This is a genomic window from Janthinobacterium sp. HH104, assembly GCF_001758715.1.
Classification (GTDB): domain Bacteria; phylum Pseudomonadota; class Gammaproteobacteria; order Burkholderiales; family Burkholderiaceae_D; genus Janthinobacterium; species Janthinobacterium aestuarii.
Genome location: NZ_LRIB01000034.1, coordinates 1 through 57159 on the forward strand (window position 1 = coordinate 1; position 57159 = coordinate 57159).

At 63.1% G+C, this 57159-nt stretch carries 52 protein-coding genes and 1 pseudogene (1 of these 53 only partly in view); 23 read left to right on the forward strand and 30 right to left on the reverse strand.

The genetic code is table 11. The features are described 5' to 3' along the window. The 5 genes and pseudogenes from JAB6_RS13630 to JAB6_RS13650 all read right to left on the reverse strand — a co-directional run. Nucleotides 1-523 (reverse strand): annotated as a pseudogene (locus JAB6_RS13630) (electron transfer flavoprotein subunit alpha/FixB family protein); the annotation flags it as partial. A gap of 81 nt (nt 524-604) precedes the next feature. Next, complete coding sequence (locus JAB6_RS13635; RefSeq protein WP_034759884.1) at nt 605-1354, reverse strand: electron transfer flavoprotein subunit beta/FixA family protein; 750 nt, start codon at nt 1352-1354, stop codon at nt 605-607. 243 nt (nt 1355-1597) lie between these two features. Continuing rightward, nucleotides 1598-1825 (reverse strand): sulfurtransferase TusA family protein, encoded by a 228-nt coding sequence (locus JAB6_RS13640; RefSeq protein ID WP_010395510.1) that lies wholly within the window; start codon nt 1823-1825, stop codon nt 1598-1600. 237 nt (nt 1826-2062) lie between these two features. Beyond that, a complete protein-coding gene (gene alaS, locus JAB6_RS13645) occupies nt 2063-4675 on the reverse strand; it encodes an alanine--tRNA ligase (RefSeq protein WP_070303265.1) in 2613 nt (870 codons plus the stop codon). 121 nt (nt 4676-4796) lie between these two features. Beyond that, complete coding sequence (locus tag JAB6_RS13650) at nt 4797-5252, reverse strand: Fur family transcriptional regulator (RefSeq protein WP_034759891.1); 456 nt, start codon at nt 5250-5252, stop codon at nt 4797-4799. Nucleotides 5253-5409: 157 nt separating this feature from the next. Here JAB6_RS13650 and JAB6_RS13655 point away from each other — a divergent pair, with 157 nt between their 5' ends. Beyond that, nucleotides 5410-7467, forward strand: coding sequence for a TonB-dependent receptor (locus tag JAB6_RS13655; protein WP_070303266.1), 2058 nt, complete (start codon nt 5410-5412; stop codon nt 7465-7467). Nucleotides 7468-7570: 103 nt separating this feature from the next. Here the strand turns inward: JAB6_RS13655 and ugpQ are convergent, their stop codons facing one another. Beyond that, nucleotides 7571-8314 carry a glycerophosphodiester phosphodiesterase gene (ugpQ, locus tag JAB6_RS13660; RefSeq protein WP_070303267.1) on the reverse strand — a complete coding sequence of 248 codons (744 nt, stop codon included), beginning with the start codon at nt 8312-8314 and terminating at the stop codon, nt 7571-7573. Nucleotides 8315-8511: 197 nt separating this feature from the next. Between ugpQ and JAB6_RS13665 the strand changes: the two genes are divergently transcribed. Then, complete coding sequence (locus JAB6_RS13665) at nt 8512-9627, forward strand: sensor histidine kinase (protein ID WP_070303268.1); 1116 nt, start codon at nt 8512-8514, stop codon at nt 9625-9627. Then, the gene (locus JAB6_RS13670; protein ID WP_070303269.1) at nt 9624-10514 is read left to right on the forward strand and encodes a LytTR family DNA-binding domain-containing protein; all 891 of its coding nucleotides are present in this window, start codon (nt 9624-9626) and stop codon (nt 10512-10514) included. The genes JAB6_RS13665 and JAB6_RS13670 overlap by 4 nt, the downstream gene beginning before the upstream one ends. 29 nt (nt 10515-10543) lie before the next feature. On the opposite strand, the gene JAB6_RS13675 is transcribed toward JAB6_RS13670, so the two are convergent. Further along, on the reverse strand, nt 10544-10870 hold the full coding sequence (locus JAB6_RS13675; RefSeq protein ID WP_034759909.1) for a hypothetical protein: 327 nt from the start codon (nt 10868-10870) through the stop codon (nt 10544-10546). 164 nt (nt 10871-11034) lie between these two features. Here JAB6_RS13675 and JAB6_RS13680 point away from each other — a divergent pair, with 164 nt between their 5' ends. Continuing rightward, nucleotides 11035-11685: a hypothetical protein gene (locus JAB6_RS13680; RefSeq protein WP_070303270.1), complete on the forward strand. Its 651-nt coding sequence runs from the start codon at nt 11035-11037 to the stop codon at nt 11683-11685. A 4-nt stretch (nt 11686-11689) separates the two neighbouring features. On the opposite strand, the gene JAB6_RS13685 is transcribed toward JAB6_RS13680, so the two are convergent. After that, entirely contained in the window at nt 11690-12964 is a 1275-nt protein-coding gene (locus tag JAB6_RS13685; RefSeq protein WP_070303271.1) for an MFS transporter, read from the reverse strand. Nucleotides 12965-13067: 103 nt separating this feature from the next. Here JAB6_RS13685 and JAB6_RS13690 point away from each other — a divergent pair, with 103 nt between their 5' ends. Continuing rightward, on the forward strand, nt 13068-13970 hold the full coding sequence (locus JAB6_RS13690; protein WP_070303272.1) for a LysR substrate-binding domain-containing protein: 903 nt from the start codon (nt 13068-13070) through the stop codon (nt 13968-13970). Between the two features lie 57 nt (nt 13971-14027). Here JAB6_RS13690 and JAB6_RS13695 read toward each other — a convergent pair whose 3' ends face one another. The 4 genes from JAB6_RS13695 to JAB6_RS13710 form a co-directional block, all read right to left on the reverse strand. Further along, nucleotides 14028-14900, reverse strand: coding sequence for a hypothetical protein (locus tag JAB6_RS13695; protein ID WP_034759925.1), 873 nt, complete (start codon nt 14898-14900; stop codon nt 14028-14030). 19 nt (nt 14901-14919) lie between these two features. Then, complete coding sequence (locus tag JAB6_RS13700) at nt 14920-15708, reverse strand: hypothetical protein (protein ID WP_034759928.1); 789 nt, start codon at nt 15706-15708, stop codon at nt 14920-14922. Beyond that, nucleotides 15698-16210, reverse strand: coding sequence for a hypothetical protein (locus JAB6_RS13705; protein ID WP_034759931.1), 513 nt, complete (start codon nt 16208-16210; stop codon nt 15698-15700). Before JAB6_RS13705 ends, JAB6_RS13700 begins: the two co-directional genes overlap by 11 nt. 93 nt (nt 16211-16303) lie before the next feature. Beyond that, nucleotides 16304-16597, reverse strand: a complete 294-nt coding sequence (locus JAB6_RS13710; RefSeq protein WP_010395442.1) for a DnaJ domain-containing protein — start codon at nt 16595-16597, stop codon at nt 16304-16306. A 161-nt stretch (nt 16598-16758) separates the two neighbouring features. On the opposite strand from JAB6_RS13710, the gene JAB6_RS13715 reads away from it, so the two are divergent. The 3 genes from JAB6_RS13715 to JAB6_RS13725 all read left to right on the forward strand — a co-directional run bounded on the left by JAB6_RS13715 (nt 16759) and on the right by JAB6_RS13725 (nt 21474). After that, nucleotides 16759-18525 (forward strand): glutamine--tRNA ligase/YqeY domain fusion protein, encoded by a 1767-nt coding sequence (locus tag JAB6_RS13715; protein WP_070303273.1) that lies wholly within the window; start codon nt 16759-16761, stop codon nt 18523-18525. A 199-nt stretch (nt 18526-18724) separates the two neighbouring features. After that, nucleotides 18725-20572, forward strand: a complete 1848-nt coding sequence (locus tag JAB6_RS13720) for a CHASE domain-containing protein (protein WP_254671612.1) — start codon at nt 18725-18727, stop codon at nt 20570-20572. 188 nt (nt 20573-20760) lie between these two features. After that, a complete protein-coding gene (locus tag JAB6_RS13725; RefSeq protein ID WP_070303274.1) occupies nt 20761-21474 on the forward strand; it encodes a glycine-rich domain-containing protein-like in 714 nt (237 codons plus the stop codon). An 87-nt stretch (nt 21475-21561) separates the two neighbouring features. On the opposite strand, the gene JAB6_RS13730 is transcribed toward JAB6_RS13725, so the two are convergent. The 4 genes from JAB6_RS13730 to JAB6_RS13740 all read right to left on the reverse strand — a co-directional run bounded on the left by JAB6_RS13730 (nt 21562) and on the right by JAB6_RS13740 (nt 23762). After that, on the reverse strand, nt 21562-21801 hold the full coding sequence (locus JAB6_RS13730) for a hypothetical protein (protein ID WP_029496207.1): 240 nt from the start codon (nt 21799-21801) through the stop codon (nt 21562-21564). A gap of 242 nt (nt 21802-22043) precedes the next feature. After that, a complete protein-coding gene (locus JAB6_RS28440) occupies nt 22044-22406 on the reverse strand; it encodes a hypothetical protein (protein ID WP_083292716.1) in 363 nt (120 codons plus the stop codon). A gap of 94 nt (nt 22407-22500) precedes the next feature. Then, entirely contained in the window at nt 22501-22761 is a 261-nt protein-coding gene (locus JAB6_RS13735) for a hypothetical protein (protein ID WP_034759943.1), read from the reverse strand. An 83-nt stretch (nt 22762-22844) separates the two neighbouring features. Further along, a complete protein-coding gene (locus JAB6_RS13740) occupies nt 22845-23762 on the reverse strand; it encodes an SDR family oxidoreductase (RefSeq protein ID WP_070303275.1) in 918 nt (305 codons plus the stop codon). A gap of 12 nt (nt 23763-23774) precedes the next feature. On the opposite strand from JAB6_RS13740, the gene JAB6_RS13745 reads away from it, so the two are divergent. The 5 genes from JAB6_RS13745 (at nt 23775) to JAB6_RS13765 (ending at nt 28651) form a co-directional block, all read left to right on the forward strand. Continuing rightward, a complete protein-coding gene (locus tag JAB6_RS13745; protein ID WP_070303276.1) occupies nt 23775-24800 on the forward strand; it encodes a CDP-6-deoxy-delta-3,4-glucoseen reductase in 1026 nt (341 codons plus the stop codon). An 83-nt stretch (nt 24801-24883) separates the two neighbouring features. Further along, nucleotides 24884-26155 (forward strand): MFS transporter, encoded by a 1272-nt coding sequence (locus JAB6_RS13750; RefSeq protein ID WP_070303277.1) that lies wholly within the window; start codon nt 24884-24886, stop codon nt 26153-26155. A 40-nt stretch (nt 26156-26195) separates the two neighbouring features. Beyond that, on the forward strand, nt 26196-26861 hold the full coding sequence (locus JAB6_RS13755) for a DUF1345 domain-containing protein (protein ID WP_034760363.1): 666 nt from the start codon (nt 26196-26198) through the stop codon (nt 26859-26861). A gap of 185 nt (nt 26862-27046) precedes the next feature. After that, nucleotides 27047-27424, forward strand: coding sequence for an HPF/RaiA family ribosome-associated protein (locus tag JAB6_RS13760; protein WP_070303278.1), 378 nt, complete (start codon nt 27047-27049; stop codon nt 27422-27424). A gap of 261 nt (nt 27425-27685) precedes the next feature. Beyond that, nucleotides 27686-28651 carry a GGDEF domain-containing protein gene (locus JAB6_RS13765; protein ID WP_034760367.1) on the forward strand — a complete coding sequence of 322 codons (966 nt, stop codon included), beginning with the start codon at nt 27686-27688 and terminating at the stop codon, nt 28649-28651. Between the two features lies 1 nt (nt 28652). Here the strand turns inward: JAB6_RS13765 and JAB6_RS13770 are convergent, their stop codons facing one another. Further along, on the reverse strand, nt 28653-29282 hold the full coding sequence (locus tag JAB6_RS13770; RefSeq protein WP_254671615.1) for a DUF5610 domain-containing protein: 630 nt from the start codon (nt 29280-29282) through the stop codon (nt 28653-28655). A gap of 153 nt (nt 29283-29435) precedes the next feature. Between JAB6_RS13770 and sbcB the strand changes: the two genes are divergently transcribed. After that, entirely contained in the window at nt 29436-30884 is a 1449-nt protein-coding gene (gene sbcB, locus JAB6_RS13775; RefSeq protein ID WP_070303279.1) for an exodeoxyribonuclease I, read from the forward strand. 132 nt (nt 30885-31016) lie between these two features. Here sbcB and pyrF read toward each other — a convergent pair whose 3' ends face one another. Further along, the gene (gene pyrF / locus JAB6_RS13780; protein ID WP_070303280.1) at nt 31017-31841 is read right to left on the reverse strand and encodes an orotidine-5'-phosphate decarboxylase; all 825 of its coding nucleotides are present in this window, start codon (nt 31839-31841) and stop codon (nt 31017-31019) included. A gap of 157 nt (nt 31842-31998) precedes the next feature. Between pyrF and JAB6_RS13785 the strand changes: the two genes are divergently transcribed. The 5 genes from JAB6_RS13785 to JAB6_RS13805 all read left to right on the forward strand — a co-directional run bounded on the left by JAB6_RS13785 (nt 31999) and on the right by JAB6_RS13805 (nt 35784). Then, nucleotides 31999-32613, forward strand: coding sequence for a LemA family protein (locus JAB6_RS13785; protein WP_070303281.1), 615 nt, complete (start codon nt 31999-32001; stop codon nt 32611-32613). 1 nt (nt 32614) lies between these two features. Further along, complete coding sequence (locus JAB6_RS13790; RefSeq protein WP_070303282.1) at nt 32615-33451, forward strand: YgcG family protein; 837 nt, start codon at nt 32615-32617, stop codon at nt 33449-33451. Continuing rightward, entirely contained in the window at nt 33451-33972 is a 522-nt protein-coding gene (locus JAB6_RS13795; protein ID WP_070303283.1) for a TPM domain-containing protein, read from the forward strand. Before JAB6_RS13790 ends, JAB6_RS13795 begins: the two co-directional genes overlap by 1 nt. 84 nt (nt 33973-34056) lie before the next feature. Continuing rightward, nucleotides 34057-34821: an SDR family NAD(P)-dependent oxidoreductase gene (locus JAB6_RS13800; RefSeq protein WP_070303284.1), complete on the forward strand. Its 765-nt coding sequence runs from the start codon at nt 34057-34059 to the stop codon at nt 34819-34821. A 549-nt stretch (nt 34822-35370) separates the two neighbouring features. Beyond that, nucleotides 35371-35784, forward strand: coding sequence for a VanZ family protein (locus JAB6_RS13805; RefSeq protein WP_070303285.1), 414 nt, complete (start codon nt 35371-35373; stop codon nt 35782-35784). Here JAB6_RS13805 and JAB6_RS13810 read toward each other — a convergent pair whose 3' ends face one another. Continuing rightward, nucleotides 35785-36084 (reverse strand): hypothetical protein, encoded by a 300-nt coding sequence (locus JAB6_RS13810; protein WP_070303286.1) that lies wholly within the window; start codon nt 36082-36084, stop codon nt 35785-35787. Nucleotides 36085-36343: 259 nt separating this feature from the next. Between JAB6_RS13810 and JAB6_RS29335 the strand changes: the two genes are divergently transcribed. Then, nucleotides 36344-36901 (forward strand): hypothetical protein, encoded by a 558-nt coding sequence (locus JAB6_RS29335; protein ID WP_175444544.1) that lies wholly within the window; start codon nt 36344-36346, stop codon nt 36899-36901. A 336-nt stretch (nt 36902-37237) separates the two neighbouring features. Here the strand turns inward: JAB6_RS29335 and JAB6_RS13820 are convergent, their stop codons facing one another. The 5 genes from JAB6_RS13820 to galT form a co-directional block, all read right to left on the reverse strand. Then, nucleotides 37238-41059, reverse strand: coding sequence for an NAD(P)-binding protein (locus JAB6_RS13820; protein WP_070303288.1), 3822 nt, complete (start codon nt 41057-41059; stop codon nt 37238-37240). Nucleotides 41060-41114: 55 nt separating this feature from the next. Beyond that, nucleotides 41115-42965 carry a glycoside hydrolase family 2 protein gene (locus JAB6_RS13825; protein ID WP_368072923.1) on the reverse strand — a complete coding sequence of 617 codons (1851 nt, stop codon included), beginning with the start codon at nt 42963-42965 and terminating at the stop codon, nt 41115-41117. 66 nt (nt 42966-43031) lie between these two features. Next, nucleotides 43032-44099, reverse strand: a complete 1068-nt coding sequence (galK, locus tag JAB6_RS13830; RefSeq protein WP_070303289.1) for a galactokinase — start codon at nt 44097-44099, stop codon at nt 43032-43034. After that, nucleotides 44096-45202: a M24 family metallopeptidase gene (locus JAB6_RS13835; protein WP_070303290.1), complete on the reverse strand. Its 1107-nt coding sequence runs from the start codon at nt 45200-45202 to the stop codon at nt 44096-44098. Before JAB6_RS13835 ends, galK begins: the two co-directional genes overlap by 4 nt. Further along, entirely contained in the window at nt 45199-46302 is a 1104-nt protein-coding gene (gene galT / locus JAB6_RS13840) for a galactose-1-phosphate uridylyltransferase (RefSeq protein WP_070303291.1), read from the reverse strand. Before galT ends, JAB6_RS13835 begins: the two co-directional genes overlap by 4 nt. 260 nt (nt 46303-46562) lie before the next feature. Between galT and JAB6_RS13845 the strand changes: the two genes are divergently transcribed. Then, a complete protein-coding gene (locus tag JAB6_RS13845; protein WP_058050642.1) occupies nt 46563-47561 on the forward strand; it encodes an LLM class flavin-dependent oxidoreductase in 999 nt (332 codons plus the stop codon). A 150-nt stretch (nt 47562-47711) separates the two neighbouring features. Then, nucleotides 47712-48926: an MFS transporter gene (locus JAB6_RS13850; protein ID WP_070303292.1), complete on the forward strand. Its 1215-nt coding sequence runs from the start codon at nt 47712-47714 to the stop codon at nt 48924-48926. A 144-nt stretch (nt 48927-49070) separates the two neighbouring features. Here JAB6_RS13850 and JAB6_RS13855 read toward each other — a convergent pair whose 3' ends face one another. The 6 genes from JAB6_RS13855 to JAB6_RS13880 form a co-directional block, all read right to left on the reverse strand. Further along, a complete protein-coding gene (locus tag JAB6_RS13855) occupies nt 49071-50684 on the reverse strand; it encodes a M28 family peptidase (protein WP_070303293.1) in 1614 nt (537 codons plus the stop codon). Between the two features lie 137 nt (nt 50685-50821). Further along, a complete protein-coding gene (locus tag JAB6_RS13860; protein WP_034760008.1) occupies nt 50822-51658 on the reverse strand; it encodes an HDOD domain-containing protein in 837 nt (278 codons plus the stop codon). A 117-nt stretch (nt 51659-51775) separates the two neighbouring features. Then, the gene (locus tag JAB6_RS13865; protein ID WP_070303294.1) at nt 51776-52861 is read right to left on the reverse strand and encodes a BMP family ABC transporter substrate-binding protein; all 1086 of its coding nucleotides are present in this window, start codon (nt 52859-52861) and stop codon (nt 51776-51778) included. Nucleotides 52862-52882: 21 nt separating this feature from the next. Beyond that, nucleotides 52883-53812: an ABC transporter permease gene (locus tag JAB6_RS13870; RefSeq protein WP_070303295.1), complete on the reverse strand. Its 930-nt coding sequence runs from the start codon at nt 53810-53812 to the stop codon at nt 52883-52885. Beyond that, on the reverse strand, nt 53805-54881 hold the full coding sequence (locus JAB6_RS13875) for an ABC transporter permease (RefSeq protein WP_070303296.1): 1077 nt from the start codon (nt 54879-54881) through the stop codon (nt 53805-53807). The genes JAB6_RS13870 and JAB6_RS13875 overlap by 8 nt, the downstream gene beginning before the upstream one ends. Then, the gene (locus tag JAB6_RS13880; RefSeq protein ID WP_070303297.1) at nt 54874-56388 is read right to left on the reverse strand and encodes an ABC transporter ATP-binding protein; all 1515 of its coding nucleotides are present in this window, start codon (nt 56386-56388) and stop codon (nt 54874-54876) included. The genes JAB6_RS13875 and JAB6_RS13880 overlap by 8 nt, the downstream gene beginning before the upstream one ends. A 439-nt stretch (nt 56389-56827) precedes the next feature. Between JAB6_RS13880 and JAB6_RS13885 the strand changes: the two genes are divergently transcribed. Further along, nucleotides 56828-57159 carry the beginning of an outer envelope protein gene (locus tag JAB6_RS13885; RefSeq protein ID WP_092716215.1) on the forward strand. 481 nt of this gene lie beyond the right edge of the window, so 332 of the gene's 813 nt are visible here — the first part of the coding sequence; the start codon lies at nt 56828-56830; its stop codon lies off the right edge, out of view.

The following is a 57159-nucleotide window of genomic DNA, read 5'->3' on the forward strand; positions in this document are numbered from 1 at the left end:
TGGCGGCTGTTGAGCGGGCGGAGTGGTTGTCCGTGGCAGCCGAACCGCCGGTGGCGGCAGCGGCGTCGAAACCGGTGGTGCGCACGGTGATGACCTTGATCTTGTCGCCAGATTGCACGGTAGCAATCGCGTTACCGGCGTAGATCGGGCGCTCGAAGGTGTCAGGGGAATCGACCTTGGTGATTTCCGAGATTTGCGCCACGTCCAGCTTGGCGGCCACGCGCGGCAGGATGTTCTTGCCGTAGGCGGTGGCTGGCGCCAGGATGTGGCTGTAGTTGCCTGCGATGGCCAGCACTTGCTCGGCCACGTTTTCGGCCAGGCCGTCGGCAAAGTACGGCGCGTCGGCCACGATGACTTTCGTCACGCCGGCGATTTGCGCGGCGGCAGCGGCAGCGGCCGATGCGTTCGAACCTGCGACCAGTACGTGCACGTCGCCGCCGCACTGGGCAGCCGCGGTCACGGTGTGGTGGGTGCTGCCCTTTAAGGTAGCGTTGTCGTGTTCAGCAATAACTAATGCGACCATGATTATTCCTAATAGTTAGCAAGTGCCGGGGTCAGACCCGGCGGGTCTGACCCCAGATTTTATGTTTTGGCGGCAAACCGCTCAGATAACCTTGGCTTCGGTACGCAGCTTGGCGACCAGGGTAGCGACGTCCGGGACCTTGATGCCGGCCGAGCGCTTGGCTGGCTCGACAACTTTCAGGGTCTTCAGGCGTGGCGCAACGTCGACGCCCAGGTCTTCCGGCTTGACGGTCTCGAGCGGCTTTTTCTTTGCCTTCATGATGTTCGGCAAGGTCACATAGCGTGGCTCGTTCAAACGCAGGTCGGTGGTGATGATCGCTGGCAAGGTCAATGCCAGGGTTTCCAGGCCGCCGTCGACTTCGCGGGTGACGGTGACTTTGCCGTCTTCCAGCACGACTTTCGAAGCGAACGTGGCTTGCGGCCAACCCAGCAGCGCAGCCAGCATCTGGCCGGTCTGGTTGCTGTCGTCATCGATCGCTTGCTTGCCCAGGATGATCAGTTGCGGCTGTTCTTTCTCGGCCAGGGATTTCACCAGCTTGGCCACGGCCAGCGGTTCCAGTTCGGTCGTCGTTTCCACCAGGATGCCGCGGTCGGCGCCGATGGCCATGGCCGTGCGCAGGGTTTCCTGGCACTGCGTCACGCCGCAGGAGATGGCGACCACTTCAGTGACCTTGCCAGCTTCTTTCAGGCGCATCGCTTCTTCCAGCGCGATCTCATCGAAAGGGTTCATCGACATTTTGACGTTGGCGGTATCGACGCCAGTGCCGTCACTCTTGACGCGGACTTTGACGTTATAGTCGACCACGCGTTTGACGGGTACCAAGACTTTCATAGCTATGCCTTTGGGAAATTATAAAAATGACGGATCAAGTGCTGATTGTGCGTTCGATTATAAGAGAAATTTGAATCTTGAACCGAATTTAAGCACGATCGTGCGATTTTTTGTTAGAGCAATCCATCTAAACTGTCCAGCTTCGGGGATTTCAGGGGTATCCGCCGCTACGCTGCAGGGCAGCAAAAGGGCTGGCTCGGGAAGGAAAACCAGGCCGCGCCACGGCGGCCCCGGCTGGCAGAATTATTTGCGTTGCATCAGGAAGACGAATTCGGTACCCGTCTGCACATGCGACAGCAGGGCATTGCCCGTTTGCTTGGCGAAGGCCTGGAAGTCGCGCACGGAACCGGGATCGGTTGCCATGATGCGCAGCACTTCCCCGCTCTGCAGCTCTGACAAAGCCTTTTTCGCCTTCAGAATCGGCAACGGGCAATTCAAGCCCCGCGCGTCGAGTTCTTTGTGAAATTCCATAATCTCGGTATCAAGTAGTGTGTCGCTCATCATCAATATCCCACCATTGTTTTGTTGTACTGATTTTCGACATACTACTCTAAATCAGGGGCATTGACGCGCTGCACCAAAATAGTTCATCGGCTGTTGTGGTGTCACAACGAGATTCCACACGGCAAAACGGCCCGCAAACACCGTCTGCGGGCCGTTTTCAAGGGGCTGTGGGGCGAAAACCCCGCATGCCTGCTAGCTTACGCTTTATTTCACGCGCTCGCCGACCCAGGCCGGCACGCCAGCCAGGGCGTTCGCCAGACCGCTCGGATCGGTACCGCCAGCCTGCGCCATATCGGGGCGTCCGCCGCCTTTTCCGCCCACTTGCTGTGCAACGAAGTTCACCAGCTCGCCCGCTTTGACCTTGGAAGTCGCGTCCGCCGTCACGCCGGCGATCAGGCTGACCTTGCCGTCCGCCACGCTGGCCAGCACGATGGCGGCCGTTTTCAGCTTGTCCTTCAGCTTGTCCATGGTTTCGCGCAAGCGGGCCACGTCGGCGCCGTCCAGCACGGCCGCCAGCACCTTGATGCCGTTGACGTCGACGGCTTGCGTGACCAGTTCATCGCCCTGGCCCGAGGCCAGTTTCGATTTCAGCGCGGCCAGTTCCTTCTCCAGCGCCTTCACGTGGTCCTGCACCTGGCCGATGCGGGCAGTCAGTTCTTCCGGCTGCGCCTTCAGGGCGTTGGCCGCTTCGACCAGGCGGCGGTTGATGGTTTGCACCAGCGCCAGCGCGCCCTCGCCCGTCACGGCTTCCACGCGGCGGATACCGGCGGCAACGCCGCTTTCGCCGATGATCTTGAACAGGCCGATGTCGCCCGTGCGCTGCACGTGGACGCCGCCGCACAGCTCTTTCGAGCTGCCGATGTCGAGCACGCGCACTTCATCGCCGTATTTCTCGCCGAACAGGGCCATCGCACCATGCTTGACGGCATCGTCAAACGACATCAAGTGGGCTTGCGTGGCGCGGTTTTCCAGGATCTCTTTATTGACGATGGTTTCCACGGCGGCGATCTGCTCGGCCGTCATCGGCGCATTGTGGCTGAAGTCGAAACGGGTCTTGTCCGGGTCAACCAGCGAACCCTTTTGCGCCACGTGGCTGCCCAGCACTTCGCGCAAGGCCTTGTGCATCAAGTGCGTGGCCGAGTGGTTGCGGATCGTGCGTGCGCGCTTGGCCGTATCGACTTGCGCCGAGACGGCGTCGCCCACTTTCAGCACGCCCGATTCGAGCACGCCGTGGTGGCCGAACACGTCCGCCTGGATTTTCAGGGTATCGCTGACGGCAAAGCTGCCGGCGCCCGAGGCGATCACGCCCTGGTCGCCCACCTGGCCGCCCGATTCCGCGTAGAACGGCGTCGTGTCGAGCACGACGATGCCTTCCTGGCCAGCTTTCAGTTCAGCTACCTGCGTACCGGCCGCGTACAGCGCGACGACCTTGCCGCTGAACGTCAATTGATCGTAGCCGACGAATTTATTTTTCTCGCCCGTGTACTCGACCTTGCTGTCCTTGTGCGTCTTGCCGCCCTTGCGCGACAGTTCCTGGCTTTCCTTCAGGGCCGCGTCGTAGCCGGCCTGGTCGAACGTGATATTGCGTTCGCGGCAGATGTCGGCCGTCAAGTCCGGCGGGAAGCCGTAGGTTTCGTACAAGGTAAAAGCGGTGGCGCCGTCGATGCCCGTGGCATCCTTGGCCAACTGCGCTTCCAGCACTTTCATGCCCGTTTCCAGGGTTTCGCCGAAACGCTCTTCCTCGGCTTTGAGCATATTGGCGACGTTGTCTTTCGCTTCTTCCAGCTCGGGATAGGCGCCGCCCATCTCGATGGCCAGATCGGCCACCAGCTTGTAGAAGAACGGTTTCGTCTGGCCCAGCTTGTGGCCATGGCGCAAGGCGCGGCGGATGATGCGGCGCAGAACATACGCGCGGCCTTCGCTGCCCGGGATGATGCCGTCGACGATCATGAAGGCGGCGGCGCGGATGTGGTCGGCGATCACGCGCAGCGACTTGTTTTCCAGGTCCGTGGCGCCCGTTTCGCGCGCGGCGGCGCGGATCAGATGCTGGAACAGATCGATTTCATAGTTCGAATGCACGTGCTGCAGCACAGCGGCCAGGCGCTCCATGCCCATGCCCGTGTCGACGCAAGGCTTCGGCAGCTTGTGCATGACGCCCGCTTCGTCGCGGTTGAACTGCATGAACACGAGGTTCCAGATTTCAATGAAGCGGTCGCCGTCTTCGTCAGGCGAACCCGGTGGGCCGCCAGGAATGTCGGCGCCGTGGTCGTAGAAGATCTCCGTGCACGGACCGCATGGGCCCGTGTCTGCCATCTGCCAGAAATTGTCCGATGCGTAACGCGAACCCTTGTTGTCGCCGATGCGGATGATGCGCTCGACAGGCACGCCGATTTCTTTCGCCCAGATATCGTAGGCTTCGTCATCTTCGATGTACACGGTGACGGTCAGCTTGTCAGCCGGCAAGCCATAGACCTTGGTCAGCAGTTCCCACGCGTACTGGATTGCATCGCGCTTGAAATAGTCGCCGAAGCTGAAGTTGCCCAGCATTTCAAAGAAAGTATGGTGGCGCGCCGTGTAGCCGACGTTTTCCAGATCGTTGTGCTTGCCGCCGGCGCGCACGCAGCGCTGCACCGAGGTGGCGCGCGTGTAGGGACGGCTGTCCGTGCCTGTAAACACATCCTTGAATTGCACCATGCCGCTGTTCGTCAACAGCAAGGTCGGATCGTTGCCTGGCACCAGGGAGCTGGAACGGACGATGGAATGGCCCTTGGACTCGAAAAATTTGAGGAACTTGTCGCGGATTTCAGTTGATTTCATGTTTTTTTGGCAAAGAGTGGCGGCAGCTTTAAAGGGAAGATTATACGTGATCTAGGTACGGGAATTGGCGCCGGGCAGCCAGCATTGTTGCAAGCCTGCCCACGCATGCCGCCCCGCCCGCTCAGGCCGGGTCGTGGTGGCTGGCGCAGGCGTGTGGCGCGGGCTTGGCCTTGGCGGCCGCGGCCCCCGTGACGCCCGCGGCGGCATTGCAGTCGGCGCAGCGGCCGTACAGGGTCAGTTCGTGGCGCTCGACGACAAAGCCTTGCGGTGCCATGCGTTTCAAGTCGCCCGGGCAATCATGCACGTCGAACACGCGCTGGCACGTGGTGCACTGGAAATGGTGGTGGTGGTGATTGGCCGCCGTGTTCGACTCGTAGCGCGGGTTTTCGCCCGGCAAGGTCACCACGTGCACCTTTTCTTCCAGCACCAGGGACTTCAAGTTGCGGTAAACGGTGGCGATGCCCAGCTGCGTCACTTGCAAGCTGGCCTGTTCGAGGATTTCCTGCGCCGACAAGGGGCGCTGGGCCGACTCGATGGCGGCTTGAATAGCGGTTTTTTGACGTGTTGTGCGTTCCATAGCCGACAGAATACACCATCCACCTGTATCTACTGTCCGGAAAAACTGTCACACAGTAATGATAATGGGTTATCATTATCAACTTAGGGCAGGCATTTACCTGTCACGCGCTGCCCCAACCCTGCCAATACCGATAGCGAATAAGGAACTTTTGCCCATGTCCGTCCGTCCTCACCAACCCACTCCCCTCGCGCTGGCCATCATGCTGGCCTTTGCCGCTCCCGCCAGCGCACTGGCGCAGCAGGCGACAACCTTGCCCGCTGTGACCGTCTCGGCCAGCGCGCTGGCCCTGGGCAGCGACGACATGAGCACGCCCGTTACCGTACTCGAAGGCGAGGCACTGGTGCTGGCAAGGGCGGCGACCCTCGGCGAAACCCTGGCCGGCCAGCCCGGCATCACGTCCAGCCATTTCGGCGCCGGCGCCAGCCGTCCCATCATCCGCGGCATGGATGGCCCGCGCGTCAAGGTGCTGTCCGATGGCGCCGAAGTGCAGGATGCGTCGACCATCAGCCCCGACCATGCCGTCGCGGCCGAACCGATGCTGTCGGAACAGATTGAAGTCTTGCGCGGCCCGTCCGCGCTGGCCTATGGCGGCGGTGCCGTCGGCGGCGTCGTCAACGTGATCGACAAGAAAATCCCGACGCGCGTGCCCGCAAAAGGTTTTGAAGGCAGCGCGGAAGTGCGCGCCAACTCCGCCGCGCGCGAAAAGGCGGGCGCCTTTGAAGTGACTGGCGGCTCCGGCAACATCGCCTTCCACGCGGAAGGCGTCAAGCGCGACGCAAAAGAATACAAGGTCGGCAGCGGCTGGGAAGGCGGTTCGAAAGTGGCCGGCAGCTACAACAAGACGGACACGGGCAGCGTGGGCGTGTCGTGGGTGGGCGAGCGCGGCTTCCTGGGCCTGGCCTTCACCAGCCAGCATGCGGAATACGGCTTGCCCGGCCACAACCACGAATTCGAAAGCTGCCACCCGCACGGCACGCACCTGCATTGCGGCGGCCACGAAGGCCACGATCACGGTGATGAAGAGGAACATGACCACGACCACGAAGATGGTGCCGTTCCCTACGTGAAACTGAAGAGCGAACGCTGGGACGTGCGCGGCGAATTGCGCGACCCCGTACCGGGCTTCGCCAAGCTGCGCCTGCGCGCTTCGTTCACCGATTACAAGCACGATGAAATCGAAGGCACGGAAATCGCCACCACCTTCAAGAACAAGGGCCACGACGCACGCCTGGAAATGGAACACCATCCCGTCTTCGGCTGGCGCGGCGTGGTCGGCCTGCAAACGTCGAAGCGCGATTTCTCCGCCCTGGGCGAAGAAGCGTACGTGGCGCCGACAGTCACGAAGAAGCACGCAGCTTTCCTGGTCGAGGAATACAAACTCGACCAATGGCGCTTCGAAGCGGGCTTGCGCCACGAATGGCAAGACATCACGGTCGACAGCGCCACCTTGCAAGACCGCAGCGCCAAGGGCACGTCGGTCTCGCTGGGTGCCGTGTGGAAATTCGCGCCCCAGTATTCGCTCGGCTCGACCATTTCGCGCACGCACCGTTTGCCCAGCGCCGAGGAACTGTATGCGCACGGCGTGCACATGGCCACGGCCACATATGAGCTGGGCAATGAAAACCTGGGCAAGGAAACGTCGAACAATATCGACTTGACCTTGCGCAAATATGCGGGTGCCACGACGTTCTCGGCCAGCGCCTACCGCAACAAGGTCGATAACTACATCTTCGGCTCCACCCTGGACAACCACGAAGGCTTCCAGCTGATCCAGTACGCCCAGCGCGACGCCACATTTACGGGCGTGGAAGGCCAGATCCGCCAGCAGTTGAACCCCATGTTCGGCGCCAGCGTATTCGGCGACTACGTGCGGGCCAAGCTGGCCGACGGTGGTGGCAACTTGCCGCGCATCCCGGCCCAGCGCCTCGGCGTGAAGTTCGACGCCAACTGGCAAGCGTGGAGCGGCGTGGCCGAGTTCTACCGCGTGGGCAAGCAGGATAAAGTGGCCGCGTTCGAAACGGCAACACCGGGCTACAACATGCTGAACCTCTCCGCCAACTACGACACGCGCATCGGCACGACGCCAGCCCAGTTCTACATCAAGGCGAACAACCTGACGAATGAACTGGCGTACAGCCATACTTCGTTCATCAAGAATGCGGCGCCTTTGACGGGGCGCAACTTGACGGTCGGCATGCGTGTAACGTTCTAAGCTGTTTGAAACGTAGGTCGGCTTAGCGCGCAAGCGCGTAAGCCGACAACACCAGCAGCGCCAACAATGTTGTCGGATTACGGCGCTGCGCGCCTAATCCGACCTACGCCATGGATGGAATAATATCTATCCTGTCCGTACAAAACCCATCCACGCCCCAAGCCAGCAATTCGCTGGCCCGTTCGGGAGTGTTGACGGTGTAACAGAACAGCCCGTATCCCGCCTCCTTGACCTCTCGCGCCAGTTCCGGCGTCAGTTGCTGGTGGTCGCAATGGATGGCCACCACGTCCAGTTCCTTTGCCTTTTTCGCCCAATCAGAAGGTATCTGTTCGACCAGCCAGCCGCGCGCCAATTCCGGGGCCGCCTGGCGCGCCGCTTCCAATGCAGCGATGCTGAACGACGACAGCAGCGGCAGCAATTCGCCAGCCGCGACTTCCTCTGCAAAATAGCTTCGTGTGGCCCGCGCCACGGCTGTCCCTGTCTGCGTATCGAAGCCGGGTGCCGGCTTGATTTCGATATTCATCCAGATACGCTGGGCCTTGCAATACCCCACCACGGCATCGAACGTGGGCACGCCTTCGCCGGCGAATTCGGCGCCAAACCAGGCGCCCGCCTCCATCGTCCCCAACTGCGCGGCCGTGTAATCGTTGATATGCCCGCTGCCGGCCACGGTGCGGCCCAGTTCGGGATCGTGCACGACGACGGGTACGCCATCAGACGCCAGCATGACGTCGAATTCCACAGCGCGGTAGCCGTAGGCCAGGCCGCAGCGCAGGGCGGCCACGGTGTTTTCAGGCGCCAGGGTGCCGCCGCCGCGGTGCGCGAGGGTGCGTGGATAAGGCCACATGGGATTCCTTTAAGCAATTCTATGGAGGCAAGACTGTCTTGCCATACTATCGCGTGCCAATGCTGAAAAGTAAAGCGGCCGCCGTTTGACGGCCCGCCGCGGCGATTGGCACCCCGCCAGCCCCGTTTCGTCGCAGCCCGGTTGCGCGCCGGCCTGCGCTGGCACACAATGCCCCATCGTTACCAGCAGACACTTCCATGAAATCCGACGTCCCTTTCGCAGATGCCCCCGCCAGGCGCCGCTTCCCCTACTACCGCATGCTGCTCGACGCGCGCTATGCGGTGGTGCTGAACGTGATCTGCGCGCTGGTCATTACATTCATGCTCAATCCGGGCAGCCATTTTGGGCAAAACCTGATCGCCTCGATGTGCATCGGCACGATCGCCTTCCTGCTGATCGATGGCATGCGCCTGACGTTATGGGGCGCAGGCCAGCGGCCCAGATTCCTGCCCTTCATGCTCATCATCCTGCTGTCCGTGCCCGTGGCGCAAATGCTGGGTTTGCTCCTGTTCGGCTGGCTGACGGGCGTGGACGTGGGCGGCTTCGAAAACCTGCTGCCCACGCAAATGATGGGCACGCTCGTATTCACCCTGCTGGCCACGGGCGGCGCCGTGCTGTTTTTCTCCAGCCGCGAAAAGATTGCGCGCCTGCAAATGGCGGCTGCCGAGGAAAAAGCCCGCGCCGAATCCGTGGCGCGCCAGGCCATGCAGGCGCAACTGCAATTGCTGCAGGCGCAGATCGAACCGCACATGCTGTTCAATACCCTGGCCAACCTGCAGGGTCTGATCAGCTTTGACCCGGACCGTGCCCAGTTGCTGCTCGACCAGCTGATCCAGTACTTGCGCGCCACCCTCTCTTCCTCGCGCGCCGAGTCCACCACCCTGGAGCAGGAGTTTTCCCTGATGCAAGCCTACCTGGGCCTGATGTCGATACGCATGGGCGCGCGCCTGCGCTTTACGCTGGACTTGCCCGACGCCTTGCGCCAAATCAAGGTGCCGCCCATGCTGTTGCAGCCGCTGGTGGAAAACGCCATCCAGCATGGCCTGGAACCAAAGATCGAAGGCGGCCACATTCACGTGCAGGCGTCCACGGATGGCGGCGTGCTGCTACTCACCGTCAGCGACGACGGCCTGGGCCTCGACCATCCGGGCCAGACCAAGGGCACGCAGCTGGGCGTGGCGAATATCCGCGAACGCCTGCGCGGCATGCATGGCGATACCGCCAGCCTGTCACTGGACGCCAATACGCCGGCAGGCGTCATCGCCCGCCTTCAATTACCGATTCACTCCACCACCGCGAGCCCCACGCCATGACCAGCCCCACCCCGCGCGCCCTGATCGCCGAAGACGAACCGATACTCGCCGCCGCCCTCACGCACGCCTTGCAGCGGCTGTGGCCGGAACTCGACATCGTTGCCACCTGCCCCAACGGCGTGGAAGCCTTGCGGCAAGGCCTGGCGCTGCAGCCCGACATTCTGTTTCTCGACATCAAAATGCCAGGCAAGACGGGCCTGGAAGCGGCCGAAGAACTGGCAGAGCAATGGCCGGACGGCATCGCGTTCCCCCACATCGTGTTTGTGACCGCCTACGACGAATACGCGCTGGCCGCCTTCGAGCATGCGGCCGCCGACTATGTCTTGAAACCCGTCAACGATGCGCGTCTGGGCAAGACGGTGGAACGTTTGCAGCAGCGCTTGCGCGACAGCAGCGTTGGCAAAGGCGTTGGCAACGGCAGCGGCAACGCTGCAGTAACAGCAACAGCAGCAGCCTCAGCGCCAGCGACGACCGCCACGGCAGCGCTGGCAGCCGGAACCGCCAGCGACGACAACATGGCCCGCCTGCTAAGCCAGCTGCAAGCCATGCTGCCACCCGCGCCGCGCCTGCAGATGATACGGGCGGCCGTGGGCAACAGCGTGCGCATGATTGCCTTGGCCGACATCGTCTATTTTGAAGCGCTGGACAAATACATCAATGTCGTGTGCCAGGACAGCGAAGCGCTGATACGCACGAGCCTGAAGGAGCTGCTGCCCCAGCTGGACCCGCAACAATTCTGGCAAATCCACCGGGGCACCATCGTCAACGCCAGCGCCATCGCCACGGCCGTGCGTGACGAAGCCGGCAAGCTGTCGCTGACCCTGCGCCAGCACCCCGCGCAACTGCGCGTCAGCCCTTTATATGCGCATCTGTTCCGCCAGATGTAAGACAAGACAAGACGCGCAAGAGCCAATGCCTAGTGCATCTGGTGCTTCAAGTCAGACAACTCATCGTGCACCTTGAGCACGGCGCTCTTCATTTCCGGCGTCACGCTGGTCGCCGTGCCGCACGCCCGCTTGGCGCGGTCGCCCAGCGATTCCATCTGATCGACTGCTTGCCGGATGCGCGCATCGTCTTGCGTGTCGATGGCTTGCCGCACGGCGCTCTTTTGCTGGTCCAGCTGGTTGATGCAATCCTTCAAGTCCATCGGCATGCCCTGCTGCTGGCCGCACAGCTGGGCCGCCTGGCCGATCGCGTGTTCGATGGCGCCAAAGCGCCGTGCCACTTCCTTTACCTGCATCATGATGTGTCCTCCCACAGTGTAGGGAGTTGGATCGTCAAGCCGGCACAGGGTTCCCCGCTGGCCGCGACAAGGTCGAAATTTCCATGCGGCACTTTTTTGTAAGCGCTTGTGACATTTTAGATAATGATCAAATCCTTCAGATACATTGGCGTACCTGAACCCCCATGCCGCCCATGATCTCGTTGCCGCCCCTACCCCGCCGCGCTCCCGGCCTGCTGCTGATCGTCCTGCTGCACCTGGGCTTCGCGTATATCGTCTTGCAGTCGCGGCCCCACGCCGTCACGGACGAGAACCTGCCGCAGGGCCCGGCCATCACTTGGCTGCGCCACACCGCCCCGGCGCCGCCCAAGCCCGTACCCGCACCGTTCGGCCCAAAACCAGCGGCAGCAATAGTGCCGCGCCTGCCAATGCCAGTTCCCGTCAGCCGCCCCCTGCCCGCTCCCGCCATCGAGCAGCCGCCAACGCCAGTAACGCCGGAAGCGATCATGCTCGTCCCGCCACCGAGCGCGGCCGATATCCTGGCGCAAGCCAAGCGCGACGTGGGCAAGATCGACAAGGATTTACGCAAAGAATTCCCGCAACGGGGTGGGGAGAAATTCGACGACACGGGCTACAAGCGCATGCAGCAGGGCTTTGCCGAAGCCTACGCGGCCGTGCCGCCGAAATGGTACGAGGCGTCAAAGATCGAGGAAATCGGCGCGAACGAGGCCAAAGGCAGCCGCACCTACAAGATCACCAGCGCGCTGGGCACCTTGTGCGTGACCATGCGCGCCGGCAAGAGTGGGGAAACGATGATCGGCATGTGTCCCAAGTAGCGGCTCAGCCCACCGCTTCGCGCGCCCCCAGCGGCTGCAGATGGCGCAGACGCAAGGCGATCAGCACGCCGCCACCGAGGCACAGGCCCAGCATGATGACCACGCCCGTCCAGCCGTCGAAGCCCCACATCATGCCCGAGGCGGAACCGATCAGGCTCGAACCCAGGTAGTAGAACAGCAAGTAGAAGGCCGAGGCCAGCGCCTGTGGCGCGCGCGCGCGGCGGCTGACCCAGCTGCTGGCGATCGAGTGCGAGGCAAAGAAGCCGAAGGTGGCCAGCGCCATGCCGATGACGATCAGCGGCAGCGAGTCGAACAGCGTCAATAAAATGCCGGACAGCATCAGCAACAGCATGATCCACAGCACCCCCCGGCGCCCCAGGCGGTCCACCAGGCGCCCCGCCCAGACGGAGCTGAAAATGCCGATCAGATACAAAAAGGCCAGCAAGCCGACCGTGCTCTGGCGCAAGCCAAATGGCGCGGCCAGCAGGCGGTAGCCGATATAGTTATACAGGCTGACGAAACAGCCCATCAGCACGAAGGCGAGGCAAAACAGCCACGGCAAGCCCCGGTCGGAAAAATGCTGGCGGATGGCGTGCGGCAAGGCGTTCCAGCCTTTTGTACTGGGCACGAAATTTTTCGATGCGGGCAGGCTGCGCCAGAATTCCGCCGCCGCCAGCACGCCGGCCACGCCCAGCACGCCCAGAGCCCAGCGCCACGACAGGAAATCGCTGAGCATGGACGCCACCAGCCTTCCCGACATGCCGCCAAACGCGCTGCCGGCAATATACAGCCCCATCGACAGGCCCAGGGATGGGCCCTCGATTTCCTCGCCCAGGTAAGCCATGGCCACGGCCGGCATGCCGCCCAGGGCAATGCCGAGCGCCGCGCGGATGGCCAGCAGCTGCGCATAATCCTGCGCGAAGGCGGACAAAATCGTGAGTATCGCGGCGGAAAACATCGATGCCACCATCAGCGGTTTGCGGCCGACACGGTCCGACACGGCGCTCAGCAGCACCAGCGAGATGGCCAGCAAGCCGCTCGACACGGAGAGCGACCAGCTGCTTTGCGCCGGCGTCAGATGGAACTGGTGCGACAGCAAGGGGAACAGGGGCTGGATGCAGTACAGCAAGCTGAAGGTGGAAAAGCCGCCAAAGAACAGGGCGCGGTTGCTGCGCTTGAATTCGATGGAACCCTTGGCGATGGCCGTGCGGGGAGCGGGAGCGGAAACTGGAATGGCGGATGAGGCAGCGGGGGCAAAAGCAAGCGATGAATCAGACATGGCCGTGTTTCAAAGAGGAGCGAGTCTTCATCTTAGGATTGCCAACTCATATCGTCCAATATATATTCAAGGCCCAACTCATACTTTAAAACGATTACTGAACATGGAACTGCGCCACCTCCGTTACTTTGTCGCCGTCGCCGAAGAGCTGCACTTCACGCGCGCGGCCGAGCGCCTGCACATCGGGCAGCCGCCGCTGAGCCAGCAAATCCAGGCGCTGGAAGCGGAATTGGGTGCGCAGTTGTTCGAGCGCAACAAGCGCTCAGTGCGCCTGACGGAAGCAGGCCGCCTCTTTCTCGACGATGCGCGGCGCATCCTGGCCCTGTCGGAGCAGGCGGCTGTCACGGCGCGCCGGGCCCAGCGGGGCGAAGCGGGCGAATTGCGCATCGGCTTTACCTTTTCCACGCCGTTCACGCCGTATTTCGCCACCGTCATCAACCGCTACCGCCAGCAGTTCCCGCACGTCACCTTGACCCTGCACGAAATGGCGACTTTGCATCAACTGGAAGCGATCTCGGGCAGGACGATGGATCTGGGCTTCGTGCGCCCGCCGGAAACGACATATCCATCCGATATCAAGCTGACGCAACTGCGCCAGGATCCGCTGTTCCTCGTCTTGCCCGTCGACCACGCGCTGGCGGCCAAGGACGCGATTGCCATTGCCGATATGGCGGGCGAAGGCTTTGTCATGTACCCGAAAGATGCGGGCACGGGGATTTATCCGCAGATCTTCCGCCTGTGCAAGGCGGCCGGCTTCGTGCCCCAGGTGGCGCAGGAAGCGGGCGAGGCGTCGACCATCATCGGCCTGGTGGCGGCCGGCTGCGGCATTTCCGTGCTGCCCTCTTCGTTCGACCGCATCCGCATGGATGGCGTGTGCTACCGCCCCATCGCCGACCCGCAGGCGACCACCAGCCTGTTACTGGCGCAAAGAGAAGAAGAGACGTCGCCGCTGGTGGCGGCGTTCGTGAAACTGGCCGAGGAAGCGGCCATGGAAGAGAAAGAATAGGCCGATGAGGTCGGCGTAGGTCGGATTAGCCCGTAGGGCGTAATCCGACACCAGCGGTCACGAATAATCGGCGTCTAGTTCCGAACCCGCATAATTTTCCAGGTCCTCGAACAGGCTCTTCATGCTGGCCCGCGTGAGGATTTTATGCACGACGGTGCAGCTGCGGCGGTACGACTCTATACGGTCGAGCAGCACCGGGTGGTGCTGGACAGGCACCTTGGCCACCAGGGCGGCCCAGCCCTCCTCGAAATCGGGCTTGTTCTTGCGCACGGAACGCACAAAGCGTTCAAACTCCTTTTGACCCGTGCGCGCGATGATGCGCCCGCCGCCTTCGATGGCGAAGATAATGGCCAGGGCGATGACGCCCTCGGCATTCAAGTCGCTGTCGCTGACCGGGCCGTTGTCATGGTGGCGGCGCAGCCAGCTTGCCAGGCGCACGACGGCTTGCACTTCCTTGCGCTGTTGTAACTGCACTGCATACTTTTCATAGCCGGCCCAGTTCTGGTTCGGGTCGGCCTGGCAAATATCGATGAACAGCTCGCGCAGGCGCCGCTGCAGGTAAACGGGATCCTGGTCGTATTCGCCGACGAGGGCGTCTTCGGGCAGCTGCGACAATTCCTTGATCAGACGAAAGCCCACCTGGAACGCGTGCTCGGCGCCGTGCTCGACGAGGAAATCGAGCGCGGCCTGGTCGCCTTCATGCGTGACGGCCTGTTCCAGGCCCAGGGACACGCCACCCACCGTCAGGTACAACGCTTTCTGGATGCCGTCGGCCGTCCGTTCATTCGTGAATTTCTCGGCCACCATCGCCGTAATACCCGTCAATTCGTCGGCCAGGTTCAGGGCCGCGTCCTCGCGCGGGTCGCCCGGCAACAGTTTGATGGCGCGCACGAGGCGCGGAAGATTCTCTACAACAATTGCTGGCAGCATTAGACGTTCCCTGCTTTCATTACGAGAAAATGCCCGTGCCCAGGCTGCGGCGCGTGCTGGAGCGCGGCGCGCTGCGCGTGCTCGGCACTTGCTTGCGCAAGCGGTACAGCAATTCCTTGGTGCTCCGCTGCAACATGGTCGGTTCTTCGTCCGGGTCGTCCGAGTATTCCGCGTCGGCCAGGTCGGCGCTGTGGCGGAAGTCGGGGAACAGTTCGAACAGCGAGCGGTCCCAGCCGTCTTCATTCGCTTGCGCCAGCTCGATGGCCAGCGGCACGACGTCGTTGTCGGACGAGGTAACGCCCGTCACGTACGGTCCCTTGATGACGATCTCGCCCGCCACTTCGAGGATTTCCTTCGGTGCCATCGAGAACAGGATGGCGAACGCCGTGGCGCCCCAGTCGGTGGCGGACGCTTCGAGCAGCAGCTCGCGGCGGCGCTCGGCGTCGTCGGTGGAAAACACCACGCCGTGGATGTGCGCGAACAGGGCTTCGGCGATGCGTTCCGGATCGTCCTCGATCTGGTCGTCGCTCCAGGTGGCGGCGATGAAGGCCAGGCTGTCGGCCCACGCCTTCGGCGGCACCAGCAGGGTTGCCAGCGACATCTTGCCGCCGTCAAAGCCAGCCAGGTGCAGCGCCGTTACCTGTGGCGGGATCGCGCTCAGCACTTCCACCACGGCCAGGTCGCCGTACAGGTCGGCCGCGTCGGCAAACGCCTGCTCGGCGTGGCCCAGCGAACCGGACAGCACCAATTCCGTGACCTGTTTCGTCAGCGCGGGAAGATTGCTCTTTTGTTCCGTGTTATCGGCCATGGTCATCTCCATCCTGGTCAAACATCTGGGCGAAATCGTCGGTGGCTTCGTCTTCGTCGTGATCGTCGTCGCCGTCGTCATTGGCGGCCAGCTGGTCGAGCGACTGGTCGTCGTCGTCCCACAGGCGCGGATTCTTGTGCAGGAAAGCCGTGATGATGGCCTGGCGCGCCAGGTCGGGGAAGCTCTCTTCGATGGCGGCGTACATCTTCGCCGCTTCCGGCGCGGCGCAGGCGGCCATGGAAAACACGCGGGCCGGGTCGCCGAACTCGTAGTCTTCGCTTTCGGCCAGCAAGCCTTTCGGGTCGCTGAAGGTGATGTGGTCGACCAGCGCGAAGGCCAGCATGTTCACGTCTTCGATGCCGCCGCCGCTCGCGTATTCGCCGACCAATGCATCGACCATGCTCTTGTAATTCTTGCGGTTCGGCGGGTCGCCGAGGATGCCTTCGATCTGACCTTCCAGCTCGCGCGACTGGTACGCGAATTCAGGGTGTACTCTTCTCATGCTGTGCTTTCCAATGTAATGCGCGGCGCTGATAAAAGCGCCGTTGTTGTTGTTTTCAAGTAATTCGGGCCGGCTGATGCGGGCCGCATCGTTTTAGTCGGCAGGTAATACTGTGCCATGTAAACGAAACACGCCGCACCACAGCGCATACGCTTCCGCTTCCGGATCGATGATGATGCGGTGGTTCACGCTCTGGTCGTATTCGGCGCGCTTGGCCGGGTCGGCCAAGATTTCATACGCCTTGGTGACGCTCTTGAAGCGCGCCTCGGCGCCGGGGGCCTGGTTGCGGTCGGGGTGGAAGCGCATGGCCAGCGAACGGTAAACCTTCTTGATTTCATCGTCGCTGGCATTGGGCGCGACACCGAGGACGTTATATAAATTTTCCATAAAAGGCTCCGGGGTCACGTTTTTCTACTAATTAAAGGCGAATTATCCTATAGAACGGCGTCGGCGTCGCTTGCATGCCGGGAAATGGGGGTAAATACGTGCTTATAAAGCGCTTGCGGTACGGTAAAATGCTTTTTACTGTCACTCTTCCGCATTGATCAATGAGCAACGATAAACTGAATACCGCCGCGCCAGCGCTGGCGCCCAATTTCTTGCGTAACATCATCGAAGCCGACCTGGCTGCCGGCGCCCACGTGCGTCCCGGCCTGCCCCAGGTGATCACGCGTTTCCCGCCGGAGCCGAACGGCTACCTGCACGTGGGCCACGCCAAGTCGATCTGCGTCAACTTCGGCCTGGCGCGCGATTACGCCGGCCAGTGCAACCTGCGCTTCGACGACACCAATCCGGCCAAGGAAGAGCAGGAATACGTCGACACCATCATGGACAGCGTGAAATGGCTGGGCTTTGACTGGGAGCCGAAGCAGGCCGATGGCCAGAGCCACCTGCACTACGCGAGCGACTATTTCGACCAGCTGTACGCGATGGCCGAGTACCTGATCACGGCCGGCTTTGCCTACGTCGACAGCCAGAGCGCCGAAGACATGGCCGCCAACCGCGGCAATTTCGGCCAGGCCGGCAAGAATTCGCCGTTCCGCGACCGTCCGCGCGACGAATCGCTGGCCCTGTTCCGCGCCATGAAAGCGGGCGAATTCAAGGACGGCGAGCACATCCTGCGCGCGAAGATGAGCGAAGATGCCATGAGTTCGCCGAACATGAACTTGCGCGACCCGGCCATCTACCGCATTCGCCATGCGCACCACCACCGCACGGGCGACGCCTGGTGCATCTATCCGATGTACGACTACACGCACCCGATCTCGGACGCGCTGGAAAACATCACGCATTCGATCTGCACCCTGGAATTCCAGGATCACCGCCCGTTCTACGACTGGCTGCTGGAAACGCTGTCGGCCGGCGGCTTCTTCGCCAAGCCCGTGCCGCACCAGTACGAATTCTCGCGCCTGAACCTGACGTACATCGTCACCAGCAAGCGCAAGCTGCGCCAGCTGGTGGAAGAAAACATCGTCGACGGCTGGGACGACCCGCGCATGCCGACCCTGGTGGGCATGCGCCGCCGCGGCTACACGCCGGAAGCGATCCAGCTGATGTGCGAACGCACGGGCGTGACGAAATCGGACGGCTGGATCGACTACAGCGTGCTCGAAGGCTGTTTGCGCGAAGACCTGGACCCGAAAGCTCCGCGCTCGGTAGCCGTGCTGCGTCCTTTGAAACTGATCATCGACAATTTCCCCGAAGGCGAAAGCGTGGAATGCACGGCGCCCGTGCACCCGCACTTCCCCGAGCGCGGCTTGCGCACCTTCCCCATCTCGCGCGAGCTGTGGATCGAGGAAGACGACTTCATGGAAGTGCCGAACAAGGGCTATTTCCGTCTGTATCCGCCGATCGACGACAAGCCGGGCAGCCGCGTGCGCCTGCGCTACGGCTACGTGATCGAGTGCACGGGCTACGACAAGGATGACAACGGCAAGGTCATCGCCGTGCATTGCACCTACTTCCCGGACAGCAAGTCGGGCACGGAAGGCAGCTCCAACTACAAGGTCAAGGGCAATATGCACTGGGTCAGCGCGCCGACGGCGATTGCCGCCGAAGTACGCCTGTACGACCGCCTGTTTACGGACCCGCAGCCCGATGCGGGCGGCAAGGACTTCAAGCTGGCCCTGAATCCGCTGGCCAAGGAAGTGGTGCAAGCGTGGCTGGAACCGGGTGCGGAACTGGCCCAGCCGGAAGAACGCTTCCAGTTCGAGCGCCACGGCTATTTCGCGGCCGACCGCGTCGACAGCCAGCCTGGCAAGCCCGTCTTCAACCGTATCGTCACCCTGAAAGACAGCTGGCAGCCCGCCAAATAAAGGCTGACGGCACACGAAAAAACCGCTTCGGCGGTTTTTTTTCGTTTCAACGAGAAATATTGCTTGTTGACTATAATAACGATAATTTTGTATATTAAGCAGCTATTGAGCAATTTGCAATTTTAATAGTGCTTGTACAACGCAGCCTAGCCTCCGCCGCCCAGGCGGCACCCGATTCCTCTTCCTGATGCGGATGGCGATGTCTTCTACTGCCGGCGAACACCCCTTATCTGCTGAAAAAAGGCCGCAGTGGCTGCTCGGCTTCGTGATGTCGACGATGGTGGGCCTGCTGTTCTATATGGCCGCCTCGCTGTCGATCGAAAACGATGCCAGCGAGCTATTCAACAATCTGGCCCGCAATACCCAGAAAAACATCGAATCGCGCGTCAAGTCGTATGCCAACCTGCTGCGCGGCACGGCCAGCCTGTTCCACGCCAACGAACACGTGAGCCGTGAGCAATTCCACCGCTACGTGGCGAACATCGCGCTGCAACAGAACTATCCGGGCGTGATGAACCTCAATTACAGCCAGGAACTGGACGAGACGCAGCGCGCCGCCGTCGAAGCGGCCATGCAGCGCGACTATCCGCCCGGGCGCGACGGCTATCCGGCGTTTGCCATCCATCCGCCCGCCCCGCGCGCGCACTATTCCGTGCTGGTGTATATCGAACCGATTGCCAGCGCCCCTGAAAAATATGGCTATGACATCGCCTCGCGCCCCCTGATCGCCGAAATGCTGGCGCAGTCGCGCGATTCTGGCCACATCAGCAATTCCGGCGTGCCCGTGCCGATGCAAGGCCGCCCCCAATTGACGGGCATGGCCATGCGCCTGCCCGTGTACCGTTTTGGCATGCCGGTCGATACGGTGGAGCAGCGGCGCGCGGCGTACCAGGGTTCCGTCGGCATCGGCTACGACCTGGTGACGATGATGCGCAGCGCGCTGGCGGACATGCCGGTACGCAACGTCCGCCTGACCCTGTTCGATATCGGCCCGCAGGCGCGCGCACCGCTAGACTTACCGCACGACATGCGCCCCATCTTCGACAGCACGACGGCAGGCATGCATGCGCCATGGTGGCTGCCCGGCAATTCCGGCCGCTACCTGAGCAGCACGATGCTGATCGAACATAATAGCCGCGTGTGGCAAGCACTGTTCAGCGTGCGCAAGAGCGACCTGTATACGCGCTTCGACGCCTTTTTGCCCTGGCTGGCCCTGCTGATAGGCTTTGCCAGCACCATGTTGCTGTACATGCTGTTCCACACTCTGGCATCGTCGCGCCGGCGCGCCATCCAGATGGCGAACGGCATGACGGAGGAATTGCGCGCCAGTCAGATCCGTCTGCAGCTGTCGCACCAGAAACTGCGCCGCTTGGCGGCCCATGCCGACCAGATCAAGGAAGAAGAGCGCAAGCGCATCGCGCGCGAAATCCATGACGACCTGGGACAGAACCTGCTGGTGCTGCGCATCGACGCAGACATGCTGGCCTCGCGCACGCATCGCCGCCACCCGCGCCTGAATGCCCGCGCCCGCTCGACCCTGGAACAGATCGACGCCACCATCAAGAGCGTGCGGCAGATCATCAACGACTTGCGCCCTACCGTACTGGACCTGGGCGTGAATGCGGCCGTCGAATGGCAGGTGGCGCAATTTCGCCAGCGCACGGGCATCGCCTGCGAAGTGAGCGAAAGCCATGACGACATTTGCCTCAGCGACCAGTGCGCGACGGCCCTGTTCCGCATCCTGCAAGAGTCGCTCAGCAACATTTCCCAGCATGCCCATGCCAGCCGCGTGCAAGTCAAGCTGGAAAAGTGCCGCGATACGGTATCGATGAGCATCAGCGACAACGGCGTGGGCGCTGCCATCGACGGGCGCAACAAGCTGGGCTCGTTTGGCCTGGTGGGCATCGAGGAGCGCATTAAGTTGCTAGGCGGCACTTTTTACATCGAAAGCAGTCCCGGCGCCGGCATGAGCGTGCACGTCAGCGTACCGCTGGGCGCGGACGCCACCGCATTTCCCTACCAGGAAGAAAGCCGGGCCAGCAATTGACAGGCGCGCGCCCGCATGAAGCAAGCTCAGCTTGCATATTTCGTAATTAGATGCAATATTAATGTGGAACAACTCAGCGCCCGCCCGCCATGGGCCAGGCATTCCTCGACTACTTGCCAGGAGTACGCACCCGCCGCTTTCCCTTGTTTCACCGTATTTCCCACAACGCTCTTTACAAAAGGACATTCATGGATACGAACGACAGTTTCAAGGCAATTGCCGATTTGAATTTGGACGCGATCAAGGTCAAGCTGATGCACCGCGAGTCAGGCGAAGGATGGAGCCTGGAAAAGGCGAATGCGGTGGAATTCGAATACCGCCGCTTCCTGATCCTGATGAAACAGTTTCCGGAAGAAGAAACGGCGCCACTGATGGACGTCGATACCTTCTGGCACTACCACATTCTCGACACCCTGAAATATGCGGCCGACTGCGAACAGGTGTTTGGTTACTTCCTCCATCACTTCCCCTACATCGGCTTGCGCGGCGAAGACGACGAAGCGGCGCACCATCGCGTGGGCGAGCGCATGAAGCAGCTATATGAGCAAACGTTCGGAGAAGATTATATCCGCACGGAGACGGCGTATTCGGGTCGCGCCGTACAGGCGGCGTATTCGGGGCGGGCTGTGCAGGCTGCGTATTCGGGACGGGCTGTCCAAACAGCATTTTCCAGTGCGGCGGTACAGGCAACGGCCTACTCGGGCCGGGCTGTGCAAACGGCGTTTTCCAGTGCGGCGGTGCAGGCGACGGCGTATTCGGGCCGCGCGACCGGGGCTGCCAGCACCGCATTTTCCAGCGCGCCTGCCTCACTTACCGCAGCGGTGGTCAAGTCGTCTTCGACTGGCCTGGAAATGGGGCGCTTCTATGTCGATCGTCCGGTATTGAACCGCGACCCGCAATAGAAAAGCGGAAAACAGATGTGGCTGCCGCACGCGGCAAGCCTGACTTACCCAGACGGCACCTCTCAGTTTGCCGTCTGTCAGGCGCTCTTAGGCAGCCATCAACTCGCGCAGTTCACGAATGCTGAAATCGCTGATTTCATGCATGCGGATGAGGATCGTGGCGCCGATCGGCAAGGTGTTGTGACGAATCTTGCTGATAACAGGTGGCGCCACTTCCAGAGCTCGCGACAAAGCGGCATCGTTTTTCAGTTGCAGCTTGTCGATGATCGCATCGAGGACGCGATTCGGGTTGTAGGTAGGCAAAGAGGTAATTTGTTTGAGAGACATGATCAAAAATCCGTACTTGTTGTATTAGGGCAATAAAAGACAGAATGTCTCTTCCGCACTAATTCAGGGTAAACACACTAAAAAGCGCCATCACTTATGCGGCTTTTACGCCACAAACAATATAATACACGCTATTGTTGATTTTTGCGTAACTTAGAGCAAAATTGTGATAATTGAAGAGAATTGACGCACTTGGAATGTGCTAGAGGATAACTCAAATCGGAAAAATTTGCTGCACGTCATCAATTTTTACGATGAGCAACACCGCTATGCATGAGCCAGGCTATGGCCATGAGGGTGCCCAGGCGAGCCATTTCTGCGGATAAATGCCAGCCTTGCGCGGCCACGCCGGCCGGGGTGGCAAGCGGGCAAGTGCATGGGAAATCGTCCGCGCGGCACCAGGCCAGTTGCCGGCGAATTTCATCGGGCGGTGGTGGGGGTTGCAGCGCATGTTCGCGCCGGCGCATATAAGCGCGCACTTGCTCCTTGCTGGGGTGACTCGTTGCTCGCATGGCTCGCTCCTGCTGACGGGAAACAACGTCACGCTGGTTGTAGATGCAGAGCCCGCCACAAGAGCCCAGACGCGTGACGACATTGCTCACCATATCGCCAGCGCGCCATGGCGCGTTTGCGGTGCATCAAATGGCACGGCCCCGGTGTTGCGCCGGAACCCGTACTGCCCCACGGCCTGCTTCCGTCTTATTTCTTTTGCTGGCGCACGCGCTGTTGCTGTTTTTCCTGCGTTTGCTGGCGGTTCTGCTTGCGCTCGAACAGGGTGACCGCATCTTTCTTGGCTTGCTCGACGGTACGCATTTCTTCATGCGCATCGTGCGGGACGAAAAATTCGGCGTCCTGCGCCGCCACGACCAGCTTGATGGCGGCTTCGTCGTCGAGGTCGTACAGTTCCGTCAGGACGGTGGTGACCTCGTCCAGGTATTCTTCGTAAGTGAGGGTGCTCATGCTGTCTTCCTTAAGTGAGTGGCGCAGCGCGGGAACGGCGCGCTGCGCGCCGGCCCAGCAAAGTGCGCAGATAACCGGCCATTTTACCCGATGCCGGCGCCATCGGCGGACAGCGCCCGCAAGGCATCGGCCACGCGCGCGTAGCGCAGGCGCACGCCCAGCTCGCGCTTGATGCGCGTATTGTGCAATCGGCGCGATTCGGACATGAACGACAACAGCATCGGCGTGACCACTTGCCGCAGCTCGGCACGGGGCAGGCGCGGCGGGCGCGGCAGGCCGAACGTGTCGGCCACGGCATCGAAATACTCGGCCATCTTGAGTTCGCTGTCATCGCTGGCGTGATACACGCGTCCCGGCTTGCCGCGCCACAAGGCCCGTTCGATGATGCGCGCCAGGTCGTCGGCATGGATATGGTTGGTGTACACATCGTCATCCGCGGCCAGGGCCGGTGTGCCTTCGCGCAAGCGTTTCAAGGGCAAGCGGTCGTCGGCATAGATGCCGGGCACGCGCAGGATGACCACCTTGGCGCCGCGTCGCGCGCCCCAGCCGCGCAAGACCTGTTCGGCGTCCACCCTCCGCTTCGCGCGCGCATTCGCTGGCGCCGTCGGCCGCGTTTCATCGACCCAGGCGCCAGCGCAATCGCCATACACGCCGCTGGTGCTCACATACACCATGCGTGCATGCTCGGGTAAAATGGCGGCCAGATTGCGCGTGCGCCGGTCCAGCAAGCCCGACGACAGGGGCGGCGCCAGGTGCACGATCATCGTCGCCAGTCCCGCCAGCCGTTTCAGGCTGGCGCGGTCGTCGAGGTTAGCCACGATGGGCACGGCGCCGGCTTCCCGCAACTGCGCGCAGCGCGCCGGCTGGCTGGTGACGGCAAAGACGCGAAAGCGCGCGCGCAGCAGGGGCAGCAAGCGCATGCCGACGTCGCCGCAGCCCAGGATCAGCAGGCGCGGCAAGCCTGACGGCTTGCGCAAAGAGTGCATTAACATATTTTTCATCTCAAGGATTGTATGACTTTTCAAGTTACTGTTCAGCCCAGCGGCCACCAGTTCAGCTGCGAAGCGGACGAAACCGTGCTGGCGGCGGCGATACGCGCCGGCGTGGGCTTGCCGTATGGCTGTAAAAATGGCGCCTGCGGTTCCTGCAAGGGCAAAGTGGTTTCCGGCACCGTCCAGCACAAGGCGCACCAGCAGCGCGCCCTGACGCCGGAAGAGGAAGCGGCCGGTTTTTCCCTGTTCTGCTGCGCCACCACGGACGCCGACCTCGTCATCGAAGCGCGCGAAGTGGCGGGCAGCAGCGACTACCCGATCAAGAAAATGCCGTCGCGCGTGACCACCATCGAAAAAGTCGCGCCCGACGTCGTCGTGCTGACCCTGCAGTTGCCGGCCAGCGAGCGCCTCAACTACCGCGCCGGACAGTATATCGAAATCCTGTTGCGCGACAACAAACGCCGCAGCTACAGCATGGCCAGCGCGCCCGCCGACGGCGGCCCCGTGACCCTGCACATCCGACACCTGCCGGGCGGCCTGTTCACGGACCAGGTATTTGGCACCATGAAGGAGCGCGACATCCTGCGCTTCGAAGGCCCGATGGGCACCTTCTTCCTGCGCGAAGATTCCGACAAGCCCGTCGTGCTGCTGGCCTCGGGCACGGGCTTTGCCCCCCTGAAAGCCATCGTCGAACACATGATCAACGAGCGCTCCACGCGCCCGATCACCCTGTACTGGGGCGGCCGCCGTCCGCATGACCTGTACATGGATGCGCTGTGCCGCCACTGGGCCGCCGACTTGCCGCAGTTCACCTATGTGCCCGTCGTGTCGGACGCCCTGCCGGAAGACGCGTGGGAAGGCCGCACGGGCTTCGTGCACCAGGCCGTTATCGCGGACTTGCCCGACCTGTCAGGCCACCAGGTATATGCCTGCGGTGCGCCAGTGATGGTCGATTCGGCCCACCGCGACTTCGTGCAGCTGTGCCAGTTGCCAGAAGACGAGTTCTACGCCGACGCTTTCACCACGGAAGCCGACCTGGCCAAGTAAGCGTCACTGTCCAGACAGCGGGGCGCGGCTGGTGCGGCGCCCGCTGCCACCACCGCTCTACCCCGCTGCTTCCTGGAAATTTCATGTCTCTCGCCTCTGCCGGCAACGGCTTCAGCATCCTGCGTCACCGCAACTTCGCCTTTTATCTTTCCGCCCGCGTGCTGGGCACGGTGGCCGTGCAGATGCAAAGCGTGGCCATCGGCTGGCAGGTGTACCAGATCACGGGCAGCCTGTTCGACCTGGGCTTGATCGGCCTGGCGCAGTTCGCCCCCTTCCTCGTCTTGATTTTGCCGGCAGGCCATGTGGCCGACCGCTACAACCGCCGCAACATCATCGCCTGGTGCCTGGCGGCACAGCTCGCTTGCGCGCTGGCCCTGCTGGCGTTCACCCTGAGCGGGCTCTCCATCGTGTGGCCCGTGTTTGCCGTGCTGGTGCTGTTCGGCAGCGCGCGCGCCTTCATGATGCCGGCCACGCAAGCCGTGCTCGTCAACATGGTGCCCACGCAACACTTCAGCCGCGCCGTCGCGCTCAGCTCATCGAGTTCTCACGTGGCCATCATCCTGGGCCCCACCTTGGGCGGCTTGCTGTATTACTTCGGCCCCAAGGTCGTGTATTTGATCTCGTCCGCGCTGCTGGTCGTGTCCGTCCTGCTGATGCGCGCCACCACGCCCGCGCCGCAGGTGGTCAAGCGCGAACCCGTCAGCTGGCATACCCTGCTCGAAGGCTTGCGTTTCGTCTGGTCGAAACCCATCGTGCTGGGCGCCATTTCACTCGACCTGTTCGCCGTGCTGTTCGGCGGTGCCACGGCCCTGCTGCCGGCGCTCGCGCACGACGTGCTGCATATCGGCCCCAGCGGACTGGGCCTGCTGCGCACGGCGCCCGGCGCCGGCGCGGCCCTGTGCTCGATCGCGCTGGCCATCTTCCCCATCACGCGCAGGGTGGGCCCATGGATGTTCGGCGGCGTGGCCGTCTTCGGCCTGGGCACGCTGGTGCTGGGCAGCACCAGTTATTTCCCGCTGGCGCTGGCGGCGCTGTTCCTGATGGGCGCCGGCGACATGGTCAGCGTCTACATCCGGCATCTGCTGGTGCAGTTCGAAACGCCCGACGAAATCCGCGGCCGGGTCAGCGCCGTGAACGCCGTCTTCATTGGCGCCTCGAACGAGCTGGGCGAATTCGAATCGGGCCTCACGGCCGGCTGGTTCGGCCTCGTGCGCGCCGTGCTCTTCGGCGGCGCCGCCACCCTGGCCGTGACGGGGATCTGGGCCGTGCTGTTCCCCGTGCTGTCGCGCATGGACCGCTTCCCCCACCACGAGAAGGAAGCGGCCGCCAGGACGGCCACCACGGCGGCAACTTAAGCGCTAAGATGCGCTATCCCAACAGATGCATCCTGGCACCATGAAAATCACGCTTCCGTTCCGCAGCTTCATCCGCAGCCGCCCCCACCTGAGCCTGGCCACGGCCATCGGCGTGGCGGCCGGCCTGCTGCTGCCTGCATCGTGGCAACAGATGACGCGGTTGCTGACGGCGTGGAACGTGGCCGTCTGGTTCTACCTGGCGACGATGGCCTGGATGATGATGCGCGCCAACCACCACCGCGTGAAAATGATGGCGGCGCGCCAGGACGAGCGGGCGGCAACAGTCTTGTCGGCCCTGTCCGTCGCATCCGTGATGAGCCTGGTGGCCATCGTCTCGCAGCTGTCTTCGATGAAAGACCTGGCACCGGACGAGCGCGCGCTGCACTACGGCCTGACGATCCTCACCCTGGTCGGCTCCTGGTTCCTCGTCGGCACCCTGTTCTGCTTCCACTACGCCCACCTGTATTACCAGGCCGATCCCGCACTGCGCCCGTTGAAATTTCCCGACGACGAGCAAAACCCCGATTACTGGGATTTTCTGTATTTCGCCTTCACCATCGCCGTGGCCGTGCAGACGTCGGACGTTTCCGTGCAGACGCGCATGATGCGCCAGATCGTGCTGGGGCAGTCCGTGCTGAGCTTTTTCTTCAACCTGGTCGTGCTGGGGCTGTCGATCAATATCGCCGCCGGTCTGATCAATGGTTGAAATAATTTCGTGGTGGAAACTTGACCTGGCTGAAGGGTTAAGCTCATCTTAATCGTGCGCACCCTCTTGAAATACTGGAAAGAGGAGTAAGATAAGTTCCATGCACAGAGGTCATGTGCATGGGGCAGCAACCAGGCCGCAGCACGCCTGAGATGGGTTTTTTTTGAATTGACAGGAGTAAGCATATGCAAATCAATATTCATACCGACAGCACCATCGCCAACACCGCTGGACTGAACGAACATGTGCAATCCGTACTTGAAAGCGCACTGAGCCGCTTCCGCGACAACCTGACCCGCATCGAAGTCCACATCAGCGACACGAATGGCCCGAAAGGCGGCGCCGACGATATTCGCTGCGTCATGGAAGCACGCGTTGCTGGCTACCAACCGATCGCCGTGACCGAACAGAACGCCACCGTGCATCAATCCGTTGCCGGCGCCACTGACAAACTGAAACGCGCCATCGATAGCGCCTTGGGCCGCCTGCAAGACAGCAAGCGCCACGCCACCGGCAAGAATGCCTTGATCGATACGGCCGAAGCGGAAGAAACCGCCGAGTAATTCCCCACCTGCAGGATTTTCAGAGACTGAGGCAGCCGTTCAAGGCTGCCTTTGCACATCTGGACCCGCCTTCCTGCGCGACAATATCCATAGCAGAACAGCAAGCATTCCGGCGTATTAACACCGCAATGAAATAATTGTCGTATTTCTCACAGTAAGTGACATCAAGCAAGCCTTTGGCGTTACAGCCAAGGCCGCTTTACGCTATCATGAAGCTACCGGCCCTCTGCTCGCGCGCGCCGGCTTTTTGAAAGTGTGATTGTGGAACAGATCGGCAACTTCGGCGCTTCAGGCTGCAACATCGGCGATTTACAGCTATTTCGCGATGGGGCGGATAGCCAGACGGCCGCCATGCTGGCGCCCTGCCCCGTCATGCGCCTCGAAGCGGGCGAAGCCATTGCCGACACACAGGGTACTTGCCTATACATCGTCCTGCGCGGTTCGCTGGCCGTGGCCGCCGACATCCATACGGGCATGGATGACGGCACCGTCAGCAAGGTCTTGCCCGGCGAAAGCGTGGGCGAACAATCGGTGCTCGATGAAGCGAGCAACCTGGCCGCCATTTCCGCCCTGGAAGAAACCGACTTGCTGGTGATCGACGCGGCCGTCGTCTGGGAATTGATCGAGCAATCGAACGGCCTGGCGCGCAACCTGCTGCGCCTGCTGTCCTTCCGCATCCGCGCCGCCAACGCCTTGCTGCGCCGCCGGCAGAAACTGGGCGAGTTTTACCGCCAGCTGTCGATGGTCGACAGCCTGACGGGCCTGTACAACCGCGCCTGGCTGACGGATTTACTGCCGAACATGATCGTCACGGCCCACGCCAGCGGCTCGCCGCTGTCGCTGGTGATGATAGACCTCGACCATTTCAAGCGCTTCAACGACACGCACGGCCACCAGGCGGGCGACCAGGCGCTGCGCATCGCCGCGCAAGTGCTGGGCGCGGCCCTGCGGCCCACGGATTTCGCCGTGCGCTACGGTGGCGAGGAAATGATGGTGATCTTGCCCGATACCAACGAACACGTGGCCCTGCGGGTCGCCGAACGCTTGTGCGAACGCATGCAGCAAGCCGTCATCTTCGCCGACATGCGCAGCGCGCTGCCGCACATCACGGGCTCGTTCGGCGTGTCCAGCCTGGCGGCCGAACAGGATGACCATGCGCTGATCGCGACGGCCGACGCGGCGCTCTACCGCGCGAAGGCAGGCGGACGCAACCGGGTCATGCTATAGCTCAGGCAGCCTTGCTGTCGGCCGGCTTGGTCGCATCCGGCTTGGCAGCGTCATCCTTCTTGCTGCTGTGCGCGGCGATGAAATCCGCATAGCCCTTCTGCACCAGTTCATACGTCTTGTCGATATTGCCGGCGATATCACCACCCAGCACTTTCAAGCCTTCCAGGATATCGCGCGCTTCCTTGAAGCCTTTTTCCATGCCGCCGCTGATGGTATCCATGAATTTTGTCAGAGCCGCATCGTCATCCAGGTCGGGATTCTGTTTCTTGAAGGCGTCAAAAAACCCGGTCGACAGCGATACAATGCGGCTCGCCGTCGCTTCGGCGCTATTATCCTGCGACGCCGCGTTCTGGATCGCGTCGTCGCCGTACTGGCCTTTCAGCGCTTCATTAATGTTGGTGATGGCCGTCTTGTACAGCAGCGCCAGCGGCTCGTTCTCGGAACCGATCGACACGTTCAGCGACGCCTGCATGATGGAGGCGTTCAATTGCAGCTTCGTGCGGTCGTTGACGCTCATTTCAGCGTTGATGCCGTCCTTTTGCTGGACTTTCTCGTCCTTGCCGGCAACGCCCGTACTGACGGAAGTCACGGAAGGGTTGGAATTGCCGCCTGCGGCGATGGGAATTGACACGATAGACCTCCTTGAACGGGCAATGTATGCCACCATGCGGGAAACGCGATGATGACCATCCTCTCGTGTAGTATCGGCAGGTTTTCAGAAAACTGTAGCAGCGGCGCGTTTACGGCCCGGATAACCAATCAAGTAACCAAGTAATGACCATCAATGACTAACCAGACCTTTCTTTGGCACGACTACGAAACCTTTGGCGCCCAGCCGCGCCGCGACCGCCCGGCCCAGTTTGCCGCCATCCGCACGGATGCCGAACTCAACGAGATCGGCGAGCCGATCATGCTGTATTGCCAGCCAGCCAATGATTTCCTGCCAGACCCGCAATCGTGCCTGATCACGGGCATCACGCCGCAGCAGTGTCTGCAGCTGGGCGTGCCCGAACACCAGTTCGCCGCCACCATCGAAGCGGCCTTTTCGGAGCCGGGCACCATCGGCGTGGGCTACAACACCATCCGTTTCGACGATGAAGTCACACGTTTCCTGTTCTGGCGCAACCTGATCGACCCGTACGCGCGCGAATGGAAGAACCATTGCGGCCGCTGGGACATCCTCGACGTCGTGCGCATGACGCACGCGCTGCGCCCGGAAGGCATTCAATGGCCGAAACGCGACGATGGCCAGACCAGTTTCAAGCTGGAACACTTGAGCAAGGCCAACGGCCTGGTCCACGAAGCGGCGCACGATGCGTTGTCGGACGTGCGCGCCACCATTGCCCTGGCGCGCCTGATCAAGCAGAAACAGCCGAAACTGTTCGAATTCTGCCTGGCCCTGCACAAGAAGGACAGGGTCGCCAGCGAAATGGGCATGCACCTGGCCGCCGGCGAGCGCCAGCCTTTCCTGCACGTGTCGGGCATGTTCCCCGCCGAGCGCGGCTGCGTGGGCGTCGTCTGGCCGCTGGCCACGCACCCGAGCAACAAGAACGAGATCCTCGTCTGGGATTGCGCCTACGACCCGCGTGAACTGTTCGAACTGGACGCCGACACCATCCGCACGCGGCTGTTCACGCGCAAGGAAGCCATGCCCGAAGGCATGACGCGCCTGCCCGTGAAAAGCGTGCACCTAAACAAGTCGCCCATGCTGGTCGGCAACCTGAAAACCTTGTCGCCGGCCATGGCCGCGCAATGGGGCATCGACGTGGACGCGGCGAAGGTCAACGCGCAATTCGCCGCCACGGCGCCGAACATGGACGCGATCTGGGCCGAAGTGTTCCAGCGCCCGGGCGCGAATGTGGCGCTGGACGTGGATGAGGATCTGTATAACGGTTTTGTCAGCAATGACGACCGCCGCCTGCTCGAATCCTTGCGCCGCGAAACGCCGGCAAAGCTGGCCACGGCCCGCCCCTCGTTTGCCGACGAACGCCTGCAGGAATTGCTGTTCCGCTACCGCGCCCGCAATTTCCCGCAAACGCTGAGCGAAGCGGAAAGCCTGCGCTGGGAACAGCACCGCGCCGCCCGCCTGTTCGACGGCGACGGCGGCGCCCGCACCATCGAGATGCTGTTTACGGAAATCGACGTGCTGTCGGAATCGGTGGATGAGCGGGGAGAAGAGATTTTAGGCGAGCTGTACGACTACGCGGAGATGGTGGCGCCCATGCGCGACTGAAAGAGGGCGCGAGCCGGGTAGGTCGGATTAGCGGGCAGAAGGCCCGCGTAATCCGACAAGATTGTTGACGTTACCTGTGTGTCGGGTTACGGCCGCTGGCCTAACCCCACCTACATTTTTGATGGATGGTGCTTAAACCGAACGATGCTGATTGATCGCATCGCGCGTTTCAATGGCCACGCGACGCGCCGCGTCGGCAAAATCTTCGCCCGCTTGCGGCGTGGCGTAGATGATGGCGCGCGACGAGCTGATCATCATGCCCATGCCGTTCGCCGTCTGGCCCGCGCCGACGGTGGCGGCGATGTCGCCTCCCTGGGCGCCGATGCCGGGCACCAGCAGCGGCATGTCGCCGACGATGGCGCGCACTTGCGCCAGTTCTTCAGGGAAAGTGGCGCCGACGACGAGCGCGCACTGGCCATTCTTGTTCCATTTGTCGGCCACCAGGCGCGCCACGCGCTGGTACAGCGGTTCGCCGTCCGTATTCAGAAATTGCAGGTCCGAGCCGCCCGGGTTCGAAGTGCGGCACAGGATGATCACGCCGCGGTCTTTCCACGCCAGGTAGGGATCGAGCGAATCTTCGCCCATGTAGGGATTCACGGTGACGGCGTCGGCGCCGTAGCGCTCGAACGCTTCGCGCGCGTATTGCGTGGCCGTCGCGCCGATGTCGCCCCGTTTCGCGTCGAGGATCAGCGGGATGTGCGGGTAGTTCTCGCGCACGTAGCGGCAGATGTCTTCCAGCTGCTTTTCCGCGCCCAGCGCGGCAAAATACGCGATCTGCGGCTTGAAGGCGCAGGCCAGGTCGACCGTGGCGTCGATGATGCGCGTGCAAAAGGTGGTGATTCCATCAGGCAAGTCGCGCAGTTCGGCCGGCAGTTTCGCCAGGTCCGGGTCCAGGCCTACGCACAGCAGGGAATTATTGGCCGTCCACGCGGCGGATAATTTATTGATGAAATTCACGGCACACCTTCTCTATATTCAGTTGCAAACCCCGTATTGTAACGCGGCATGGACCCGGGAAGGCAGGCAGGGGCGGCGGCCAGCGCTTATTAAACCGACATTGCGGGCCGTTTCAGGTATATTTGCCTCACCTCCTTTACTCTGCACGGAACCCATCATGCAAATCACCAATCAATTCACCAAATGGCTGCGCCTGGCCCTGAGCGTCACCGTCCTGGCCGGCATCCTGACGGGCTGCGGCTACAACGAATTCCAGAGCAAGGACGAAGCCACCAAGGCCGCCTGGGGCGAAGTGGTCAACCAGTACCAGCGCCGCGCCGACCTGATTCCCAACCTGGTCAACACCGTCAAGGGCTATGCCACGCACGAACGCGAAACCCTGGAAGCGGTGACCAAGGCGCGCGCCGCCGCCACCAGCTTCCAGATCACGCCCGAAGTGCTGAACGACCCGGCCGCGTTCGAAAAATTCCAGCAAGTACAAGGGCAGCTGTCGTCGGCCCTGTCGCGCCTGATGGTCGTGTCCGAAAAATACCCTGACCTGAAGGCCGATACGAGCTTCCGCGATTTGCAGTCGCAGCTGGAAGGCACGGAAAACCGCATCACCGTGGCGCGCCAGCGCTACATCGTTGCCGTGCAGGATTACAACGTGCATGCGCGCAGCTTCCCGAACAACCTGACGGCCATGGTCTTCGGCTACAAGGTCAAGCCATCGTTCACGGTGGAAAACGAAAAAGCCATCTCGACCGCGCCGACCGTCAACTTTGGCAAATAAGATGAAAGCCTGGTCTTATCTGGCGGCGCTGGCGACGGCGCTGCTGCTGTGGACGATGCCGCCAGCCGGCGCGCAGGGCTTGCAGCCTGTGCCGCCGCTGGCGGCGCGCGTGACGGACAACGCCGGCATGCTGGACACCAAGCAGAAAGCGGCGCTGGAAGGCGTGCTGGCCGATTACGAAGCCAAGACGGGCAGCCAGATCGCCGTGCTGCTGGTCAAGAGCACGGAACCGGAAGCCATCGAGCAGTACAGCATCCGCGTGACGGATGCCTGGAAGCTGGGCCGCAAGGGCGTCGATGACGGCGTTCTGCTGATGGTGGCGAAGGACAATCCATCGTCGCTGCGCCGCCTGCGCATCGAGGCGGGCCGCGGCGTGCAGGGCGTGCTGACGGATGCGCAATCGAAACGCATCCTGCAAGACGTGATCGCCCCCCATTTCAAGCAAAACGATTATTACGGCGGCCTGGTGGCCGGCGTGGGATCGATTGCCACCCTGCTGAACCAGGAGCAATTCCCCGCACCGGCCCAGCAGAAGGCGCCGGCCACGGTGGACGCGGGCGGCATGACCTTCTGGCTGCCGCTGCTGTTCTTCGGCTTTCTCGTCGTGCTGACCCTGTTCCGTTCGCGCGGCGGGCCTAACCGCCTGCAGCGCGGCAGCAACTGGTCCAGCGGCGCCACCGGCGTCGTGCTGGGCAGCATCCTCAGCCAGGCCCTGAACAACCGGGGCGGCGGTGGCGGCTTCGGCGGCGGAGGTGGTTTTGGCGGTGGCGGTGGCGGCGGTGGTTTCGGTGGCGGCGGCGGCGGATTTGACGGCGGCGGCGCCTCGGGAGATTGGTAATGACGAAACAACTGACATTCGGACAGCGCTGCGGACGCGCCTTGAAACATTTGCGGGGCACGCCGGCAACGGCGCGCCAGGCGTTTCCGGAACGCACCCTGAAAGCCATCGAGACGGCGATTGCCGACGGTGAAACGATGCACCGGGCCGAAGTGCGCCTGATCGTCGAAGCGGCCCTGACGCCAGGCATGGCCTACCAGGGCGTGAGCAACCGCGAGCGGGCGCGCGAACTGTTCGCCCAGTATGGTGTGTGGGATACGGAAGACAACGTTGGCGTGCTCATCTACATCAACCTGGCCGAGCACCAGGTCGATATCGTTGCCGACCGCAACGTGGGCCGCCGCGTCACGCCGGAACAGTGGCAAGCCGTATGCCGCACGATGACCAAGGGTTTCAAGGATGGCAATTACCACGACAGCACGCTCGATGCCTTGCAGCAGTTGAATACTTTGCTGCAAAGCCACTTCCCCGCTGACGGTACGCGCGGCAACCAGTTGCCGAACGAACCCATTCTCCTCTGATTCCTGCCCAGGGATTAAAATCTGCCCATTGCCGCGCAAGCCCGTGGCCTGGGCAGCGCCCCTATTATTCGCCGAGGAGCACACATGAAACTGATCAATAAAACCGCCATCGTCACGGGCGCCACGCAAGGCATCGGCCTGGCTTGCGCCACCCGCCTGATCGCCGAAGGGGCGCAAGTGATGCTGGTCGACATCAAGGAAGAAGGCGCGCAAGCGGCCGCGGCCCTCGGCCCGCAGGCGCACTTCTTTTGCGCCGACGTCAGCCAGAAGGCGGACGTCGATGCCATGCTGAAGGAAACGCTGGCCCAGTTCGGCCACATCGATATCCTCGTCAACAATGCGGGCGTCACGCACGCGGCCGATTTCCTCGACGTGTGCGAAGACGATTTCGACCGGGTCATGCGCATCAACCTGAAATCGATGTTCCTGTGCGGCCAGGCCGTGGCGCGCGAGATGGTCAAGCGCAACAGCGGCTGCATCATCAATATGTCCAGCGTGAATGCGGAACTGGCGATCCCGAACCAGGTGCCATACGTGGTGTCGAAAGGCGCCATCAACCAGCTGACCAAGGTCATGGCCTTGAACCTGGCACCGCACGGCGTGCGCGTGAACGGCATCGGCCCGGGCACCATCCTGACGGAACTGGCCAAGCAAGCGGTGCTGTCGAGCCCGCAGGCGCGCCACACGATATTGTCGCGCACGCCGCTGGGCCGCTGCGGCGAGCCGGAGGAAGTGGCCGGCATCGCAGCCTTCCTGGCCAGCGACGACGCCACCTACATGACGGGCCAGACCATCTATGTCGATGGCGGGCGCATGGCGCTCAACTACACGGTGGCCGTGAAGGAATGAGGGCAAGACGAGGCAGTTATATCAAAAAACGATAATGGTTATCTGAAAAGACCATTAGACACATATCGTGCGACGCAGCATAATGCACCTGTCTCCACTATTCTCCTCCAAGAAAATAGTTTTAAGCCCGCTTTCACCAGCGGGCTTTTTTTTTTGCTATCAGTCCTGAAACATGGCCATTCTTGCCATTGCGAACAATCTTCCCGGTCATTTGCCTTCCGCAAAAAAAATGTTGCGGCGTGTCATCAGGCCGTCATTTTCGCCCCCTATACTTGCTTCATCTGCTGTACAGGCAACCGATATGCCTGACTACAGACAGGTGTGCCGCGATGGCACACCACTCCCCTTTCATGACCATGGCGGGCGCCGGCAAGGCGCGCGACATGGTGAGTACCGAGCAACTCTCAACTCTTGACCCATTTCATTTGGGTTTTTGGCCCGCGCCCCCGCGGGCCTTTTTTTGCCCGTACGGCAAGCTCTTGCGCAAAAACACGGTGGCCCGCCACGCACATGATATTGTGACTGCCTTTTCAACCGTCCTGACGCATCATGCCCGCACCCTTGCCCGAACTCTGTTTTTCCGACCGCTATGAAAGCCTGCGCTACCGCACCGCGCTGCTGCTGTATGCCCTGGTGATCCTGATCGGCGACATCCCCGGCGTGCGCGCGGACGTGGGCCAATATGCGTCGGGCGGCGTGCTGCATTCCGTCGGCTATGGCGTGCTGGCACTGATCCTGTTCAGCGGCACGGCAGGCGGCATGGCGCGCCGGGCGCTGCTGTCGGTGCTGATGGTGGCGGCCATGGGCGCGCTGGACGAATTCATCCAGAGTTTCCTGCCTTACCGCCGTGGCGCCGTCAGCGACTGGGTGGTCGATATCACGGCCGCCGTGGCCGTGGTGCTGCCGCTCTACTTTTGCTGGCCCGGCATGGCCGCCGCCGCGCTGAAGAAACAGCAGGGCTGATCACGGCGCGGCGTCATCGCCGGCACCGAGCGCCAGCGGCAACTGGCCCTGGCCCGCTGCCGCCCTGCCGGCGATGCGGCGCAGCACCGTGCGCATCTCGCGCCGGCTGGCTGCTCCCGCCGCACGCGCCGCATCGCGCTGCATCTCCATCAACTGTTCCGACCGTGACAGTCTCGTCAAGGCATGCAGGGCCTGGGTCAGCGCATAGCGGGCGCGCGCACCGTTCGCCGCGCCCGGGGCGCCGTACACGGCAATCACCAACTCATTGATCAGCTTGACGCTATGGAAATCGGCAGACATTTATTCTCCTGAAATAAGCAACGGGGAACAAGGGAATGCGCGAACGCCGTGCCCGCCCTGCGCAAGAATGTCTTTTATACCAAGCTCGACAATTGAAGCACTTGATGTACCTCAATGTGAAATAACAAGTACCGAACATCTCAGTCCTCCTGCGCTCTTACTAGCAGCAGTTGCGGCCATGCCTGACATGCGCCACTGACGCTGACCTCCGCCACACCCTGGAAACCGGGTTAACACTTTGTCAGACCAAGAGGAGAACATGATGAGAGTAAAAAAAACCATGGCGCTGGCCGGCCTGCTGTGTACGCTGGCCGCCTGCAGTTCGGATCCGAACCGCACCAGCATGAGCAGCACGAATGGCCGCAGCGGTGAAAGCTACAGCAATACGGCCGGGACAGGCAGCGCTGGCAGCACGTCGGCCGGCACCGGGACCGGCACCAGCACCAGCACCGGCACCGGCAGCACCATGAGCGATACCGGCACGGGCAGCAGCGGCACCGCAGGCACCGGCAGCGCCGACGCGCGCACCTCCACGGCCAACAACGCCATGAACATGGACGGCAGCCAATCGGGTGTGAGCATCGCCTCCGCCACGGTGCAATCGATCGAGCCGGTACCGCGCGGCATGGACCAGGGGAGCAGCGACATGCAATCGGGCAGTTCCGGCACGGCGGGCACCACCTCGGGCAACACGCAGTACCGGGTTACCCTGCGCCTGGACGACGGCAGTACGCGGGCCATCATGCAAAACTCCCAGCCCGGCTACCAGATCGGCGATAGGGTCAAGGTAGTCAACGGCTTGCTGCAGCGCTATTAACGCGCTATTGACGTTATGGGGGATCAGCGCAGGAGATCAGTGCGGCATGCACTGATTACGCCTGGCCACTGGCGTTCGGGGTACTGAACGCCAGTGGCCTGCCGCGCCGCCAATGCCCGGGCAACAAACAAGAGGCAAGGCAGGATTCCATCTGCCTTGCCTCTTGCCTCTTGCCTCTTGCCTCTTGCCTCTTGCCTCTTGCCTCTTGTCGGTTGCCCTTGGTGACTGTTGTGCCTATTGCTAGTCCCTCCTCCTCATCGTCTCCTTCATGTCCGTCGTGCTCATCGCGTCTACCTCGCGCCGGGAGCGCCATTCCCGTGCTCCCGGCGCAAACGCCTACTCCACCATGCCTATCTTGCGCTGGCCTGCCGCCAGCCCGGCGATCAGTTCCGCCGCTTTTTTCCCGGCCAGGAAGGCGTGGTCGGAATTGTAGTATTCCCACTCGCTGTAGCGCCCCGCCAGCACGATGTCCTGCGTGGACAGCCATGCTTTCACCAGCGCCACATTGGCGGCCCGCGCGTGGTCGTACACCACATAGGCGTAGGGCATGTCCACCTGGTTGGCGGCCAGCAGGCGGTCGTCGTCGCGCAGCAAGCCCACCGCGATACAATCGGCCACGCAGCGGTCAATCAGGGCCTGTCCATCGAGCGGCAGCGGTTTCCAGGGCGAATAACTGATCTCGCACGTGAGGCCGAAACCGCCCGGCGCATTGCAGTGGGGGCTGGCATTCCCTTGCAGGAAGATACGGTGGAATATCGTCTCTTCCGGATAGTAAATCCAGTGTTTCTCGCTGATGTTTTCGCGTGCCACGCCCAAGTTGACGCAGCGTACGGAAATATGCCGCAAGGCGCGCGCCGCCGCCTGTACCTGCGGCGGCGCCTGCTCGCCGATCAGGCGCACCAGCTGCGGCAAGGGCATGGTACTGAGCAAGTGCTGGTAACGGAAGCGGCGGCCGTCGCCCAGCACGACCACATGCTGGCGCGGCAAGACCTGCACCACATCGGCATTGAGTTCCAGCTTGCCTTGCAGGTGCGGCAGGAAACCCGACATCAAGGCCTGGAAACCGCCGCGCAAGGGATAGCCGAAGCGCGCATTCGGGCCCATCGGCCTGGCCACCGGTTCCAGCGCCCCCTCGATGATTTCTTCCAGATTCGGCAAGGGCACCCGCCCGCCCAGCCACGACGTTTCCATCTCGGCCAGGGGCACGGTCCACAATTTCTTGTTGTAGGGAATGGCGAAATGGCGGGCGATGCCACTGCCCCATACCTGATGGATGAATTGCTCGAAATTGGGCGCGCTCTGGGCTTGGGGTGGTGTCGCCACGGCATCGTGCACCTGCTCCAGCCCCGTGCCGCCGTCGGCGCAGCAGTCTTCCACGGCGCAGGCCGCTGCCGGTGCCTGGCCCGGCGCCTTGCCGTAGCGCGCCTCGATGGCGCCGACGATGCATTCCTTGATGACGGCCGGCGGCAAGCCGTACAACGCTCCCTGGAATGGATAGCGCGTGTAGACCTGCTTGCTGTAGACCCAGGCTTCGCGGTTTTGCCAGTGCAGGTTGGCGCCCAGCAAGGTGCGGTACATGTCGAGCACATAGTCGTCGTTGGAAAACATGATGTGGCCCGCGTGATCGAAGGTAAAACCCCGGTCCTGGATGGAGCGGCACCAGCCGCCCACGGCGGCATTTTTATCCAGCAGCAAGGTATCGGCGCCCAGGTGATAGGCGGCGCTCAAGCCCGTCGGGCCGGCGCCGATGATGGCGCAGGCCACGGCTTGCGGCGCACCAGGGGGATGCAGCAGGTTGACATCGGCGCCGGCGCCCGGTGTGGCGGCCTGCGCCGTGCTGGCGGCGGGCACCTGCTGGCGTGCGCCCTGCCCCGGCGGCGTCGTGTCGAGCAAGTTGCGCATCTGCTCCACCGTGGCATCCCAGGAGGTAGCCTCGGCGATGGCGCGCATGCTGGCGGCCATCGCCGCGCGCTGTTCCGGCGTCGCGGCCAGCGCCGCCTCGCAGGCGGCAACAAAGGCTTCCGGCGTATCGGCAATGGCCACGATGTCGCCATACGGCACGGCCACATCGGTGATCGACGTGCTGACGATGGGCAGCTGTGCCGCCATGTATTCGAGCACCTTGGTCGGACTGATGAAGCGGGTCGCTTCATTTCTGGCGAAGGGCAGCAGACACACGTCCCAGCCGGCCAGGAAGTGCGGCAGCGCCTGGTAAGGCTGCTGGCCCAGGTAATGGATATTCTGCCGCTGCGGCAAGCTGGCCGGGTCGATCTTGAGGATGGGACCGACCAGCACGATTTGCCAGTCGGGATGGGCGTCGGCCAGCGCCGCTACCAGGGCCGGCTCGAAACGCTCGTCGATCACGCCATAATAGCCGAGCCTGGGCCGGCCGATCTCCGCTTGCGCGGGATGGCCATTGTGGCGGTCCAGCGCCTGTTCGAAGTGCACGGTATCGACGCTGCTGGCGAAGCAATGGACGTTCGCGTGGCGCGTGCGCTTCGCCTCGAACAGGCTGGGGCCGCCCGCGAACACGAGGTCGGCGCGCGCCAGCAAGGCCGTTTCGCGCTGCAGCAGTTGCCGAGGCGCATTCTTGAATGCAGCCAGTTCATCCATGCAGTCATACACGACCAGATCCGCGTGCAGGGCCGGCAGCAGCGGCAGCGCCATCGGCGTATAGAACCACACGATGGGATCGTCGGCAGGCGTGATCTGGCTCAGCAGGGGCTGCAGCACGGCCAGCTGGTCGTCGTGAAAGCCGGGCGCCTGCACGGCCGTACGGGGCTGGCACACGGTCACGTTCGGTGCCGGCGTGGACAGTTCCAGCGTGCCGGGCCCATCGTGCCAGACGGGTTCCTCGACGAAGACCACGCGGTAGAACTGCGCCAGCCGTGACAGCAGCTGCTGCGGACGCTGATACACGAAATTCCAGCGCAAATGGGAAAAAACGATGATGGTTCGCATGCCAGTTCCTTTCTGCCCCGCCAGGGCAAACGTTGAACAAAGTTGTCCGGTCAGGCGCTGTGCCTGCCGTAGTGCCGCCGCGTAAGGGGGCACGAGGATGCGCCGCAGCCGCTCTCCCCCCTCGCCTTCCAGGCCGACATCCCACAGGCCGCTGTGGTGCCAGTGGCTGGCATCATCCCAGTCGGGCCGGTCGATAATGGGATAGATGCAGATGCCGCGCAGTGCGGCGCCATGCTGGACGGCCAGCGCCGCCTCGGCGGCCACCTCGCGTATCCACGCACCGCGCCCGCTGCCCACGTGGCTCGTTTCCGCCAGCAGCAGCGGCCGCTGATAGCGCGCCTGCACTTCCAGCAGCAGCTGGTGCAAGGGCATGCGGCGCGGTTCGCCCAGATGCCACCACAGGCGCAAATTGCTGCCGCTTTCCCACTGGTTGCTGTGGTAATAGTTCAGGCCGATCAAGTCCAGATAGCGCGGCGCGCCGCCCAGTTCCGGCGCTTGCCAGCCGCACAGCATGTCCCACGCCTCGAACTGCGAGGCACGCCAGGCGGCCGCCTGCGCAACCCAGTCCGTGCGTCCGGGCGGCGCGGTCACGTGGATCAGGGGATCGCATTGCAGGAAGCGCGCCTGCGGGCTGACGGCGCGGATGGCGTCGCAGCCGGCCACGGTGGCGCGCACCAGCTGCCGCTTGCCTTCGTGGCCCGCATCGGGCCGGTACATATTCAGGCATTGGAACATGTGCACCGACAAGCCCCAGCTGGTAAACGAGATTTCATTGATGGGCGAATACACGGGCGCGCGCCCCGCATATGGCGCGAGGAACTGCGCCGCCGCCCGGCAATAGCGGGCAAAGCGCGGCACGAAGTCGGGCGAGAACAGGTCGAGTTCGGACGGCCAGCCGTAGTGGCAGAAGGTCCAGTTGATTTGCAGTCCCACCTCCTGCGCCACGGCGGCGCGCTCCTCGATGCCGGAAAAATCGAACTGGCCATCGCGCTCGGCCAGGCGCCAGCCTATGCTTTCGCGCACGCTGCGGATGCCGAACTGGCGCAGCAGCAAATAGTCTTCGCGCACCCGGTCCAGGTGACCCGTGGCACGGTTCATGTCCAGCGCCTGGCCGCCATGGGTGACGTGGTCGGCGCCCTCGTAGCCCGCCTGCCAGTATGTCGGGAACGGCGCTGCCGCGCCATCGGTATCGGCCATGCCTGCTCCTCTTGATGTGATGAACCAGATGAAACTTGCCGGGCCCGGCTCGCGGTCAATTGAGCCGGATATTGCGGGTGGCCGCGCTGAGCAGCTCCAGCGCGGCCTTCGGCGTTCGGTCCGCCGTCAGCAAGCCATTGGTTTCCTGGAAGGTATCGGCGAACTGCGTGTAGCAAAAACCGCTGAACATCTGCGCCGTATTGACGACGTTCATCAGGCGCCGGTAAATATCAAGGAAGGCCGCCTCGTTGCCCACGCGCGCATAGCCCCAGGTTTCCGCCGATTCGCTCTGTTCCCTGTCAAAGGCAATGCCGCCAAATTCCGTGAGGACGATGGGCTGGCCCCGGTGCGGAAAGCCGTCGAGCGTGAGGATGCGTCCGCCCGGGCGGCGCTGGTCGAACAAGGTGGTGCGGGCCGAATCGCTGATCGCATAGCGCGCCTGCAGCCGTTCCGGATCGCAGTCGTAATCGTGGATGCCGAGAATATCGGTGGCCGACGCTTCCCAGCCGTCGTTACCGATCACGGGGCGCGTGGGATCGAGCGTACGCGTCAGGTGGTACAGCGCCTCGACGGCGTTGCGGTGGGCCTGGATGGCCGTCAGGTTGGGCACGCCCCACGATTCGTTGAACGGCACCCAGACGAGGATGCATGGGTGGCTGTAGTCGCGTTCGATGACGTCCGTCCATTCGCGCACCATGCGCGTGATGGCCTTGCTGGAAAAGCGGTACGTCGATGGCATTTCTTCCCATACCAGCAAGCCCAGGCGGTCGGCCCAGTACAGGTAGCGCGGGTCCTCGATCTTCTGGTGCTTGCGCACGCCGTTGAAACCCAGGGCCTTGGCCAGCTCCACGTCGCGCCGCAGGGCGTCGTCGGAAGGCGCCGCCAGCAGGGTATCGGGCCAGTAGCCCTGGTCGAGCACGAGGCGCAGCGGATACGGCCGGCCATTGAGCATGAAGCGGTCGCGGTTGATCGCCACCGAGCGCAGCGCCGTGTACGACTTGACCGTATCGAGCAGTTCGTCGCCATGCCACAAGGTCACTTCGGCATCGAGCAGGATGGGCCGCTCCGGGCTCCACAGCAGTTCATTGCGCGAATCGTCGATGCCGGGATCGGACAGGGCGATCTTGCGGCTCGCTTCGTTTTCGATCAGCTTGTACTGGTCGTCGGCCAGCAGGTTGTCGCCATGCCAGATGCGCACGGCCACCGTGAGGTCGTCCTGCAAGTCGCCCGTGGCGAAGACGTCGCAGCCGATTTCGTAACCTTCGAACACGGGCGTCCAGCGCAGCTTGCCGATATAGGTGGCCGCCACGCGTTCGATCCACACGCTTTGCCAGATGCCCGTGGTGCGCGGATACCAGATGGAATGGGGCAGCAGCTGCCAGTCCTGCTTGCCGCGCGGCTTGGCCAGGTCGTGCGGATCGTCCTCGACGCGCACCGTCAGCACTTGCGGCCCGTCGGACAGCAGCGCATGGCTGATGTTGGCGACAAACGGCGTATGGCCACCCTCGTGGTCGGCCACCACGTGCCCGTTCAGCCATACCTTGGCATGGTAGTCGACGGCGCCGAAATGCAGCAGCACGCACGGGCCGCCCGGCTGCAGCAAAAATTCGCGCTGGTACCAGCAAACGCGGTGAAAACCACGGTCGCCCACGCCGCTGGCCTGCGATTCCGGCGGAAACGGCACGATGATGTCGTGCGTCCAGTCGATGCCGCCATCGGGCAGCCGGTAGCGCCGCTCATTGTCGAAGGTGAAACGCCAGGCGCCGTTCAACGATTGCCAGTTTTCACGCACCATCTGCGGGCGGGGATACGCGAAGCCGCCCTCGCCAGGCAGGGCTGTCCCGGCCTGGGCATCATTCGTATCGGGTGGGGAGAGATGGTCATTGAGCATGCCTGTTGGAGGCATGCGGCACTGAGCAAGTTCCAAAGAAAGAGGCTTGCTTTGTCACGCATGAGCAAGATCAAGCCTCGCTCAATTCAGCGGAACCACCATGCGTGCGCTGTGTCCTTCGGCGTTAAAGCGCTGCACCACCGTGCGCCCCGTACTGGCCGCGCACTGCTTGCGGCACAGGGCCACGCAGGCGCCGCCAAAACCGGCGCCCGTCAGGCGCGCGCCATACACGGCGGACTGCGCCGACAGCAGCGCCACCAAGGTATCGAGCACCGGCAGCGACACCTCGTAGTCGTCGCGCAGGCTGGCGTGCGACAGCGACATCAACTGGCCGAAAAGCACGGGACCATGCTGGCCGCACGCTTGCAGCACGCGCAGGTTTTCGCTGACCACGTGGCGCGCGCGGCGGCGGTACGGCTCGGGCAAGCCTTTCACCACGGACGGCTCGCGCACGTCGCGCAACGCCGCCACGCCCAGCAGGCGCGCCGCCTGTTCGCACTCGGCGCGCCGCACGTTGTACGCGCTGCCTGCCAGGGTGCGCGGCACGCCGCTGTCGATCACCAGCACCTCGCTGTCATGGGGCAGCGCCAGCAGTTCATGGCGCAGGGTGCGCGCATCAAGCAGCAGCATATGGCGCTCGTCGGCCAGGCTGGACGCCATCTGGTCCATCACGCCGCAATTGACTTGCGCGTAGCGGATTTCCGCCTGCTGCCCCATCAGCGCCAGCGACACGTCGTCAATCTGCAGTCCCAGCAGCTGGCGCAGTGCGCGCAGCATGGCGATTTCCAGCGCCGCGCTGCTCGACAGGCCGGCGCCCGGCGGCACGTCCGAATCGATATGGCCGCGCACGGCCGGTACGGCCACGCCGCGCTCCTCGAGCAGACGGATGCAGCCTTCCAGGTAGCGGCCGAAACCGGGCGGCGCGGCGCACTGGCGCTCGAAACGCACGAGTTCGTCAAGGGTCGCCGAATAGAACTGATGGTGGCCGTCGGCGGCAAGCGCCAGCATCACGCGCGTGCGCTGCGGCGTGGCGCACGGCAGCATGTAGCCATCGTTGTAGTCCGTATGCTCGCCCAGCAGGTTGACCCTCCCGGGCGCCGAGGCCGCCACCACGGGGACGGCGCCGAAATACGCGTCGGGGGTGATCATGGCAACTCCAGGGTTAGCGGACGCAGCCGTCCTTCCACCGAGGTGACCGGCCAGTCCGGGTCGCAAGTCAGGTTGTGCAGGCGCCCGCCGCTGAGCAGGAAAGTGTCTTCCACCATGCTGCCGGGCAAACTGGGATGGAAAGCCAGGGCCATGCCGTCCTTCAGGGCAATTTCCGTGTGCGCGCCGGCGGCCACCTCGGGCGCGCGGTAGCCGGCGATGCCGCCCTGCCGGAATTCCTGCACCGTATCGGGCTGGCCCGCATACGCATAGGCGCTGTCGAGGGCGTGATACACCATGCTCAGCGCATGCCCCGCCACGCAGGCGTCGAGCGCCACCGCTTCCAGCGCGAGGATGGCCGCATCCGCCTCGCCGATGCCGTCGCGCGCGGTGCGGAAACGGCGCTGGCGGCTCAGGCTGGCGCACAGGCCGTAAGCTTGCGCACACAGCGCCAGCACGGCACGCTCGCCCAGCGGCGACGCGGCCGGTGGCGCGCGCCGGTAGCGCTCGAAGCGCTCGGCGCCCGCCGCCAGCACGTACACGGCGTGCAGGCCGCGCGACCACAGGGCACGGGCGCAGGCGCCGGCCAGGTCCTGCTCGCTCCAATCGGGACGCGCGGCGCGCAGCGCTTCGCTGGCCGCCGCGGCGGCCAGACGCCCCACTTCGCGGTAGCGCGCCTGTTCCGGTGCCAGCAGGGGCAGGCGCTCCTCGCGCAGGGCAACGGGCAGACAGCGTTCTTGCAGGCCGGGCCGGTCGCACAGCACGGGCCGCCCTCCCGCCGCATGCTGCACGAAATGCTCGCGCAATTCGGCCAGCCGCGGCTGCATCCACGGCGTCACTTGCCAAGTCCAACTGCCGCGCACTTCTTCCTGACGCAGCCGCTGCGCCTCGGCCGCATCCGTCAGGATGTAGGCCGCATCGCGCGTGACGAGCACCTCGGCACAGCCGCACTCGGCTGAGTGGCCGGCGCTGCCCGACGCCCCCGCCGTGGCCCAGGCGAACCAGTCCACGCCGCGCAGGCGCACCGCGCCAGCCCTTTCCTGTTCCAGCCAGCCGCGCATCTGCGCCAGCTTATGTGCAATTTCCAGTTCCACATTCCAGTTCATGCGATTTCCTCTGACATTTCCCATGTCACGCGCACTTGCTGCAACTGCCGCGCCGACTCCTCGGGCAAAGCATCCATGGCGTACATGCCGGCGGCCAGCTCCGTGCCGGCCAGGTATTTGAGCCGTTCGCGCGTGCGGTACGGCGGATAAAACTGTGCGTGCAACTGCGTTTCCGGATGCGCGCGGCCGTCTGTCGGCGCCTGGTACCAGGCCATTAGATAGGGCATCTCGCGTTGCCACAGGCCGTCGTATTTCAGCAGGACGGTTTTCAGGGCGCGCGCCAGATCCTCGCGCTGCGCCGCCGACAGGGCCGCAAAGCTGTCCGTCTGCCGCCGCGGCATCAGCCACGCTTCATACGGGTAGCGGGCACAGGCGGGAACAAAAGCGATGGCCTCCGGTCCCAGGTACAGCAATCGCGCGCCGCCATCGGCTTCGCGCCGCGCCATGTCCACCAGCAAGGCCTGGCCATGCTCGGCGAAATACGCGTGCTCCTGCGCCAGCATGCGCGCCGGCACCGGAGGAACAAAGGGATAGGCGTAGATCTGGCCATGCGGATGGTGCAGGGTCACGCCCACTTCCGCGCCACGGTTTTCGAACGGCAGCACATAAGCAATGCCGGGCCGCCTGGCCAGCGCCTGCGTGCGCGCGGCCCACGCTTGCAGCAGCAAGACGATGTGACTGACGGGCAAGGTACCCAGCGAGGCGCCGGCATCCTGGGCGAACACCACCACTTCGCACTGGCCGGCGGCCGGCGCCGTGGCCACCGCCAGGTCGGGCGGGTCATGGGCGTCCAGCGCCAGGGTGGGAAAGCGGTTGTCGAAGACGGCGATATCGTAGTCGCCGGCAGGCAGTTCCGTCGGATGCGCGGGATCGCGCGTGGGCGCCAGCGGGTTGTACTCTGGCGGAGGGAGGAAGGTGCGGCCCTGGCGATAGGCCGCGTACGCCACCCACTCGCCGCGCAAAGGATGCCAGCGCAAGTGCGGATTGGCTTCCTGCGGCAAGGGGAAAGGGCTCGGTGCAACGCCAGCGACGACGATGGGACGCCTACTGTAAAGGGTCAGCTGGCGCCCGTCGGGTTTGACGAGTTGCTCGCAATACATGATGTTTCACAATCTTAAGGCACGAATTCTTAAGACTGGGGCTGGCAAGGAAAGTTCCAGAGTTTGCGGCAACTCCGCCAGTTCAAGCAGCACCGATCCCGACCGGCACGAGTTTTTTACCGATCAGTACGCAAATTCCCGATTCGCATTATCATGTGCACAGCCTGTCATCCCTGCCGCTTTCAAGGCCGACCCTATTGTCGTCAGGGGATAGACAAATCGTCCATTGTGATTTTCCACCACGTCCCGATATCGCTACCATGATTCCATTTTCCATACTCGACCTGGCCCCCATCGCCGAAGGCAGCGACGCCAGCCAGTCGTTCAAGAACACGCTCGACCTGGCGCAGCACGGCGAACGCTGGGGCTACAACCGCTACTGGCTGGCCGAACACCACGGCATGCCCGGCATCGCCAGCGCCGCCACGGCCGTCGTCATCGCCCATGTGGCGGCCGGCACGACAACCATCCGTGTGGGTGCAGGCGGCGTGATGCTGCCGAACCACTCGCCGCTCGTCATCGCGGAACAGTTCGGCACCCTGGAAGCGCTGCATCCGGGCCGCATCGACCTGGGCCTGGGCCGCGCGCCCGGCTCCGACCAGACGACGGCGCGCGCCCTGCGCCGCGACCTGCAGTCCGACGCGGAACAATTTCCGCAGGACGTGCTGGAATTGATCGACTATATGTCCGACGAGCCGCGCCAGCGCGTGCTGGCCGTACCCGGCAAGGGCGCGAAAGTGCCCGTGTGGATACTGGGCTCGAGCCTGTTCGGCGCCCAGCTGGCCGCCCACCTGGGCTTGCCGTATGCATTCGCCTCGCACTTCGCGCCGCAGATGATGATGCAAGCCGTGGCCTATTACCGCGAACATTTCAAGCCGTCCAAGCAATTGGCCAAACCGTACGTGATGCTGGGCTTTAACGTGTTCGCCGCCGATACGGATGCCGAGGCGCACTTGCGCGCCACGTCGATGCAGCAGGCCTTCGTCAACCTGCGTACGGGCCGCCCGTCGCGTCTGCAACCGCCCGTGCCCGGCTACCTCGAGCAATTGGGCCCGCAGGAACGCGCCATGCTCGACTCCGTCCTGTCCTGCACGGCCATCGGCGCGCCGGACACCGTGAAGGCGAAAATGGCCACCTTCATCGCCGAAACGGGCGCCGACGAGCTAATGATCACTTCGCAGATCTTCGAGCACCAGCACCGGCTGCGCTCGTATGAAATCACGGCGCAGGTGCATGCGGAGCTGGCAAGCGCGCAGTAAGTTTTAACTCTCCCTCGGTATATATCCCCATATACCCTTTCCCCGGCCGTCGGCAACGATCGCCGGGATTTTTTTGCCTACCCGGCAAGAAATGCGCAGCCCCGCTATCATGCTTATCCAAAAGCATCACTCGAAGAAAGTTGTAACCGCATGAAATCCGCACCCTCTACCGTCGATGCCAGCGCCCTGCTGACGTCGACCCGCATCCTGCTGTTCGCCCTGTCCGCCGGCGTGCTCGTCGCCAGCCTCTACTATGTGCAGCCGCTCACCTCCATGCTGGCCGCCTCGTTTGGCGTCAGCGTGCCGCAAGCCGGTTATCTGGTCACGGCCACGCAGATCGGCTATGTGCTGGGCATCGTCTTCCTGGTCCCCCTCAGTGACGTGCTGAACCGCCGCCAGTTGCTGACGTGGATGCTGATCGCCAAGATAGCCGCCCTGCTGCTGGCCGCCACCAGCCAGAACATCATCGTCTTTGCCATCGCCAGCGTCTTGATGGGGATCACGTCCAGCGCCTTGATGGTAGTGACGGCCATGGTGGCCTCGTACGCGCCCGATCACAGCCGGGGACGCATGGTGGGCACCGTCATGACGGGATTGTTGCTGGGCATCTTGCTGGCGCGTACCGTCTCCGGCACGGTGTCGCAGATCAGCGGCGGCTGGCGCACCGTCTACGTACTGGCGGCCATCGTCGTCGCGGCCCTGCTCGTCATGTTGCGCCGCATCCTGCCGAACGAGGCGCCGCGTGGCAAGCTGCAATACGGAAAATTGCTGGCCTCCCTGGCCGACATCATCCGCCAGGAACCGTTGCTGCGCCAGCGCGCCCTGTTCTCGGGCCTGGGCCTGGGCACCTTCAGCGTGTTCTGGACGGGCCTGACCTTTTTGCTCAGCGGCGAACCCTATCACTATTCGGAAATGCAGATCGGCCTGTTCGGCCTGGCCGGCGCCACGGGCGCCTTTGCCGCCAACACGGCGGGCCGCATGGCCGACCGCGGCTACGCGCGCCAGGCCACGTGGCTGCTGGCCGTCGCCTCGATCGCAGGCTGGGCTCTGATCGGCTTTGGCGCCCATTCGCTCGTACTATTGCTGATCGGTATCGTCCTGCTGGACATGGGCGTGATGGGCCTGCAAGTCACGCACCAGTCCATCATCTATAAACTGGCGCCGCATGCGCGCGCAAGGGTGACCACCGTGTTCATCGCGGGCGGCTTCATCGGCGCATCGGCAGGCTCGGCCCTGGCCAGCGCCAGCTATGCGGCCGGCGGCTGGCCCGCCCTGTGCATGGTGGGCGGCGCCATGCCGCTGCTGATGCTGATCGTGTGGAGCAAGTACCGGCACACGCAGCGGCGGCTGGAACGGGCAGCCTGATCCGACGCTACGGCGCCAGCCATGTTGTCGGGTTACGCGCTGGCGCGCTAACCCGACCTACGTGGCTTGTTTCACCAGTATCAGGCGTAGGTCGGATTAGCTCGTAGAGCGTAATCCGACAACATTGTTGGCACAAACCACGCCTTACTTTGCGGCCTGTTCGCGCGCCTTGCCGAACGCATCGCCCGCCTTCCAGGCCGGCATCTTCACCGCGTTGGCCACGGCTAGGCCCAGGTTCAAGGTAAATTGCGCCTGCTGCGTCATGCCCGACAGATCCCAGCTGGCGTCGTACTCATCGGTGACTTGATGGTAGCGGGGGCCATAGGCGGCCGCCTTGGCTTTCGACTTTTCCACGTCCTTGATGTACTCGCGTCCGCCATTGATGGAAAACGCGGGCACACCCGCCTTGGCAAAGCTGAAATGGTCGCTGCGGAAGTAGCCACCGGCCAGGTCGGGACGCGCTTGCGCGATGTGCATGCCCATGGATTTCGCCACCGTGGCGGCCATGGCCCCCAGCTCCGTGCGCTCGCTGCCCTGCGCGCCGATGTCGTGCGTAGCGCCAACAAAGTTCAGGCTGTCCAGATTCAGCGCGGCCGCCGTCTTGTTCAAGGGCCACAGCGGATCGGCCGCATACGCTGCGCTGCCCAGCAAGCCTTGTTCCTCGGCCGCCACCCACAGGAAAATCTGCGTGCGCTTCGCAGGCTTTTTCACGGCTTCCTGCGCCATGGCCAGCAGGCCTGCCGTGCCCGAGGCATTGTCGACGGCGCCGTTGTAGATGGTATCGCCAGTATCTCCCTGCTTGCCCAGGTGATCCCAGTGGCCACTGTAAATGACGGCTTCCTCTTTCAGTGCCGGATCCGTGCCCGGCACCATGCCGGCGATATTGAATTGCTCCACCTTGCGCACGATGGACTTCATTTCGCCCGACAACTTGGCATTCAAGGCGACGGCCTTGAAGTCCTTGCTTTCCGCCTGCGCGCGCAAGGCGTCCAGGTCCTGCCCACCGGCCGCAAACAGGCGGCGCGCCGCGTCTTCCGCGATCCAGCCCTGCAACGGCGTACCGGCAGTACGGTCAGCCAGTTGAAAACGTTCGCTGCCGCTCCAGCTGTTCTGCACCACGCTCCAGTCGTACGAGGCCGACGGTTTCGTGTGGATCAGCAAGACGCCAGCGGCGCCCTGGCGCCTGGCTTCCTCGAACTTGTAGGTCCAGCGGCCGTAATACGTGAGCGCCTTGCCGGCAAAGCGGTTTGGTTCGGCAGTGGTCGGCTGCGGGTCGTTGACCATCATGACGACGATCTTGTTTTTGACATCGGCACCCTTGAAATCGTTCCAGCCTTCTTCCGGCGCCGTGATGCCGTAGCCGACAAATACCAGTGGCGCGTCGAACGTATGCGCGGCAACGGAGTCGCCCGTGGCCCAGACCCAGTCCGGACCGAAGGCCAGCGGCACGGCCTTGCCGTCCGCCATCGCCTGCAGGCTGCTATCTTGTGGCAAGGATTTCACGCCGGCAATTTGCACGCTCTGGCGGTAGCTGTTGCCGCGCACGGGTTTCAAGCCGGCCATCTGCGCCTGGGTTTCCAGGTATGCCACCGTCAGGTCGGCGCCGCGCTGGCCCGTGCCGCGGCCTTCCAGTAAATCGTTGGACAGGAAGGCCAGGTGGGCGCGCAAGGGCGCTTCCTGCACCACGGGCAAACCGGTCGCGGCGTGGGCGGAAAACGCCAGCGCGGTCAAGGTCAGGGAAGAAAACAGCTTCTGCATAAGATCCTTTGGGTAAGAGGAGGAAAGCGGTACGGCGGATAGCCGGGCCGGCGATTGTATGCCATGGGGAAAGGCGCATCAAAATGCGGACGAAAAAAATCCCCGCGGCAAGGGCGGGGATGTTTCAGGAAGAACGCTCAGACCAGCAGGGCCGCCGCCAGGGATTCGATTTCTTCCGCCGATTCCTCGAGGATGGTGTGCAAGGTGCTGCCGCCGATGCCAAAGTCGATCTTCGCCGCCGCCTGGCGCCGCGCGGCGCTTTCCGGCGGGTGCAAAGGCGAGCCGACGGGCGACAGATCGTTGGCCAACACCAGGGTCGCGCCCAAGGTGCGGGGCGGGAACGTGCTGCCGCCGTGCCACATGCCTTCCACGGCTTGCAAGACCAGGTCCGGCACTTGCAGCTGGCGCAGCACGCCGCGGCCGATCAGCTTTTCGCCGTATTCGATCCAGTCTTCGGTATTGTCGTCCAGCAGACCCGGATATTCCTCGGCGCGCGACAGCAGATAAAAGCCGCCCACTTCGTGCACGATGGCGGCGAACATGGCCGTTTCCACGTCCACGTGCGTGACTTTACGGGCGATCACCTGGCTCAGCGCGGCCACGTGAGCCGTGTGTTCCCACAGCCGGGCCGCCTTGGCGCGCAATTGCGGGTCTGTGATCTGGCTGCCCAGCTGGCGCACGATGACGGACGCCACCATCGATTTCAGGGTGGCAAAGCCCAGGCGCGAGACGGCCGCGCGCACATTGGCGATTTCATTGCCGGAACGGTTGTAGGCGGCCGAATTGGCCAATGCCACGACCCGGGCCGACAGCAGCGGCTCGGCCATGACCATGCGGGCGGCCGCTTCGATATGGCAATCGGGGTCGTCCAGCGCTTCCTGCAGCTTCAAGGTGGCCTTGACGTTGGCGGGGAACGTCAGCTCACCCTTGCTCGCTTGCAACGCGATAATCTTGAATACTTCCAGTCTGTCCATGGGTCAATCTCCGGTACGGGCCTGTTCAGGCGCTGCTGTGTTGGACGGGCCGGGAATGCGCTCCCCGGCCCGGCTCCCGTTTCCGGCAATATTACAGCAAGTTTATACTCAAACCTATTACTTTCCGGAAACTTTCCCGGCCACGCCTTCGACAAAATAATCCATCTTCGTCAGCGCCGCATCGTCCAGCACGCCTTTGTCCAGGCGCACCTTGCCATCGTTATCCTTGATCGGCGCGCTGAACGGATTGAGCTTGCCAGCTACCAACTCTTTCTCACGCGCCAATACAAACTGTTTCACGTCGGTCGGCACGGCGGCGTTAATGCCTTCCAGCTTGACCATGCCATCCTTGATGCCGCCCCAGGTGCTGCTGGACTTCCACGTACCGTCGAGTACGGCTTGCGCCTGCTTCGTATAGTAATCGCCCCAATGGTGGGTGACGGCGGCCAGTTGCGCTTTCGGTCCGTATTTTTTCATGTCCGAGTGGTAGGCGATCGCATACTTGCCTTTCTCTTCGGCCGCCTGTACCACGGCGGTCGAGTCCGTGTGATGGGTGACCACGTCGGCGCCCTGGCCGATCAGGGTGATGGCCGCGTCGCGCTCCTTGCCCGGGTCGAACCAGCTATTGACCCACACCACTTTCACTTCCGCCTTCGGGTCGACACTGCGCATGCCGCGCGTAAAAGCGTTAACTCCCTGCAACACTTCCGGGATGGGGAATGCCGCCACATAACCGGCGACGTGGGTCTTGCTCATCTTTCCCGCCAACACGCCGGCCAGGTAGCGGCCCTCGTAGAAACGGGCATTCGTGTTGGCCACATTGACGGCCGTCTTGTAGCCCGTCAAATGAATGAACTTCACATTAGGAAATTGTTTCGCCACTTTCAAGGTGGGATTCATGTAGCCGAACGAGGTCGTAATGACCAGCTTGCTGCCCGTCTGCGCCAGGTCGCGGATCACCCGTTCCGCATCGGCGCTCTCCGGCACGTTTTCCACGTACTTGGTGGTGATCTTGCCGCCCAGCGCCTTTTCCATTTCCTTGCGGGCCTGATCGTGCTGGGTGGTCCAGCCCGCGTCGCCAATGGGGCTGATATACACGAAGCCGACATTCAGCGGAGCGGCAGCGGGCGCGGCGGCCATGGCGGGCATGGAGGACATCAGCGCAGCACCGCAAACGGCGGCGCACAACAGTTTCTTGGACATGGTTTTCCTTGTGGTCAGTGATTAATTTCCGGGATTGAAATTTTTCCCCAGCGAAGCGGGCATGTTGAGCTTGATGTAATTGGCGTTGCTGGAAATGAGCACGAGCACGACGATGGCCGCCACGTAGGGCAGCATCGACAGCAGTTGCGACGCAATCGGTACGCCCAGCGCCTGCGCGTGGAACGTCAATATCGTGATGCCGCCGAACAAATAGGCACCGCCCACCACGCGCGCCGGGCGCCAGGTGGCAAACGTGGTCAGCGCCAGCGCGATCCAGCCCCGCCCCGCCACCATGCCTTCGACCCACAGCGGCGTGTAGACGAGCGACAAGAAGGCGCCGGCCAAGCCGCAGCAGGCGCCGCCGAACAGCACGGCCGCCAGGCGGATGCGGCGCACGGGATAGCCGAGCGCATGCGCCGAGGCGGGCGACTCGCCCACGGCGCGCAGCACCAATCCTGCCCGCGTGCGGTACAAAAACCAGGCGATGGCCAGGCACAGCAGCAAGGACAGATACACCATCGGATGCTGGCGGAACAGGGCCGGCCCCAGCACGGGAATATCTTCCAGGAAGGGGATGCCGAAGCGGCCGTTCTGCAAGCTGTTGCCCACGTACTTCAAGCCGATATACGTGGACGCGCCCGCGCCAAACAGCGACAAAGCCAGACCCGTCGCATACTGGTTCGTGCCCAGCCACACGGTCAGCCAGGCAAAGAAGCCGGACAGCACCATGCTGGCGCCCGCCCCTGCCAGGAAGCCCAGGGTGGGACTGCCCGTGTTGACGGCCACGGCAAAGCCCGTGATGGCCGAGACCAGCATCATGCCTTCCGCGCCCAGGTTGACCACGCCCGCTTTTTCATTCACCAATAAACCGAGCGCGGCCAGCATCAGCGGCGTGCCCGCATTGATGCTGGCCGCAATCAATGGCGCGATGGTCAGGGCCAGGTTATCCATGTTTTCTCCAGCGCAATTTGTATTGGATCAGCACGTCGCAGGCGAGCAAGGCAAACAGCAAGATGCCCTGGAACACGCCGGTAATCGCACTGGGCAATCCGAGGCGCGACTGCGCCAGTTCGCCGCCGATATAAAACAGGGCCATGACGAAGCTTGAAAAAATCACGCCCACGGGATGCAAGCGTCCCACGAAGGCGACGATGATGGCGGCAAAGCCGTAGCCGGGCGAGACCGTGGGCGTCAACTGCCCCATCGGCCCCAGCACTTCGCAGGCGCCCGCCAGGCCGGACAGGGCGCCGCAGATCAGCAAGGACGACCACAAGGTCTTGCGCGAAGAAAATCCCGCATAGCGCGCGGCGGCCGGCGCCATGCCGCCCACGCGCAGGCGGAAGCCGGCAATGCTGCGGGATAAATACAGCCAGCCGCCCAGCGAGGCCAGCAAGGCGAAGACGATACCTACGTGCAAGCGTGTGTCGCTGATCACCATCGGCAGCAGCAAGCCGTCCGACAGCAGTTTCGACTGGGGAAAATTGAAACCTTCCGGGTCGCGCAGCACGCCATACACAAGATAGCTGAGCAGCAATTGCGCGATGTAGACCAGCATCAGCGAGACGAGGATTTCGCTGGCGTTGTAGCGGTCGCGCAGCCACGCCACCAATCCCGCCCACGCCATGCCGCCCGCCATGCCGGCCACCAGGGACACGCCGATGATGGCCGCGCCGCCGACGCCATCGTCGAGGTACAGCGCTGCCGCGCCGCCGCAGATGGCGCCCAGGGTCAACTGCCCTTCGGCGCCGATGTTGTAGATGTTGGCGCGAAAGCAGATGGCCAGGCCGACGGCGATCAAGAGCAAAGGCGCCACCTTGAGACCCAGCTCGGACCAGCCGTGCGCGTCGCGCAAGGGTTCGACAAAGAAGACGGCCAGTCCCGCCAGCGGATCGTGTCCCAGCGCAATAAACAGCAACGCGCCGCACAGCACGGTGAGCAAGACGGCCAGCACCGGCGACAGCCACGACATCAGCCGCGATGGCGCGGGCCGAGCTTCCAGGCGCAAGGCAAACTTAGCCATGGGCTGCCTCCTGCGGCCACAACCCGCTCATCCATTGCCCCACCTGGGCCACGCTCGCGTCACCCACGTCGAGCGACGGCGAGATTTTTCCCTTCGCCATCACCAGCAAGCGGTCGCTGATGTCGAACAATTCATCGAGCTCCTCCGATACGACCAGCAGCGCGCAACCGGCGTCGCGCAGCGCCAGCAATTCGGCGCGGATTTGCGCGGCCGCGCCCACGTCCACGCCCCAGGTCGGCTGCGCCACGACCAGCACCGTGGGTTCGCGCATGACTTCGCGTCCGACTATATATTTCTGCAAGTTGCCGCCCGACAGGCTGCGCGCCAGCGCTTGCGGCCCGCCTGCCTTGACCTGGAAACGGGCGATGATGGCGGCCGCCCGCTGCGCGATAACCTTGTGGCGCACGAAGCCGTGGCGGATGGTGGCCGGTGTCTGCAGGCTCAACAAAACGTTGTCCGCCAGCCCCATATCGGGCACGGCGCCGCGTCCCAGCCTTTCCTCGGGCACAAAGCCGAAACCGAGGGCGCGCCGGCGTCCCGGCGGCAAGCGTCCCGCTGGCGTGCCATTCAGCACGATACTGTCGGCGGCCGCGCGCATGTCCTCGCCCGACAGGGCCGCCAGCAATTCCTGCTGGCCATTGCCGGACACGCCCGCGATGCCGACGATCTCGCCCGCGCGCACGTCGAAATTGATGTCCGTCAACTGTGTGGCAAACGGGTGGCTCTTCGGCAGATCCAGGCCCTTGACGCTCAGCATGGCCGCGCCGGGCGTGCGCGCCACGCGCGTGACGGCGGGCGGCTCGGCGCCGATCATCATGCGCGACAGGCTGGCCGCCGACTCCTGCGACGGATCGCACACGCCCGCGTTCTTGCCGGCGCGCACCACCGTGCAGGTATGGCACAGGGCGCGGATCTCGTCGAGCTTGTGGCTGATGTACAGGATGCTGCAGCCTTCGGCCGCCAGTTGGCGCAAAGTGGTAAACAGTTTTTCGACGGCACCCGGCGTCAGCACGGATGTCGGCTCGTCGAGGATCAACAGTTGCGGCTTGGCCAGCAAGGCGCGCACGATTTCCACGCGCTGGCATTCGCCGACGGACAGGGTGTGGACGTGGCGCTGCGGCTCCAGGTCCAGGCCGTACTGGCGCGCCGTGTCTTCGATGCGCTGCGCCAGTTCCGCCATGTTGGTGCCGGCGGGCAAACCGAGGGCGATGTTTTCCGTCACCGTCAAGGTGTCGAACAGGGAAAAGTGCTGGAACACCATGGTGATGCCGAGCGCCCGCGCGGCCGACGGGTTGGCGATCTCGACTTCGCGGCCATTCCACAGGATGCGGCCGCCGTCGGGCTGCACGGCGCCGTAGATGATTTTCATCAGGGTCGATTTGCCGGCGCCGTTTTCGCCGAGCACGGCATGAATCTGCCCGGGCGCGACGGTCAAATGGATGCCGTCATTGGCCACCACGGCCGGATAGCGCTTGCTGATATCGAGGAGTTCCAGGCGTGCCGTCATTGTTTTTTTCGTGCCTCGCTGCGTGGTATGCGGGATGTCGATCGGTGAAAAAAATCAACACTCTGTCTCTATCGTATCGGCATCCGCGGCGCTTGGGGGGCGGGCGCGGCGGCGCGCATTTCTATTTCCGCAAAAAAACAACACCTGTATACAATTTTGAAAAAAATTATCAGCTTTGCAGCGGCTGCCTTGCCCCGCAAGGGCGGGAAGGTGCGATGATTATATGCAGGAACTGATAGTAAGTATGCAGATAAGACATATCGCCCAGCGCGGCGCTTCTCGCATCATGGATTGAACGGTGCGCAATTTTCCTCATCGCAGCGCTTCGTGCGCACTACGCACCCTGCTATCCCCCGTTCCCGTTTTCTCACATCATCAGGAGCCGAAAGTGCCAAAAACCATACCGTGTCTGTTGCTCTGCCTCACTACCACTCTCGGAGTGGGCGCAACCGCCCAGGCTGCCGAATGGAGCGATACCGCGCTGAGCTGGCGCGCCGGCAATGACTACCGCGAGCCGTTCAATCCGGACGACATCAAGAAAAACATCTTCGCCATCACGCACGCCAGCGGCTACAAATACGGCAGCAATTTCGTCAACCTCGATTTCCTCATGTCCGACAGCAAGGACCCTGGCGCGCTCGGTAAAACATCCGGCGCGCAGGAAGCGTATCTGGTCTACCGCAACACCATCGACATCGGCAAGGTGCGCGGCAGCGACATCAAGTTCGGCCCCGTGCGCGGCGTCGGCGTTACCCTGGGCTTCGACGTCAA

Bases quoted from the DNA above. Each gene is read 5' to 3' on its own strand.
- JAB6_RS13635 (WP_034759884.1), bottom strand. From the start codon at position 1,354: ATGAAAGTCTTGGTACCCGTCAAACGCGTGGTCGACTATAACGTCAAA.
- JAB6_RS13640 (WP_010395510.1), bottom strand. From the start codon at position 1,825: ATGGAATTTCACAAAGAACTCGACGCGCGGGGCTTGAATTGCCCGTTG.
- alaS (WP_070303265.1), bottom strand. From the start codon at position 4,675: ATGAAATCAACTGAAATCCGCGACAAGTTCCTCAAATTTTTCGAGTCC.
- JAB6_RS13650 (WP_034759891.1), bottom strand. From the start codon at position 5,252: ATGGAACGCACAACACGTCAAAAAACCGCTATTCAAGCCGCCATCGAG.
- JAB6_RS13655 (WP_070303266.1), top strand. From the start codon at position 5,410: ATGTCCGTCCGTCCTCACCAACCCACTCCCCTCGCGCTGGCCATCATG.
- ugpQ (WP_070303267.1), bottom strand. From the start codon at position 8,314: ATGTGGCCTTATCCACGCACCCTCGCGCACCGCGGCGGCGGCACCCTG.
- JAB6_RS13665 (WP_070303268.1), top strand. From the start codon at position 8,512: ATGAAATCCGACGTCCCTTTCGCAGATGCCCCCGCCAGGCGCCGCTTC.
- JAB6_RS13670 (WP_070303269.1), top strand. From the start codon at position 9,624: ATGACCAGCCCCACCCCGCGCGCCCTGATCGCCGAAGACGAACCGATA.
- JAB6_RS13675 (WP_034759909.1), bottom strand. From the start codon at position 10,870: ATGATGCAGGTAAAGGAAGTGGCACGGCGCTTTGGCGCCATCGAACAC.
- JAB6_RS13680 (WP_070303270.1), top strand. From the start codon at position 11,035: ATGCCGCCCATGATCTCGTTGCCGCCCCTACCCCGCCGCGCTCCCGGC.
- JAB6_RS13685 (WP_070303271.1), bottom strand. From the start codon at position 12,964: ATGTCTGATTCATCGCTTGCTTTTGCCCCCGCTGCCTCATCCGCCATT.
- JAB6_RS13690 (WP_070303272.1), top strand. From the start codon at position 13,068: ATGGAACTGCGCCACCTCCGTTACTTTGTCGCCGTCGCCGAAGAGCTG.
- JAB6_RS13695 (WP_034759925.1), bottom strand. From the start codon at position 14,900: ATGCTGCCAGCAATTGTTGTAGAGAATCTTCCGCGCCTCGTGCGCGCC.
- JAB6_RS13700 (WP_034759928.1), bottom strand. From the start codon at position 15,708: ATGGCCGATAACACGGAACAAAAGAGCAATCTTCCCGCGCTGACGAAA.
- JAB6_RS13705 (WP_034759931.1), bottom strand. From the start codon at position 16,210: ATGAGAAGAGTACACCCTGAATTCGCGTACCAGTCGCGCGAGCTGGAA.
- JAB6_RS13710 (WP_010395442.1), bottom strand. From the start codon at position 16,597: ATGGAAAATTTATATAACGTCCTCGGTGTCGCGCCCAATGCCAGCGAC.
- JAB6_RS13715 (WP_070303273.1), top strand. From the start codon at position 16,759: ATGAGCAACGATAAACTGAATACCGCCGCGCCAGCGCTGGCGCCCAAT.
- JAB6_RS13720 (WP_254671612.1), top strand. From the start codon at position 18,725: ATGTCTTCTACTGCCGGCGAACACCCCTTATCTGCTGAAAAAAGGCCG.
- JAB6_RS13725 (WP_070303274.1), top strand. From the start codon at position 20,761: ATGGATACGAACGACAGTTTCAAGGCAATTGCCGATTTGAATTTGGAC.
- JAB6_RS13730 (WP_029496207.1), bottom strand. From the start codon at position 21,801: ATGTCTCTCAAACAAATTACCTCTTTGCCTACCTACAACCCGAATCGC.
- JAB6_RS28440 (WP_083292716.1), bottom strand. From the start codon at position 22,406: ATGGTGAGCAATGTCGTCACGCGTCTGGGCTCTTGTGGCGGGCTCTGC.
- JAB6_RS13735 (WP_034759943.1), bottom strand. From the start codon at position 22,761: ATGAGCACCCTCACTTACGAAGAATACCTGGACGAGGTCACCACCGTC.
- JAB6_RS13740 (WP_070303275.1), bottom strand. From the start codon at position 23,762: ATGAAAAATATGTTAATGCACTCTTTGCGCAAGCCGTCAGGCTTGCCG.
- JAB6_RS13745 (WP_070303276.1), top strand. From the start codon at position 23,775: ATGACTTTTCAAGTTACTGTTCAGCCCAGCGGCCACCAGTTCAGCTGC.
- JAB6_RS13750 (WP_070303277.1), top strand. From the start codon at position 24,884: ATGTCTCTCGCCTCTGCCGGCAACGGCTTCAGCATCCTGCGTCACCGC.
- JAB6_RS13755 (WP_034760363.1), top strand. From the start codon at position 26,196: ATGAAAATCACGCTTCCGTTCCGCAGCTTCATCCGCAGCCGCCCCCAC.
- JAB6_RS13760 (WP_070303278.1), top strand. From the start codon at position 27,047: ATGCAAATCAATATTCATACCGACAGCACCATCGCCAACACCGCTGGA.
- sbcB (WP_070303279.1), top strand. From the start codon at position 29,436: ATGACTAACCAGACCTTTCTTTGGCACGACTACGAAACCTTTGGCGCC.
- JAB6_RS13785 (WP_070303281.1), top strand. From the start codon at position 31,999: ATGCAAATCACCAATCAATTCACCAAATGGCTGCGCCTGGCCCTGAGC.
- JAB6_RS13790 (WP_070303282.1), top strand. From the start codon at position 32,615: ATGAAAGCCTGGTCTTATCTGGCGGCGCTGGCGACGGCGCTGCTGCTG.
- JAB6_RS13795 (WP_070303283.1), top strand. From the start codon at position 33,451: ATGACGAAACAACTGACATTCGGACAGCGCTGCGGACGCGCCTTGAAA.
- JAB6_RS13800 (WP_070303284.1), top strand. From the start codon at position 34,057: ATGAAACTGATCAATAAAACCGCCATCGTCACGGGCGCCACGCAAGGC.
- JAB6_RS13805 (WP_070303285.1), top strand. From the start codon at position 35,371: ATGCCCGCACCCTTGCCCGAACTCTGTTTTTCCGACCGCTATGAAAGC.
- JAB6_RS13810 (WP_070303286.1), bottom strand. From the start codon at position 36,084: ATGTCTGCCGATTTCCATAGCGTCAAGCTGATCAATGAGTTGGTGATT.
- JAB6_RS29335 (WP_175444544.1), top strand. From the start codon at position 36,344: ATGATGAGAGTAAAAAAAACCATGGCGCTGGCCGGCCTGCTGTGTACG.
- JAB6_RS13820 (WP_070303288.1), bottom strand. From the start codon at position 41,059: ATGGCCGATACCGATGGCGCGGCAGCGCCGTTCCCGACATACTGGCAG.
- JAB6_RS13825 (WP_368072923.1), bottom strand. From the start codon at position 42,965: ATGCCTCCAACAGGCATGCTCAATGACCATCTCTCCCCACCCGATACG.
- galK (WP_070303289.1), bottom strand. From the start codon at position 44,099: ATGATCACCCCCGACGCGTATTTCGGCGCCGTCCCCGTGGTGGCGGCC.
- JAB6_RS13835 (WP_070303290.1), bottom strand. From the start codon at position 45,202: ATGAACTGGAATGTGGAACTGGAAATTGCACATAAGCTGGCGCAGATG.
- galT (WP_070303291.1), bottom strand. From the start codon at position 46,302: ATGTATTGCGAGCAACTCGTCAAACCCGACGGGCGCCAGCTGACCCTT.
- JAB6_RS13845 (WP_058050642.1), top strand. From the start codon at position 46,563: ATGATTCCATTTTCCATACTCGACCTGGCCCCCATCGCCGAAGGCAGC.
- JAB6_RS13850 (WP_070303292.1), top strand. From the start codon at position 47,712: ATGAAATCCGCACCCTCTACCGTCGATGCCAGCGCCCTGCTGACGTCG.
- JAB6_RS13855 (WP_070303293.1), bottom strand. From the start codon at position 50,684: ATGCAGAAGCTGTTTTCTTCCCTGACCTTGACCGCGCTGGCGTTTTCC.
- JAB6_RS13860 (WP_034760008.1), bottom strand. From the start codon at position 51,658: ATGGACAGACTGGAAGTATTCAAGATTATCGCGTTGCAAGCGAGCAAG.
- JAB6_RS13865 (WP_070303294.1), bottom strand. From the start codon at position 52,861: ATGTCCAAGAAACTGTTGTGCGCCGCCGTTTGCGGTGCTGCGCTGATG.
- JAB6_RS13870 (WP_070303295.1), bottom strand. From the start codon at position 53,812: ATGGATAACCTGGCCCTGACCATCGCGCCATTGATTGCGGCCAGCATC.
- JAB6_RS13875 (WP_070303296.1), bottom strand. From the start codon at position 54,881: ATGGCTAAGTTTGCCTTGCGCCTGGAAGCTCGGCCCGCGCCATCGCGG.
- JAB6_RS13880 (WP_070303297.1), bottom strand. From the start codon at position 56,388: ATGACGGCACGCCTGGAACTCCTCGATATCAGCAAGCGCTATCCGGCC.